Here is a 57,671-nt window from a genome sequence, read left to right as displayed (position 1 = left end):
GTTGGATTTTTCCGTTTCTATTGCTGCAATTTCTTCATTTATATTTGCATCTGGATTGATTTCTTTCAAAATAGCAGCGGCACGATCTTTATCGTTTAAATATTCTAAAATCCATCTCGGACTTTCTGGAACACCAAAAACCAAAACCGTATAGATTAATGAAGGAACAGCTTGAATTCCCAACATCCAACGCCAAGAGTTTTCACCAATATCTTGTAAAAAATAGTTTGAAGTAAAGGCAATCAAGATTCCGAATACAATATTAAATTGGTACAACGCCACTAATTTCCCGCGGTCTTTGGCTGGTGCAATTTCAGAAACATAAGTCGGAGCTGCAATAGTGGAAGCCCCAATCCCTAATCCACCAATAAATCTAAAAAAGGCAAAAACCAGTGAGTCTTGCGCTAAAGAAGTTCCAACTGCCGATACAAAGAACAAAATTCCTATGATAATTAAAGTCTTTTTTCTTCCTAGTTTGTTGGTTGGAACGGCACCAAATATAGCTCCGATAACGGTTCCCCAAAGTGCAGACGACATGACTACTAGGCCATGATATAAGTCGGAACTGTTCCACAATGTCTGCAATTGCTTATCGGCACCCGAAATTACAACGGTATCAAAACCAAATAAAAATCCGGCCAAAGCCACTACAATTGACCAATAAAATATTTTTTTGTTATTCATAATTTGATATTTTTTACTTCCAAACTCTGGAAATAGATTTAATTTTTAGGTTGGTTAATGGAATATTATTTTTAGTGATGATACTCAAATTAGAATAATCTTCAGTTGGAAAAAACAAGTTGGTCATGGAGTATTTTCCTCCATTCAATAGTATTTCTACCGATGATTTGTCTAAAATAAGTTGAAATGAAGTGATGCTTTCATCTACCACAATCACTTGAGGTTTTGTAGCAAAAGTGTCGCTAAACTCTTTTTTTCCAGCATTCGTTCTATCGGTAATTAATTGGTTTCCGAAGGCTGTAATCGTATATACTTCACCTTTTGAATTGGATAACGTAATGATAACATTAGTTGGCTTTTCAAGATTGAACGAAAGTTCCGTTTGAGACAAATCGACATTTAATTTTTCAAATGGAGTAGTGGTTTTGTTTTCTTCAAATACCGTTTTAGTAATAGTATTGTATTGATTAACTATTTTTTGATTCAAATAAAACCCATTTTTATTTTTCATTAATGCTAACTCTCTAGGCAAGGTCATAGCGCTTCTCCAAGCCTCTGTAGGGACTTTAGTAGCATATTGCCAATTGCTCATCCAACCCAATAAAATGCGTTTGTTTTCCGGAACATTTGAAAAAGTTACAGCCGCATAAAAGTCGGTTCCATAATCCATCCATACTGATTTTTGGCTTGCGGTGAAAGTCTTTCCATTAAAATCGCCAACAAAATAGCGTGTTCCCGAACCGCCATTCGGACCTTTGTCACCGTGATTAACAATCATTACCCATTTATTTTCACCTGAAGCAGTTTTCATTTTAAACAAATCGGGACATTCCCAAACACCTAATTCTTTGATGTCATTTTCTGGTTTGAAATCACTTTCAAATTGCCATTGTTTTAAATTACTGGAAGACCAAATTTTAATCTTATCACCCACAGCCAATACCATATTCCACTTGGAGATAGCTTCATTCCAAAACACTTTGGGATCTCGAAAATCTTGTTCACCAGAATTGTTTAAAACCGGATTTTCTTTATATTTTGTCCAAGTTAATCCTTCATCTAAACTGTAGGCAATGCCTTGACTTTCTGGATTTTTTTTACCCGATTTCCAAATTTCATCGTTGTGATACGTAAAAATTGCTACCAAAGCATTTTTTCCAAATCCTGCAGAATTATTAGCATCTACAACAGCACTTCCAGAGAATATCCATCCCAATTGATCGGGATACAAAGCAATAGGCAAATGTTCCCAGTGCAATAAATCGGTACTTACAGCATGTCCCCAATGCATCGGTCCCCAAACAGTACCGTCGGGATAATACTGATAAAATAGATGGTATTTTCCATTCAAATAAATCAATCCGTTAGGGTCGTTCATCCATTTTGCAGTAGGAGTGAAGTGAAATTGTGGTCGGTAGAGTTCCGAATATGAATTGCTGTTTTGAGCATACCCAACAAAAAAACACATGGCTGAAAATAGATAAAAGTAATTTTTAATAGATGAGTAAATAGTCATAATAAATGTTATGTTACTGTAAAAAAAATAAATTTAAAATAAAAAAAACAATAACAAAGGTTATGTTGAAAAATAGTCCTATTACAGAAACGATAACGTTTTAGTTTTTTAAAAAAATCAAAATGATTATTCGTTTTAAAACCCAAAAACTTATAATATTTTAACACCATTCTACAATAGTTTTCTCAAATCAATTCACTAAATTTACTTAGGTATGAGAAATTCTGAAATAATTATTATTGGAGGAGGTTTGGCTGGATTAACAGCCGGGATACATCTTTCTAAGAAAGGTATTTCGGTAACCCTAATTGAAAAAAATGAATATCCAAAACATAAAGTTTGTGGTGAATACATTTCAAACGAAGTTCTTCCTTATTTAAAATGGTTGGACTTAAATATTTCTGATTTAAACCCTACAAGTATTGATACACTTGAATTTTCGACAGTAAAGGGAACTTCAATTAAAACCAAATTACCCTTGGGTGGATTTGGAATTAGTCGTTATGAATTGGATTTTTATTTGTATAAAAAAGCAATTTCTAATGGGTGTAAAATTCTTAAAGAAGAGGTAGAAGACGTTATTTTTGATAAAAGTACATTTACAGTTACAACAACTAGCCATACAATTTTATCTGCTGATTTTGTGATTGGAGCTTTTGGTAAACGATCCAATATCGATTTGAAGTTAAACAGAAAATTCATTAAACAAAAATCACCTTGGTTGGCTGTAAAAGCACATTATTCAGGGAATTTTCCTAATGATTTGGTAGGATTGCATAACTTTCATGGAGGCTATTGTGGTGTTTCAAAAGTCGAAAACAACAATATAAACATTTGTTATTTAGCTAAATACAGTTCGTTTAAAAAATATAAAAACATCAATGATTTTCAAAATTTGGTAGTAAGACAAAATCATAATTTGCATGAAATTTTTGAATCTACCACATTACTTTTTGAGAAACCATTAACCATAAGTCAGATTTCATTTGCAGAAAAAAAGCAAGTAGAACATCATATGTTGATGATTGGTGATACTGCTGGACTAATTCATCCGTTGTGCGGAAACGGAATGGCTATGGCGATTCACAGTGCCAAAATAGTATCGGAATTACTTATCGCATACAACACCTATGAAATTCGAACTCGAACGGATGTAGAAAAAAAATATGAAGAAAAATGGCAATCCCTTTTTGCTTCTCGACTTCAATTCGGACGGGTTTTATCTAAAGTGTTATTACGTCCAAAACTTTCTAAAGCGCTACTGCGTATACTAATAATGTTCCCATTTTTACTGAATACCATAATTTCAAAAACCCATGGAAAACCAATACCTATAGATGAAAATTAATACTAAAATTAGAACGAATGCTGCTGAAATCATGGACGATTTTACGTTAGAAGGTGAAGTTTTGCGTGATGCCTTAGATAAAATTGCCAAAATTAACCAGTTGTTAGGCGGAAACAAGCTAACTTTACAAGGCGTATTACAATTACTAACCAAAATCAATTCTGATAAAGTTATTACTATTGTTGATGTTGGTTGTGGAAATGGCGATATGTTGAGAACATTAGCCGAATACGCAGATGAAAATGAATTGAATTTTAAATTAATAGGTATCGATGCCAATTCATTTACTATTAATCATGCCAAAAGTTTATCGAAGCATTTTCCCAATATCAGTTATTTATGTGAAGATATTTTTGACGATAATTTTAATAAATTGCAATATGACATTGCCTTATGCACCTTGACCTTACATCATTTTAAAGACGACGAAATTTGCGAATTACTTTCGAGGTTTTATAAAAATGCTACTATCGGAATAGTTATTAATGATTTACAAAGAAGTGCTGTAGCTTATCGATTGTTTCAAGTATTATGCTTTGTATTTCGATTGAATGATATGTCGAGAGAAGATGGTTTAACTTCCATTTTAAGAGGCTTTAAAAAAGAGGAATTGAAACAATATTCCACTAAATTGGGTTTCAAAAAATACAATATTCATTGGAAGTGGGCCTTTCGTTACCAATGGATAATTGAAAAAGTTTAAAAAAATTAAAGGCTAAATAGTTTAAAATCAAGATTTATTTGAAATTGATTTTTGAAATTGAAATTGTCATTGAAAATGAGTGTAAAAATAGTTACTGTTGCCAAGCAATTGCCAAAATATTCTAGAACAACCGAAGAAATTTTGCCATTTCTCGATACTTGGTTGATTAATCAAGAGCCTCGTTTTATCAGAAAAGTAAAAAAAATTTTTGAGGGCGCCATGGTAGACAAGCGTTACTCCATTATGGATCCAATTGAGGTTTTTACCAAAACTTCTTTTGAAGAACGCAATGATATTTACATTAGAGAAGTGATTGATTTGGGCGAAAAAGTCTTGCAAAAAGCACTGGATAAAGCGCATTGGAAATCAACCGATTTAGATTTTATCATCACTGTGAGTTGCACCGGAATTATGATTCCGTCACTGGATGCCTATTTAATCAATTCATTGCAATTACGTCAAGATATTGTGCGGTTGCCTGTCACCGAAATGGGTTGTGCTGCAGGGATATCAGGTATAATATATGCGAAGAATTTCTTGAAAGCCAATCCCGGAAAACGAGCCGCAGTTATAGCTGTAGAAAGTCCAACAGCCACTTTTCAACTTGATGATTTTTCGATGGCAAATATTGTTAGTGCAGCTATTTTTGGTGATGGTGCAGCTTGTGTTTTACTTTCGTCAAATGAAGATGATGAAGGTCCAGAAATTATTGCTGAAGAAATGTACCACTTTTTCGACAACATTCACATGATGGGATTTAAATTGACCAATTCGGGTTTGCAAATGGTTTTAGATATTGAAGTTCCTGATACGATTGCTTCACATTTTCCCAATATCATTCATCCCTTTTTAGAAAAAAATAAATTACAGATTGAAGCCATTGATCATTTAATTTTTCATCCAGGTGGAAAGAAAATTGTCACTACAGTAGAAGATTTATTTTCTAATTTAGGCAAAAATATTAACGATACCAAAGAAGTATTACGATTGTATGGCAATATGTCGAGCGCCACAGTGCTTTATGTTTTAGAGCGAATTATGGATGCAAAACCACAAAAAGGCGAAAAAGGATTGATGTTAAGTTTTGGTCCAGGATTTTCAGCCCAACGGATTTTATTAGAGTTTTAAAAATGAATGCAGCAGAAATTATATCAAAATTACCGTATTCCAAACCTTTTTTGTTTGTGGATGAAATCACCGCTATTGATGAAAATGGAGTAGAAGGTAATTTTACCTTTAAAGAGGATTTAGATTTTTACAAAGGGCATTTCATAAATAATCCGGTGACACCTGGTGTAATTTTAACCGAAGTAATGGCGCAAATTGGAGTAGTATGTTTGGGAATTTATTTGTTAAATGAATCAGTCAATAAAAACACTTCAATAGTATTAACATCCAATGAAATAGAATTTTTAAAACCTGTTTTTCCGAATGAAAAAGTTACTGTAATTTCAAAAAAAATATACTTCCGATTTGGAAAACTAAAATGTAACGTAAAAATGATCAATCAACTAGGAATTGAAGTATGTAACGGTACTATTGCAGGAATGATGTTATGAAAAAAAGAGTTGTCATAACCGGTTTAGGAATTGTGGCTCCAAATGGAGTAGGACTAGACGCGTTTACTCATGCTATAAAAAATGGAATATCCGGAATAAAACACGATGCGGAACTAGAACGATTGCAATTTTCTTGTCAAATATCTGGCAAGCCGGAAATTTCAACCGAGTTGGCTTTACACTATTTTACCGAATTGGAATTGCGAAATTTCAATTCAACAGGAATACTTTATGGGGTAATTGCTGCCTTGGATGCGTGGAACGATTCAGGATTATCAATTGAACATAACGAAAAACCCGATTGGGATTCGGGAGCAATTTTTGGAACAGGAACATCCGGAATTGATAAATTTAGAGAAAGTATCTACAAAATTGACGATTTTCAAACTCGAAAATTAGGAAGTACTGCGGTGGCACAAACTATGAATTCGGGTGTAAGTGCATACATTGGCGGAAAGTTGGGATTAGGCAATCAAGTCACTACTAATTCGTCTGCTTGCACAACAGGAACCGAAAGTATTTTGATGGCGTATGAACGTATCAAATCGGGACAAGCCAAGCGCATTATTGCAGGCAGTACCAGTGATTCTGGACCTTATATTTGGGGCGGATTTGATGCCATGCGGGTTTGTACCTTCAAACATAATGATGTTCCTGAAAAGGGGTCTAGGCCAATGAGCGAAACAGCTTCTGGTTTTGTTCCTGGAAGTGGAGCAGGAGCTTTAATTCTAGAAGATTTAGAAACCGCTATCAGTCGTGGTGCCAAAATTTATGCTGAAGTTTTGGGTGGAAATCTAAATTCTGGCGGTCAGCGTGGAGAAGGCACAATGACAGCTCCCAACTCAGTTGCGGTACAAAAATGTATTGTGGATGCTATTGCAAATGCAGGTATTTCAGCACATGATATTGATACCCTAAACGGACATTTAACGGCTACTACCAAAGACAGTTTGGAGATTAAAAATTGGACAGAAGCATTACAAAGAAATGGCACAGATTTTCCGTATATAAATTCATTAAAATCAATGGTTGGTCATTGTTTATCGGCAGCCGGAAGTGTTGAAAGTGTCGCTTCTGTATTGCAAATTCATCACGGATTTGTTTTTCCAAATATAAACTCTGAAGATTTAAATCCAGAAATCACGTCATTAATCAATGAATCGAAAATTCCACAAAAAATAATTGAAAAAGACATTACTACAGTAGCCAAAGCCAGTTTTGGTTTTGGGGATGTTAATGGCTGTGTTATCTTTAAAAAATACCTATAAACTATGAACCAACAAGAACTATTAGAAAAGTTGAAAACAATTGTGAAGCCCTTTGTAAAAAACGAAGAAGCTTTTAATAATTTGTCTGAAGAGACTGATTTTATTAATGATTTGAATATTAATTCTGCCAATTTAGTCGATATTGTTTTAGATACCGAAGAAGTTTTTGATATAGAAATCGACAATGCTTCTATGGAAAAGATGCTTACTATTAAAGCGGCTATAGAAATTATTAATACTAAATTAGCAGAAAAGTGATAGGAAACGACATTGTAGATTTGACATTAGCTTACAAAGAGAGTAACTGGCAACGTAAGCGATTTTTAGATAAAATTTTTACACCTCAAGAACAGTATCAAATTCGTTCTTCAAAAACACCCGACTTAATAGTTTGGAGTCTTTGGAGTAGGAAAGAAGCTGCATACAAAATCTACAATAGACAAAGTGGCATTAGAAAATTCAATCCGATACACTATGAATGTTTTAATTTGGAAGCGGAAAAAGTGGTTTTTGACGATTTGCAATATTATACCCGAACCCAAATCAGTTCTGGGTTTATTTATTCCGAAGCAGTTGTCAATTTTAATGATTTTGACAAGATAAAACCCATTTTGAAACCATTAAAAATTTACAAACATAATGGAGTTCCGAATTATTTAGATCAAAATTTATTGCTGAGACCATTATCGATAACCCATCACGGAATGTTTGAAAGAGTAATAACCATTACTTGAAACCCAAACGAGATTTCATTTTTAGGAATAGTAACGCAATTGTAAATGCATCATCTGTTGTTGAAATTCGTTCTGTTGTGGATATTTTATACTGCGAACTCAATTCGTCTAATGAAAAGTTTTTATCGTTTATGTCGTGTAATTTTTTGTACATCACTTCAATATCCAATGCTTCGTTTTTCAGTCTACCGCAAGCTAATTTCTCTAGAGATTCGTTAATCATTTCAATATCAAAATTAATGCGATGCCCTACTAATGTTGCATTTCCAATATATTCAATAAATTTTTCCAAAGCATGTACTTCCGAAAGTTTGGGTTGTTCCGATTCTAATAAAAAATCATTTGATAAACCATTATCATGAAGAAATTTATATTGTGGAATGGTTACTTCAAAAACATCACCAATAAGAATATTATCGTTTACAATTCCGATTGCACCAAAAGATAGAATCACATCTTTTTTTGGATTCAAACCTGTAGAATCAATACTTAACGCTACATATCTGTTTCCTTTTTTTTCAAATTTTGACACATAAGTTTTCCAAAATTCGGGATGTTCTTTATTGATGTTTTTTAACCAGTCCAGCATAATTACGAAAATTGAGTCAGTTGAAATCGATCTTTAATTAATTCTTCCAATTCTTTCATAGGAGCAAGCGCATTTTTGAGCTTTTCTTTGTCTACCTTATTCAGTTCCTCCAAGTTGATATATTGCCCTGAGCTATCATTCTTCAAACCTTCTAGCACTCTGAACTTAGAAAGTACTAAAAAGGCATCAGCACAATTAAGATAGACTTCAGAAAACTTAGGATCAATCATTGCTAATTGCTTGTATCTCAAATACGTGCTATTAATTCCTTTAATATTATTATTCAACACTAACAATCTAGCGCCATCAATTAAAGGCATTAAGGCTCGTGTTTTAATATCAAATTTTCCTTTGTGCTCGCCTTCTTCTTCTAAATTGAATTTTTTAAAGAAGTTAAGTGGCGCTGGCTTTTTGAGGGCATCATTTCCTAAATAATCAAAAAATAATACGTTGTTTTTGGCATTTTTAAAGATGGCATCTGTAATTGCATCTTCAATTTTTTGTTCTCCAAATGCAATTTCATAATCAAAAAAGACACTACTTATTTCATTGGATTTTTCACCTGGAGTATTCATCCAGTTACTATATTGTTTTGTCCAGTCTGTCAATGATTTACACCACAACATGTTGCTCGCCATGTGGCCTTGTGGACAAATTGAAAAGCCCACTTTTTCTAGAGTTGCAGTCGTTTTTTTAGCCAATTTTAAAAAATAATCCTTTACATCACGGTATTTCTCGGCGGAAACATCTTCAAAAACCAAAACACTATCTTGGTCGGTAAGTAACAATTGCTCTTTACGCCCTTGACTACCAATGCATAACCACGCAAATCGAGCAGGAGGTGAGCCTAAATCTAAAATAGCTTGTTCAACAGCACGTTTTACTATAGCTAAAGTGATTTCGCCTGCAATACTATTAATATGAGTTAATGGAATGTTTTTATTTAATGATGATTGGATGATTTCATTGAGTTTGTCGCGAACTAATTTTAGTTCTTTAGCCGTTTGAGAACGTTTAATTTCTTTTAGAAGAACACCAGGATTATTGGCTTGTGCCACCACCAAATCATGTTCCGAAATAATGCCTTTAATATCTGATTTGTCAGTGCCATCATGAGTTACACATAAGTGGGTTACACCATATTTTAACATAACCAACTGTGCTTCAGCGACTGAAATATTTTCGGAAACAGTAATCACAGGTGAGGCCATTATTTTACTAATGGTGTTCGTGTATGCAATTCGACCCGTAGCAACTTTAGATCGAAAATCTTTATCCGTTACAATTCCAACAGGATAACCTTCTTCTGTAATCAGTGCGCTGTCTAACATATTATCGGTTACCAATTGAGCCGCATCTTTAATCATGGTTTCAATACCAATTTTTAAAGGTGATTTATTGTAGGTAAGTGACTGAAAATAAAGCATATCTGATTGATTATCAGAATAGGAAATATTGTCTGAAAGCAAACCATGATTGGAGTCTAACGAGCCACTTTTAGTATTGGCTGCAAAACTCTCTAACAAGAAGTTCAAAACATCCGAATTTTGAGCTACAAAAGGTTTGAAAGTTGCAATCGGAATTGCATATACAATGGTTTCTTCACGAGCTTTAGCTGTCATTTGGTAATTGTTTTTGGCAAAAAACGGACGCAAGCCAAAAATATCTCCAGTGTAACATTTATTTAAAAGCGTTTCTTCAGCATCAGAAATTACGGTCAAATGAATTACACCAGAAGCCACCACATAAAAAGAATCGTGCAATACATCATTAATTTGAAATAGCGATTTGTGTTTTTCTAAATTAATTACACGAATTGTGTTTGCAATCTTAATTAAATCCTCGTAAGGAAGATAATTAAAAGGTTCGTATTCTTTTAAAAAATCGGCTACACGTTGTGAAATTGCGTTACTCATAATTGGTGTTAATTTTATAAAAATATAAAAAAAGCTTTAAAATACAAAACTAATAAAGTTAAAGATAGTAGTAGGTATTATATCTGATGTTAATTAGATTATTAAAATCTTAACAAGGTACAATTTTTAAAAATTCTATTTTACATAATATAAATTATAGTGCAAATATATATTTTTTGAAATAAACAAAAAAACTACTTATTTAAAGCTCATTCATGATCTTGATGCGGTAAATTCTACCAATAGCAATGGTTAATTTTAAGGTATAATCTTCAATAAGCCAACTTCTATAATTTTTGGTAACATTACCTAAACAAATACAATATTGTTTGATTCGGTATTCGATATCATCGTTTAATTCTTTTGAAAGTTTACGAGCTTCCGATAAATCATCAGTATTTTCAACACACATCGTTGCATGTTGTTCTAGTGATTTTTCAATAATCGTTTTGGCTTTCAGATTGTTTTTAACGGTGTATTTGAATTCTTCATGAATGTCCATAGAAATATCTATGGAATTCTTGAATTTTTTACGCAATTCATCTGGCATTACATATTTAAAATTGCTTTCAATTTCGGCATCATCACGAAGACTTTCTAAATAATATTCTGGTGATTTAAAGATGTGCTGCCAATCCATCGGATTGTTCCATAAACCAAAGCGTAAAGCGTTGTTCCCTAAATCAATAACCGTAAAATTATCCTTATTGGGCAATCGTCTTGAACCTCGTCCAATCATCTGAAAATAAAGCGTTAACGATTTGGTAGCGCGGTTTAAAATAATACTTTCCACTGTAGGTTCATCAAAACCGGTTGTTAAAATACCGACAGACGTTAAAATTGCATCGGGTGTTTTTTTAAACCAATGCAAAATATCTTTTCGATCTTCTGTAGAAGTTGTATTGTCTAAATGTCTAATATTATAACCTGCATGTCTAAAGCTTTCATAAACATGTAATGAAGTATTAATTCCGTTGTTAAAAATTAAGGTCTTTTTACCTAATGATTTTTCGGTGTATGCGTGCAACAATTTCTCTTGCATCACCATATTGCTGTACAAATCGTCGGAGGATTTCACTGTATAATCGCCGTTTATTCCAACCTTTAACGACGTTAATCCTACATCATAACTGTAAGTTGTTGCTTTGGCTAAAAATCCTTTATCGATAAGATTTTGAATGGTGTCGCCTACAATCAACTCGTTGTAATTTTCATACATCGGCAACTTGATGTTCGAACTTAAAGGCGTTGCCGTAACTCCAAGAATAAAAGCATTTTCAAAGGTGCTAAATAACTTTCTAAACGAATTGAAGTGAGCTTCGTCAATAATCACTAAACCAATATCTTGTATTTCTAATTTTTCGTCATTAAGACGGTTTTTCAAGGTTTCAATCATCGCTACAAAACAAGAATATTCATCTTGATCTGGAAGTTCTTTAATAGCGCTGTTGATGATTTTGTTCTTAACATCGAACGTTTTAAGCATTTTAGAAGTTTGCTTACAAAGTTCAATTCGATGCGTTAAAACCACCACTTTTTTATTGTGTTGTTCTAAATAACGTCGGGTAATTTCTGAAAAAATTACAGTTTTTCCACCACCTGTTGGCAATTGATATAAAAGATGGTAATTGTGAGGTGCATTGTCTAATCGTTCAAAAATTTTGTCAATATCTCCTTTTTGGTAGCCGTACAGCTCCTTTTTATCTTCAATTTCGGCAAGTATATCCTTTTTTGGCATAGCGAATTTTACAATTTTGCAAAAATACACTTAAAAAAGAGTTTCATGGCATTATTTTAAAAAATAATAATTATTTAATAATCAAATCGTTCTACAATGGCATCAAATTCGAATTTATTCATCCAATTTTGCTTGATAGTTTCCTCTTTTATAGCCACTACTCTACTTTTGAAATCTTCTAAAATCCCTTTTTCGATAATGAAACTAATGGCTTGTTGGTAGGAATTGAGCATGCTTTTATAGAATGCTTCACTGTTTATTTGTTTCTCGGAAGACAATGCTTGAGCAATTTCAACAGCATAAAGCATTACATCTGTAACGATATAGGAATCAACACCTAAGGTGATAAAATGTTTGATGAATTTCTGAGCTACAGAACGTCGCATTTTAGGCCTCTTACCTCGAATGGGAAAATATTCATTTGAAATTTTAAGTTTGGCCTCTCGAACTAAATTGCGTTCGTTTGGATTGAAAACAAAATCATAATAGACTTTAACATCTTTAAACTTGTCGTACAACGCTATCAATTGCTCTTCCAGTTGGTTTTTATCCAATTCGGACAAATACTTTTTTAAATCTCTTTTACTCATAGAAATACTAAATTATTACAAAAGTAACGCACTTTTTAGGTTTATTATTAACCTTATTACTTAATTTTGTAGACCAAAATAATTACAATGACAAAGATTTTTAAATTTACAGCCATTCTAGAAGGATTCTCTTATTTAATTTTGTTAGCGAATATGTTGCTTATCAAACCGAATGATTTGGTTTTGTACAAAACACTACTTTTTCCAATCGGAATGACACACGGAATTCTATTTATTGCCTACCTTTATTTGGCCTATATGATTAAAGAAAAACAAAATTGGAATACCAAAGAATTGTTAATTGTTATTTTAGGATCGTTAATTCCGTTTGGTGCTTTTTTTATTGAAAGAAAATATTTAAAAAATGCATAATTTTTTAGAACATTTATTTGGTTGGTTGTATCCTTTGTTGCGTAAAATGCATCTCGGAGACACGCTATCGTCCTATGTTAGTTTGATTCTTAACATCATAATATTGTGCTTTTTAGCCTATTTTATTTATGTGGTTTTCAGATTAGTATTAGTGACCATATTGGCAATAGTAGCCAAGAAAACTAAAACCAAATTTGACGATTTACTCGTTTCAAATCAGACCGCAAAATACATTGCCCATTTAATTCCGTTTGTATTTATTTACAAATCGGTTCCCGTAATTTTAGAACATTATGTGTATTGGGAATCTATGTTTGGAAAGTTGGTTGGGATTTACATCATTCTTTTGTCCTTATGGATCATTCGAAGTGTACTTAACGCTATAAAAGATTATTTGAAAGACCAACCCAGATTTAGCGATAAACCCATTGACAGCTACATTCAAGTAATTATGATTGTACTTTGGATATACGGCGTTGGGGTGATTATTTCTAAATTATTTGAAGTTGATAAAACAACACTATTAGGAACTTTAGGAGCCATTTCGGCAATTGTAATTTTAATTTTTAGAGATACTATATTAGGCTTTGTAGCCAGTGTTCAAGTTTCCTTAAACGATATGGTTCGTATTGGCGATTGGATAACTTTTGACAAGTATGGCGCCGATGGTGATGTTATTGAAATTAACTTAGCAACGGTAAAAGTTAGAAATTTTGACAATACTACTACAACCATTCCAACCTACAGTTTGATCTCAGATTCTTTTAGAAACTGGCGTGGTATGCTGGATTCAGATGGGCGAAGAATTAAAAGACATATTTTAGTCAAAGCCAAAAGCATTCGTTTTTTGACCGATGAAGAATTGGATAAAATGAAACGAATCCAATTGATTTCTAATTATATCGACGTTCGTCAAACGGAAATTAGCAAATACAACAAGACCTATAATGTGGACAAATCACTGTCTATCAATGGTCGAAATATGACTAATTTTGGTTTGTTTAGAAAATACATCACCAATTATTTAGAACATTACCCAGGATTGAATAAAAATATGATTTTACTTTGCAGGCAATTACAACCTACTGCACAAGGAATTCCATTAGAAATTTACACTTTTTCAAAAGATCAGAGATTTGAACAATACGAATACATTATGGCCGATATTTTTGACCATATTATTGCTTCAATTGTATATTTTGATTTGGAAATTTATGAAATGCCTTCAGACAAAAGTAATTTTGTAGTTTAATTATTTTTTCAAACGATCTTCTACAAACTCTATTTTGGTTTTGCCATGTGCTTGTGGTTTTCCATCCAAACCAACACTAACCATCGTTATGGTATCTATTGTGATTATGGTTTCTTTAGTCATCATGTTTCTCACTTCACACATCAAGGTTAATGAGGTAGTTCCAAATTTGATGACATCAATTCCAATTTCAACAATATCACCTTGCTTGGCCGAACTTCTAAAATTAATTTCCGACATGTGTTTGGTTACAATTCTTGGGCTTTCCAGTTGAATTATGGCATAAAGGGCTATTTCTTCGTCAATCCATGCTAATAATCGTCCTCCAAATAAAGTGCTATTCGGATTTAAGTCTTCTGGTTTTACCCATTTTCTAGTATGAAATCTCATTTTAAGGCTATTTTTGATAAAGCAAATTTAATGATTTCATCGTGGTCGAAAGCTAATTTTGGCAAATCATTAACCGAAAACCATTTCGCTTCTTTGGCATCATCATTAGCAATGGCAATAGTGTTTTCGTTTGCATAACCCATGTAAGCAATTGAAACTACATGAGATCTCGGGTCTCGGAAAGGTTTTCCAAATGCTTTAAGTTGTTCTAAACTATCTATTTCAATAGTGGTCTCTTCCAATAATTCTCTTTTAGCAGCATCTTCCAAATCTTCATTAGAATCGACAAAACCACCCGGTAAAGCCCAACAATTTTTGTAGGGATCGTTTTTGCGTTTTATTAATAATAATTCCAAGTAATTAGCCGATAATTTGAATAAAACAACATCAACAGTGACAAATATTTTCGAAATCCTCACAATATTTAAACTTTTAAGTATTTGATAACAAAATTATGGTTTTTATGTCTTAAAAAGTTGGTAATTTATTGTAAACTATTATATTTGCAAATAATTATAAAGAATTTAACCTATTTATTATAAAATGAAAAAAATTACAGTATTGTCTTTATTGTTAGTTTCGGCAGCTTCTGTTACAGCCCAAGAAAACAAAGTACAGAAAGACTCCGCAAAATCTGAATTCAACAAATGGACAATAGAAGCCACCGTAGGTCAAGGTAAAGGTGTAAAACCCTATGATGTTGGATATTTTTCAAGCAACCCAAATACTTTTCTAGGAAAGCCTCAAGCCAATAGTTTTAGCTTGGGTGCTAGATATATGATTAGCCCTAAATTTGGTTTTAAAACAGCATTACATTACAATGATTTAAAGAATACTAAAAACAATGGAAGTATTCCATTTGAAATGCAACAAATAGGACTTTCCTTAGAAGGTGTCGTAAATGTTAGTAGATTGTTTGGTATTGAAGAATCTATCAAACGATTTGGTTTGTTATTTCACGGTGGATTAAGAATCGATCGAATGACATCCAAAACTGCCAATGTTATTGAACACGATCATAACAATGGTGTTTCTGAATTTAATGGTGGACTTGTTATGGGGGTTACTCCTCAATTCAGAGTTTCTAAAAAAATGGCTGTTCTTCTTGACATTTCTATTCAAAACAATTACAGACAGCATTTTAATTGGGATGGAAGTTATTCAGACAACATCAACAACTTAAATGGTCAATTAATCACTACTTCATTAGGTCTTACCTATTCATTTGGTCCAAATGAAATTCATGGCGATTGGGCAACTATCAGAGATAAAAATCTTGATAAAATTGATGCTCTTGATAAACGAGTTGGTGATATGGAAACCCTTATGAATGACACTGATAAAGATGGCGTGCCAGATTATTTAGATCAAGAAAACAACTCCGTTGCAGGTGTTGCTGTTGATACTAGAGGTAAAATGGTTGATATGAACAGAAATGGTGTTCCAGACGAATTGGAAAGATATGTTGATAAAACTACTAAAGAAACGTCTGAAAAATCAAATTCTGACATGATTAAACGTTTAGTAAACGAAGGTTATGTTACAACTTACTTTGATACAGGAAAAGTAAATCCTACTAATGTTTCTACTGAAGGTATTGACTTTATTAGAACTTACTTGAAAAACAATCCAAACGCTTCTATTGATATTTATGGTCACGCTGACGAGATTGGTACAAGTGCTAAAAACGATGCATTATCTAAAGGTCGTGCAGAAGCTGTAAAAGCTATCTTAATCAAAGCAGGTATCGATGCCAATAGATTGAACGTTATTTCAGCTGGTGAAGATGCATCTGTAGCAGTTGATTCTGATGGTGCTAGAAAATTAGTACGAAGAGTTACTTTCAAAATCAAAGAATAATTAACAATTAGTTCTTAATAAATAAAAAAAACCTCTGTTTAGCGACAGAGGTTTTTTTATAACTTTAAATAAAAAATGGAAGCAAGAGATACAACATTGTTAGAATTGCGTGGTGAAACCATTGGTACAATATCAAATCAGTCTTCACCAGAAGAATTATTTCAAAATAAAACCCTACGTCCTATTTTAAAACTACAGAACGATTTGTTTATTGAGGTTTTTTTAAACTATGCGATTAAACAAAAGAATGTTTTTTTTAGCTTATCTCCCGATAAAAAAATGGCCTACATTGAAAATGTAATTCAGCGCGACATTAAGTTTAGAAACTCTCTTAAAGGGATGGTGATAGCATTATTCACTATAAGTGAATATACCGAATACATAAAAAACTCTTCAAACCTTAACAAGCGTATGATGAATATGCTTATTGAAAGATTGAAGAGTCAAGTACTTTTGCTTGATAAAACTGTTGCCTAATTTACACGTTTTTAATCGCGATCACTGTTGTTTTCAATCGACGTTTTTTCAACTGAGGTCGTTGCAGCATTTGCTCTAATCTCAGTATGTCTAATCTCACCGCCTGTAGTACCGGTTTGTTGTGCCAAAAAAATAGCTACCGCAGCTATAGTTACTCCAATAAAAGAAAATATTTTTTCTTTGGCATTATTTTTCATGTTAAAGAATAATCCCACTAACGACACTACTCCTAAAAGATACAATACAAGCGCTAATTTTTCGGCCATTTCTTCATGTTCATGAATAATTTGACGTCCAATGTTAGGCATTTCTTCAACCATCTCCTCTGCTCCATCACCAGTAGCCATACTCACTGCAGCAAAAAGAGCAGCAATTACAAACAAACAATAAGAAACATTTCTTATCGTCTTATTTTTCAATATCATTCCTACAATCAAAATACCAAACCCAAAAATAGTTCCTATTATTGGGAAATGGTTCACCACCATGTGTAAATGCGCGTCATTCATAATTTCTACTTTTTAAATTAGTATAAAAAGGTGTAATTGATTACATATTTTTAGACGATGTATTCATATTTTGATAAATAAGGCTTGAAATCTGACTGATTACTTCGGGTAATTTTTTCATATCGTTTCCTTTAGTCATAATAGTAACAAGGTAGGGACTATTATCCAAATAAATCACAGCAGATTCATGCAATTGTTTTTCTACTAAATCTCCAGCTTCTCCAAACTTATGAATTGCCTTAATAGATGGTGGCAAACTTTTTAATATACCCTCTTTAAAATCCGATTTACTAAGAAGTTTAGTGGCAAATTCAGAATCCTCAATGGTAAGATACGAGGCATTAAATAAGGCTCTCATAAACAATGAAAAATCACTTGCCGTCAATGGATAATCACTCGCATTCCAATCGGGTGCTGGTAGATCTAAATCAGTAAAAACTTTTTTAAACACATCAACATCAATGAGCGTATTTAGAATATAAGTAGCATTATTATCAGAATAAGCAATCATGTAAGTCAACAATTCCCTAACGGTATATTTTTGACCTAATTGAATTGATTTCGATACAAACTCAGGTTTTTTTGCGGAATCGAATGGTTTATCAAAAAGGATAACTTTATCCAAAATCCCAGGTTTAATTTCATTCATTCTCAAAAAAGTAATTAGCTCTGGTACTTTTAATAACGAACCTGGTTTGAATTTTTCATCCGGATTAATTGAAGTCCAATCATTTGTACTATAGGCTTTCAAATATACTGAGGCCGAAGTAATAACCTTATTTTTTTTATAATTTTCAATCAATTGATACACTGATTGCTTGACTGAAGATAGATTTTCAGATTCACATTCATTGTCTACAAATAATAAAGGTTTAACATAACTAAATCCTGTTAACCTCTTCACTTTATATGCACACACAGATTGATCTGATGTCGAAGAATCAGTATCAGCTGATATTTTTTTTGTGATTTCAGATGTAGCAAAACCTGTTATTAGTATTGTAAAAGCAAGAACCACAGCAACATAAAAAAGAGGAATTTTCTTTAAAAAAATATTTTTCATACAGAATTTACAATGTTTGTTATTTTAATGATTTACAAATTTATATATTTTTTTCTTAAGAATATCTTAATATTCAACAGCAATAATATGTTAAAATTTAATAATCCGCATTTTTCATCTAAAACTTCACATTTCCAGATAATTAAAAACTGCTATCTAAAAATTTGTTTGTTTCTGTATACTTTAAATAATTTTATACAATTTTTAATATATATATCGTTATACAAATAGTAAATTGCAACAAAATAAGTACCTCATGAATAAAATAAAAATACTTTGGGTTGACGACGAGATTGATTTATTAAAACCACACATCATTTTTCTAGAAAAGAAAAACTATGAGGTAACAACATGCAACAATGGTCGTGATGCTGTTGATGTGTTTTCAGAAAATAATTTTGATATTGTTTTTCTAGATGAAAATATGCCTGGAATGAGTGGTTTAGAAACCCTTGCCGAAATTAAAGAAAAGAAATCTTCTACTCCTGTAATAATGATTACTAAGAGTGAAGAAGAATATATCATGGAAGAAGCTATAGGTTCAAAAATTGCCGATTACCTTATCAAACCGGTTAATCCGAATCAAATTTTGTTGAGTTTAAAGAAAAATTTAGACCACTCCAGATTGGTTTCTGAAAAAACAACTTTAGATTATCAAAAAGAATTTCGAAAAATTGCCATGGAATTGGCTATGGTGAATTCTTTTGAAGATTGGGTTGAATTGTATAAAAAACTTATTTTTTGGGAACTAGAATTGGAAAACATTGAGGATACCAATTTGATTGACATTTTAGAATCTCAAAAAGTAGAAGCCAATTCACAATTTGGAAAGTTTATTGAACGCAATTATGAAGATTGGTTTGAACCAAAGGCTCACAAGCCAATACAATCACATACGCTTTTTAGAGAATTAGTCGTACCTGAACTTGTTAAAAAAGACAAACCCATTCTATTTGTTGTTATCGATAATTTGCGCTACGATCAATGGAAAGCGATAGAAGGCACGGTTAACAATTATTATAAACTCGAAAAAGAAATTCCGTATTACGCTAGCTTGCCAACTGCCACACAATATGCTAGAAACTCTATTTTCTCGGGTTTGACTCCTTTAGAAATGGAAAAACAATTTCCACAATATTGGAAAAATGATGTTGATGACGGAGGTAAAAACTTATATGAGTCCGAATTTTTAACCGCACATTTAAAACGTTTGGGTTTAAACATTAAACAAGATTACTTTAAAATCACCAATCTGGCTGGTGGTAAAAAATTAGCAGAAAACTTCAAAGCATTAAAAGATAATAATTTAGTAACGGTGGTATACAATTTTGTAGACATGCTTTCACATGCTAAAACCGAGATGGATGTGGTTAAAGAGTTGGCTTCTGATGATAAAGCCTACCGTTCGTTAACCTTGAGTTGGTTTAAAAATTCACCGTTATTGGATATTATTCAACAAGGACAAAAGTTAGGTTTTAAGCTAATAATAACAACCGATCATGGCACCATTAACGTAAAAAATCCCTCAAAAGTTATAGGTGATAAAAACACCAGTTTAAATCTTAGATACAAAACGGGCCGTAGCCTAACCTATGAAGACAAAGAAGTTTATGCCGTTAAAGAACCAAAAAAAATAGGTTTGCCTACCATAAATATGAGTAGTTCTTATATTTTTGCCAAGAATGATTATTTCTTAGCCTACGTAAACAATTACAATCATTATGTGAGTTATTATAGAAATACGTACCAACATGGCGGAATTTCATTAGAAGAAATGATCGTACCCTTTTTAGTTTTTAATCCAAGATAATCTACTATGGAAGTTATTTTCTCATTAAACGAAATTGAGCAAGTCGCACAAAAAATTATCACTGAAAACCCAAAAAAAGTAATTCTTTTTTATGGAAATATGGGCGTTGGTAAAACCACCCTAATTAAAGCATTAGCAAAACAACTTGGTGTAAATGATGCTACAAGTAGTCCCACTTTTTCTTTAGTTAATGAATATCAAATAATTGAAAATCAATACCTTTATCACTTTGATGTGTATCGATTAAAATCGGAAATAGAAGCATTAGACATGGGTATTGACGATTATTTATACTCAGGAAATTGGTGTTTTATAGAGTGGGCAGAAAATATTCCGAATTTAATCCCCGAGGAACATTCAATAATTAAAATTGTTGCTTTACCAGATGGAAATCGACATTTAATTCTAAATTAAAAAAGGGTTATTTTTTAAAAATAACTTATCGCAACTTTCAAAAAACTAGTCGAAGTGATGACAGTTTATTTAGAACGTTTGAAATTGATTTTTGAAATTGATATTGACATTCTTTTTTTGTAACTTGTGCGATAATTCATTTGTAACTATGTCACTTACACCTTTTACAAAACAACAACTACTTCCACAAGAAGAAAAATTAGAAATCGGACGCTACAAGAGCGAACTTTTCATCGGAATTCCCAAAGAAACTAGTTATCAAGAGCGACGTATTTGCCTTACACCTGATGCAGTACATTCTCTAACGGCTCACGGTCACCGAATTCTGATGGAAACTGGTGCTGGAGAAAGTTCAAGTTATACTGATAAAGAATATAGCGATGCCGGTGCAGAAATTACAAATGACACACAAAAAGTATTGTCTTGCCCAATGCTCTTAAAGGTAGAACCTCCTACGATGACCGAAATTGAGATGATGAATCCGAACTCGGTTATTATTTCGGCCATTCAACTAAAGACCCGAAAAAAGGAATATTTTGAAGCGCTTACCAAAAAGAAAATTACAGCGCTAGCTTTTGAATACATTAAAGATGAAGACGGTTCCTACCCTGCTGTAAAATCATTAAGTGAAATTGCAGGAACAGCTTCCATACTAATAGCTGCCGAATTAATGATTAACAACCAATTTGGTAAAGGATTATTGTTTGGAAATATTACAGGCGTTCCTCCTACTGATGTAGTCATTATAGGTGCTGGAACAGTTGGCGAATTTGCTGCTAAAACGGCACTCGGACTTGGTGCTAATGTAAAAGTATTCGACAATTCAATCACCAAATTACGTCGTTTACAGAATAATTTGAGTCAGCGTGTTTTTACTTCTACTATCCAACCTAAATCGTTATTGAAAGCGTTGCGCCGATGTGATGTAGCTATTGGAGCTATGAGAGGAAAAGAACGTTGTCCTGTGGTAGTTACAGAAACTATGGTAGAACATATGAAAAAAGGTGCTGTTATAGTTGATGTTAGCATAGATACTGGTGGTTGCTTTGAATCTTCTGAAATCACAACACATGAAAAACCGACTTTTATTAAAAATAACGTAATTCATTATTGTGTGCCTAATATTCCATCTCGTTATTCCAAAACAGCTTCATTATCCATCAGTAATATTATAACTCCTTATTTATTACAAATTGCGGAAGATGGTGGATTGGAAAGTGCCTTACGATGTCATAAAGGATTAAAAAATGGCGTGTATCTATACCACGGAATTTTAACCAATAAAGCCATTGGGGATTGGTTTAACTTACCCGATAGTGATATAAATTTAATTGTTTTTTAAATCTTCATATTTGTGAATTTTCGGTTCTTTAGTTTACATTTGCAAAAAAAATTTAAATGAAATTTTATCAGCGTTTTGCATATTATCTAGTTGGATTTGTAATTGGAATGTTTTTCGTCGCCTTAGTTCTAAGTGGTAAAGATACCCGATGCAATTATTTTCCAAATGCAAGAGTATTGAATGATTTACGAAACAAACCATTCAATTATAGTATTGAAGCTTCTAGAAAATTAGCCGAAGATTGGATTGATACCATTGATATTAAAAATACTTTAACTTATGGTGATGTAGATTTTGACAAAAGTAATATTAGTTACCAAAAAGGTAAATTATACATTATTGAAGGACAAACTACCAAAAAAGACACGATTACTTTACGTGTTATCAATTATCCAAGTAAAGCAGTTTTAGAAGATATTATTAGAAAGAAAAAATAATTGTTTATAAAAAAACTCCGAAGTACTTCGGAGTTTTTTTTATCTAAAAGTATAAAATACTATTTTATAAATTCAATTTTTTGAGCTTCTTCAGCATTAACACTATCAAAAAAGCCTTGCTCATTCATCCAATCATCACTAAATACTTTACTCATGTAACGCGAACCATGATCTGGAAAAATAATAACTACATTACTATCTGAAGTGAATTCTCCTTCTTCTGCAAATTGCTTCACCGCTTGTAAAGCAGCACCCGAAGTATACCCCACAAATAAGCCTTCCGTTTTCGCTATTTCTCTAGCAGTATGGGCACTTTCCTCATCGGTAACCTTCATGAATTTATCAATCGATTCGAAGTCGGTTGCTGTTGGAATAAGATTTTTACCTAATCCTTCAATTCGGTAGGGATAAATTTCATTGCTATCAAACTCTTTTGTTTCATGGTATTTTTTCAATACCGAACCAAAAGCATCAACACCAAGAACACGAATGTTAGAATTTTTTTCTTTAAGGAATTTAGCAATTCCAGAAATGGTTCCTCCTGTTCCGCTACAAGCAACAAGGTGTGTAATTTTTCCTGAGGTCTGTTCCCATATTTCAGGGCCCGTTGTTAAATAATGCGCATCAATATTGAGTTGATTAAAATACTGATTGATGTATACAGAACCTTTAGTTTCTTCATGTAAACGCTTTGCTACATTATAATACGAACGTTCATCATCTGCAGAAACATGGGCTGGGCACACATAAACCTTAGCTCCTAAACTGCGCAACATATCAATCTTATCCTTAGACGATTTAGAACTAACAGCCAAGATACAATTGTATCCTTTAATGATGCTTACCATAGCCAAACTAAACCCAGTATTACCTGAAGTAGTTTCAATAATGGTATCACCTGGAGTCAAAATTCCTTGTCTTTCGGCTTCTTCAATTATGTATAACGCAATTCTGTCTTTTGAGGAATGTCCTGGATTGAATGCCTCTACCTTAGCATAAAAGTTTCCTTCTAAGTTTTCGGTGATTCTATTCAGCTTAATAAGAGGTGTATTTCCTATTAATTCCAAAACGTTATTGTAGGCTTTTATTTCTTCTTTCATAAATAAAAAATTAGTGTCGAGGCAAAGATTGTAAATAATGATGCCACAAAACCTTGCAAATTTAATAAATTATTTTAAACTATCTTTCAATTTTTTCCAAATCTAACAAAAAACTAAATTCTTTGGCCACTTCTTTGAGCGCTTCAAAACGTCCAGACGCTCCTCCATGTCCTGCTTCCATATTAGTATCTAGATATAATTGATTAGAATTAGTTTTGAAAACCCTTAGCTTAGCCACCCATTTTGCAGGCTCCCAATATTGTACTTGTGAATCATGTAAGCCTGTTGAGATGTACATATTTGGGTATTCTTGCGCTGTAACATTATCATAGGGCGAATACGATAACATATAATCGTAATATTTCTTTTGATTGGGATTACCCCACTCATCATATTCGCCAGTTGTTAGCGGAATGGTTTCGTCCAACATAGTTGTAACCACATCCACAAAAGGCACTTGTGCAATTACACCGTTATACAATTCTGGATTCATATTAACAATAGCACCCATAAGCAATCCGCCAGCCGAACCACCTTCAGCATATAAATGTTTAGGCGACGTATATTTTGCTTCAATAACATGTTTGGAACAATCAATAAAATCAGTAAATGTATTTTTCTTTTTCAATAATTTACCGTCTTCATACCACTGTCTTCCTAAATCTTCACCGCCTCTAATGTGCGCAATGGCATAAATAAAACCTCTGTCTAACAAACTCAAGCGCGTTGTAGAAAAATAAGGTTCCATCGTCATTCCGTAAGACCCATAAGCATACAACAAGAAGGGATTTTCACCATTCAATTGAATCCCTTTTCTATAAACCATAGATATAGGCACTTTGGTTCCATCGGTTGCTATAGCCCAAATTCGCTCTTCTACATAATTATTTTTGTCAAAAGTTCCTCCTAAAACTTCTTGCTCTTTGAGAATAGTTTTTTCTTGGGTTCGCATATTAAAATCGATTACCGATGACGGAATAGCCATCGATTGATAACCATAACGCAAAATTTCGGTATCAAAATCGATGTTCGTTGTAGTATAGGCTGTGTAGGTTTCTAATTCAAATGGTAAATAATATTCACCTGCTCCACTCCACGGCATGATTCTGATTTTGTTCAAGCCATCAAAGCGCTCCGAAACCACCAAATAATCTTTAAAAATATCAATACCTTCAATTAATACATCTTCGCGATGCGGAATCAAATCAACCCAATGTTCTTTAGAAGTTTTTGCTTCTGGCGTTTTCATTATTTTGAAATTGGTAGCATCATCTTTATTAGTTACGATGTAAAAACTATCTTCATAATGCGAAATCGAATATTCTAATTCTCGGGTGCGCTTTTGAAACAGTTTAAATTTTTCATCGGGTGTAGCCGATAATAAAATCTGACATTCTGAAGTCAACGTACTTTCAGAAGTAATAATTAAATATTTTTTGGATTTCGATTTATACACAGAAACATTAAAGGTATCGTCTTTTTCAAAATAAACAACCACATCGTCATTTGGATTTGAACCTAATTTGTGTTTAAAAATACGGTCTGGTCGTAAAGTAACTTCATCTTTTCTAGAATAAAAAAGCGTTGAGTTATCGCTTGCCCAAGTAGCACCACCAGTAGTGTTTTCTATTTTTAAAGGTAAAATCTCGTTAGTTTCTAAATTCTTAATTTGAATCGTATATTGTCGTCTAGAAACGGTATCAACTCCAAAAGAAACCCATTTATTGTCTTCACTTATACTAATCCCAGTTAAATTAAAATAGCTATGTCCTTTCGCCATATCATTGCAATTGAACATGATTTCTTCTGGCGCATCAAGCGAATTTTTTTTACGAGAATAAATTGGATAATCTTGTCCTTTTTCAAATCGCGTAATGTAATAATAGCCGTTATAAAAATAAGGAACCGATTGATCGTCTTCCTTAATTCGGGCTTTCATTTCTTCAAATAATTCTTTTTGAAATGCTTTAGTATGTGCTGTCGATTTTTCGTAATAGTCATTTTCTTTATTCAGATAATCAATTACTTCTGGATTTTCTCTGTCATTCAACCAATAGTAATTATCAATGCGAACATGATTGTGTTTCTCTAATTCGTGTGGAATAATTTTGGCTATTGGCGGTTGTATTTCTTTCATGCTGTGATAAACTTGTTTAAAACAAATGTAAAGTAAAGTTTTCTTTATTAAATGTTAACCATTTCATTCTTATTGACATTGTTATTGACATACTATTTGAAGCAATTAATTATAAAAACAAGCTATTTATGCAATAATCTCAAAGTAATAAGTATATTTGAATCTATCATAAATTCTAATCCTAACTCCATTAAAGTCAAAAATGAAAAACCTAAAAAAAATTCATCTTTTTGTTATAATCGCTTTCAGTTTTTCAATAAGTAATGCTCAAAATAAAGAATTGGATTCACTCATTCAGAAAATAGACAATTCGGATGCTTATATTGTAATGACTAAATCAACCTCGCCAAGAACCAAAGGTGAAGTTACAAAACAAATTATCGAAATTGGAAAATCCGCAACATGTGAATTGGTTCAAGTTTTAGAAGATAAAAACAAAGGAATTGTAGCCCATTTTCTTCTATCAGAAATTTGGAAAGAAACTTGGAACGAAGAAGCTTGTTGCTCTATAAACGATAACGGAACATATGAATTGGTTACCATAAATAATCTTGAAATAAAAATTGAAGACAATATTTTATCAGCGACCACCGAGAATTTACGAATGAACAAACTCGCCTGGAAAGCGTATTGTTCTGCGTAATTTGTAATTTACTTTTAGCTAAAAATAACATTTTTCTTTAAACCAATAAATTGAACTAATTTTATGATAAAAAAAGAACTCACCCTTTTTAATAGAATGCTCAATGGTGACATCATCAAACCAACTGATCCCGAAATTAATGCTCTTTGGGAAGCTGTTGCTACAACAATCAAACGTTCATCTGAATTGAATAACTCAACTAGTATTGAGGAAATAAGGCAGCATTTAAGCGGTATTATTGAAAAACCTATTGCTGAAAGCACTACCATTTTTATTCCTTTTCATACTAATTTTGGAAAACACATTACATTAGGTAAAAACGTTTTTATTAATCATGCCTGTAGTTTTTTAGATTTAGGTGGTATAACTATTGAAGACAATGTATTAATTGGACCACGAGTTAATTTAGTAACCGAAAATCATCTTGTACATCCATCCGATAGAAAGTCCCTAATATTAGATGCTATAGTAATTAAAAAAAATGCTTGGATTGGAGCAGGAGCTACAATATTGCCTGGAGTCACAATTGGTAAAAATGCCATTGTAGCCGCTGGTGCTGTTGTACATAAAGATGTTGCTGATAATACCATAGTTGGTGGAATTCCAGCAAAAATGATGAAATCAATTGATGAAAATAGTTGAAAATGAATATATATTCCAAATTAGATAAAATGGATCAAAACAACTTAATGCAAACGTTAAAATTGCGTTTTGAAAAATTCAAAAACCGTCACGAAGGTATCAAATGGTCTAGCGTTGAAACGAAACTAGAAGCCAATCCTCAAAAGTTACTTTCATTACTCAAAATGGAAGCAACCGGTGGCGAACCCGATGTTATTGGTTTTGATAATGAAACCAACGAATATTTGTTTTTTGATTGTGCTGCTGAAAGTCCAAAAGACAGACGAAGTCTTTGCTATGATCGAGAAGCTTTAGATTCTAGAAAAGAATTCAAACCCGAAAATTCTGTTATAGATTGTGCTGCCGAAATGGGAATTGAATTACTAAATGAGGAACAATATAGAAGATTACAGCAATTTGGGAAATTTGACACCAAAACTTCCAGTTGGATAAAAACGCCTGATAGCATTAGAAAACTTGGTGGCGCTATTTTTGCGGATTACCGCTATGATACCGTATTCATTTATCATAATGGTGCGTCATCTTATTATGCCGCGAGAGGATTTAGAGGTTTGTTGAGAGTTTAAATGATAAAATTGATTCACAAAACGAACCACTCATTACATTACAACCATTTTATCTGTATAATTCTTATTTTTTACTGCATAAAATTACAAATCGAATAAAAAATTTCAAAAAAATAGCTTTAATTTGTACAAACACAATTAAAGTATGGAATTCAATCCCGATACACTCGAAGCGTCGGCAATCTATAAATTACTTACAGGTTCAATCATACCAAGACCCATCGGTTGGGTTTCAACCGTAGACGAAAAGGGCATCAACAACCTCGCTCCTTTTTCCTATTTTAACATGATTGGTGATGACCCACCACATGTAATGTTCTCTACTCGAAGAGATAATAACACCAATAAAGATACTCTTAACAATGTACTTACTACTAAGCAATTTGTAGTAAATATGGTTACTGAAGAACTTGTTGAACAAATGAATGCTACCGCTCAAATGGTTCCTTCCGAAGTCGACGAATTTCAATTGGTTGGGGTCACTCCTGTTCCATCAACCAAAATAAAACCGATGCGTGTTCTAGAAAGTCCGATTCAATTTGAGTGTGAATTGGTGCATCATTATTTCTTAGAAAATCACAAACAAGGCGGCGCATGCATCATGATTGGACGTATTGTAATGATGCATTTTGACGAAAGTGTAGTATCAGATAATTATAAAATCAATATGGAAACCTACAAACCAGTTTCAAGGTTAGCAGGCTCCAATTACAATAAAATAGGAGAAATGTTCTCCATCAAAAGACAATAAATAAATCAATTATCTATTGTTAATTATCAAATAAATTATGAAAATAGCAGTTATAGGTGGTGGTCCAGGTGGATTGTACTTTTCAATTTTAACCAAAAAAGCAATGCCTCATTGCCAAATAGATATTTACGAACGTAACAAACCCGATGATAGCTTCGGATTTGGTGTTGTTTTTTCAGATGAAACCTTAGGCGAATTCTTAAAACGCGACATGGAATCGTATGAATTGATTCGTTCTAAATTTGCCTATTGGGATGATATTGTAGTAGCCCGTGATGGCCAACAAGTAAGCATTGCTGGAAATGGTTTTTGTGGCTGTTCTCGTAAAACACTTTTACAACTATTACAACAACGCTGTCGCGAAGAAGGCATAAATTTACATTTTGAACAAAGTATAGAGGATGTAAGTCAATACAACGATGCTGATATAATTCTGGCTGCTGATGGAATTGGAAGCAGTATCAGAACGAAATATGAAAAAGAGTTTGGTACCCAAATTTCTCTAAAGAAAAACCGTTTTGTTTGGTTAGGTTCAACCAAACCTTTAGATGCTTTTACCTATTTTTTCAGAACAACGCCTCACGGAACTATAGTAGCACACTCCTACCAGTATGAAGAAGGTATGAGCACTTGGATCTTTGAATGCTCTGATGAAACGTGGCAAAAATTCAATTTTGAAGTCACTAATGAAGAAGATACCATAGCCAAGATAAGTGAAATTTTTAAAGATGAATTGGACGGACATCCTTTAATTTCAAACAAATCACATTGGCGTCAATTTCCGCATGTAACCAATGAAAAATGGTACCACAACAACATCGTTTTATTGGGTGACGCCAAAGCTACAGCCCACTACTCTATTGGGTCGGGAACTAAATTAGCTATGGATTGTGCTATCGGTTTATCCGATGCGGTAATCGCTAATCCGAATGATGCTCAAGCGGCTTTTCAACAATACGAAAAAACGCGCCGAAATCCGGTAGAAATGATTCAATATGCCGCATTGGTGTCGTTAGATTGGTTTGAAAACATGAATCGCAACAACCAACATCCGTTCTACCAATTTGCTTTTGGTTGCATGACGCGTTCTAAAAAAGTAACATTTGAAAACTTACGATTACGTGATAAATCATTTACCGACAAAGTATTAGAAGAATTTAATAACAATACTAACAATCAACCTGCTGCCTTCTCTAAATTCAAATTACGCGATTTAGAACTGCAAAACCGAATGGTAATGGCGCCTATGGGACAATATTCGGCAGAAAATGGTATGGTAAACGATTGGCATTTTCAACATTATACCTCGCGAGCTGTGGGTGGTTTGGGATTGATAATAACCGAACTAACTGCTATTTCAGAAACAGCACGTATTACTTTAGGTTGTACTGGCATATATTCTAAAGAACAAGTAGTTGCATGGAAACGAATTAATGATTTTATTCATAATAATACGCAAACCAAAATCGGAATTCAATTAGGACATTCCGGAAGAAAAGGCGCTACAAAGAAACCTTGGGAAGACACTTTTAACGGGACATCTTGGGAATTACTTTCAGCATCAGCCATTCCTTTTAATGAAAATTCAGTTACTCCAAAAGCAATGACAGTTGCCGATATGGATTTAATTACTTCACAATTCGTTCAAGCGACTAAAAATGCCAACGAAGCAGGATTTGATTTAATCGAATTGCAAGCACATCACGGATTTTTATTGGCATCGTTCCTATCGCCATTAACTAACACTAGAACCGATGAATTTGGCGGAAGCATTGAAAACCGATTGAAATTTCCGCTACGGGTATTCAACGAAATGCGAGCAGTATTTCCAAAAGAAAAACCTATGTCAGTAAGAATATCCGCTTCCGATTGGGCCGCAAAAGGAATAACGGAAGAAGAGGTTCTTACCATCGCAAGCGCTTTTAAAAAGGCAGGTGCCGACATCATCAATGTGTCTACAGGAAATACAGTGGCTCATCAAAAACCTGTTACCGGCAGAATGTGGCAAACTCCTTTCTCTGATGCGGTACGAAATACCGTTCATGTGCCAACAATCACAGCAGGTTATATACAAGATATCGATCAAATTAATACCATTATTTTAAACGGAAGAGCCGATTTAGTAGCATTGGGAAGACCATTATTGTTAGAGGCTAATTTTGTTAGAAATGCTCAGGCCTACGAACAATTCGAACCAACAGACATTCCGAATCCATACAAAGCCGGAATGTCACATCTATATCCATTAAAAGCCTCAGAAAGAAAGCAAGTAGAAGGCATGAAAAAAGCATTGAAACCAAAAAGTAATAAGAAATAAAATGGTCAAATATTGCTGTATACTCTTTTTAACTTCTTTTTTCTGTTTTTCTCAAACGGAAGAAACGATTATGAGTGGCAACTCCAAATTGCATTATAAAACCTTTGGTAGCGGTAAACCCATACTCATAATAAATGGTGGTCCTGGAATGAATTGTGAAGGATTTGGTGGCATTGCTCAAGAGTTGGCTAAAATGGAGTATCAAACTATCATTTACGATCAACGAGGCACTGGAAAATCAACTGTTGAAAAAGTCAATTCCGAGAGTATTACTATGGATTTAATGGTGCAAGACATAGAAAACCTTAGAAAACATCTAAAAATTAAACAATGGAGCATTTTTGGACATTCATTTGGAGGAATTATGGCCGCTTACTATGCTACCAAACATCCAGAAACCATTGAAAAACTAGTCTTTTCTTCTTCGGGTGGTGTCAATATGAAGTTCACCTCCTACGTTCAAGAACGTTTGAACAACAATTTAACGAAAAGTCAAAAAGATAGTTTGAGCTTTTTTCAAAAAAAGTTAGATGATGGTGACACTTCTGTTGAAACGTTGAAGCAAAGAGCTAAATATCTTGCTAATGCTTATGTATTTGATAAATCTAAAGCCCCAATAATTGCAGAACGATTGACCCAAATTAAATTTGAAATTAATAGATTAGTCTTTCAAGATTTGAGAAAAATCAATTTTGATTGCGCTAATTCATTTAAAAATTTTAAAAAACCGGTACTTGTTTTACAAGGGAAAAATGACATCATTACAACCGAAACCGCTCAAGAAATTGCCAAAGCTTTTCCTAATTCGAAACTAATTTTATTAGACAATTGTGGGCATTATGGGTGGTTAGATGCTAAAGAAAACTATTTAAGATCAATTAATCAATTTTTGAAAGACCAATAAATCTTTGCGAGAGCTAATGTACTATGAAACACTACGAAGATAATTTTGCGCATAACAGCTTACCAAGTTTCAATGTAATGCCAGAGTATAGTTTTACCAACTTACCACAATTTCAACATCCTGAAATGCTCAATTGTGTAGAACGCTTATTAGACTTTCACATTGCAGAAGGTCGCGGAAATAACATCTGTATTCGCACCTTTGAAACCACTTGGACCTACCAAGACTTATATGAAAAAGCGAATCAAATTGCGCATGTATTAATAGATGATTTGGGTTTAAAATCGGGTAATCGCGTATTGATTCGTTCAGCCAATAATCCAATTATGGTGGCGTGCTGGTTTGCTGTTTTAAAAGCAGGTGGAATTGTAGTCGCTACGATGCCTTTATTACGTTCTAAAGAATTGACTACCATAATCGATTGTGCTGAGATTTCTCATTGCTTTTGTGACAAAGAACTCGAAGAAGAAATGCATTTGGTGCAATCAGATTTTCTAAAACACACGTGTTTTTTTGGTAATTCTCAACTGGAAGAATTAATGCAATCCAAACCTAAAACCTTTAGTAATTACCACAGTAAGTCCGATAGTTTAGCTTTAATAGGATTTACTTCTGGCACTACTGGCTTGCCCAAAATGACCTCGCATTATCACAAAGACATTTTAAATATCTGCGAATGTTTTCCGCCCTATTCGTTGCAACCTACTGAAAACGATATTTTTACAGGAAGTCCACCACTAGGATTCACCTTTGGTTTAGGTGGATTAGTATTATTCCCAATGTATTTTGGGGCTTCTACTTTCTTAATCGAAAAACCAAGTCCCGATTTGTTACTCAAAGCCATTCAAGAATTCAAAATTACCATTTGCTTTACAGCACCAACCGCATGGCGCGTCATTACTACTAAAGTAAAAGATTTTGATATATCTAGCTTACGCAAATGTGTCTCAGCAGGAGAAACTTTGCCTTTAAAAGTTTGGCAAGATTGGTTTGATGCTACTGGATTAAAAATTATTGATGGAATTGGCTCTACCGAAATACTCCATATTTTCATATCGTCCAACGAAGACAACATGAAGCCTGGCGCAACCGGAGTTCCAGTTACGGGTTATGAAGCAAAGATTATAGATAGCGACGGAAATGAAGTACCTACTAACGAACCCGGACGATTAGCCGTGAGAGGAATTACGGGTTGCAAGTACCTAAATCGCGAAGAAAAACAACGCGAATATGTAGAAAATGGCTGGAACATCACTGGTGATATTTTTCGAAAAGACGAAGAAGGTTATCTTTGGTTTGTAGCACGCGGCGACGATATGATTATTTCTTCAGGCTATAATATTGGTGCTATTGAAGTAGAAAGCGTACTTTTAACCCACGAAGACATTCTAGAATGTGCCGTGGTTGGTGTACCCGATGACGAACGAGGAATGCTGGTTTGTGCTCATATTGTTCTTAAAGATCAGTCTAAAGCAACAGACGCAATGAAAAACCGTATTCAGCATTGGTTCAAAGAAGTAGCAGCGCCTTATAAATATCCAAGAGTCATTCATTTCATTGATGCATTACCCAAAACAGAAACAGGTAAAATCCAACGATTCAAATTGAAATAAAACATAGATTTTACAAATTTTTACTAATTGATTTGTGTAAATTTGTGACATCTGTGTTTAAAAAGAATAAACCATGAGAAAAGCATTTTTAGTAGTAAGCATCACCATTCTTTCCTTATCTGGAATATTAATATTCGTCAACTTAAAATTCAGTTTTTTATTACTGATTTTCATACCGTTAATTTTAATGGGATTGTACGATATGTACCAATCTAAAAAAACCATTCGCAGAAACTTTCCGCTATTGGGAAGAATGCGGTATTTGTTAGAAAGTATCGGACCTGAAATGCGTCAGTATTTCATAGAAACCGATTTGGATGGTAAACCGTTTAATCGTTTGCAGCGAAGTTTGGTGTACCAACGCAGTAAAAAAGAAGCCGATTCGATGCCATTCGGAACCCAATTGGACGTCTATAAAGATGGCTATGAATGGATCAACCACAGCATCAGAGCCATTTCTTTTACTAATGTGGATGAAAATCCGAGAGTACGAATTGGTTCGTCACAATGCGAAAAACCGTATGAGGCCAGTTTGTTTAATATCAGCGCCATGAGTTTTGGTTCGTTGAGTAAGAACGCTATTTTAGCCTTAAATAACGGTGCCAAACAAGGCGAATTTTACCACAATACAGGTGAAGGTGGCTTATCGCCTTACCATTTACAAGGTGGTGATGTGGTTTGGAACATCGGAACGGGTTATTTCAGTTGCCGTACTGAAGATGGTAAATTCAATTACGATGAATTTACTAAAAGAGCCACTTTGGATAACGTAAAAATGATCGAAATCAAATTCTCTCAAGGTGCCAAACCGGGTCATGGTGGAATTCTTCCTAAAGAGAAAGTAACCGATGAAATTGCTGCCATTCGATTGGTTTCCAAAGGAAATGATATCGTCTCTCCTCCTACGCATTCAGCTTTTACAACGCCATTAGAATTGATGGATTTTGTAAAATTATTACGAAAAGGTTCTGGTGGAAAACCCATTGGAATGAAAATATGCATCGGAAATAAATCGGAATTTTTATCCATCTGTAAAGCAATGGTGGCAACCCAAACCTATCTCGATTTCATCACCGTTGATGGTGGCGAAGGCGGAACGGGTGCCGCGCCTCAAGAATATTCCGATCATGTGGGAATGCCACTGCGCGATGCTTTGGCTTTTGTATATGATGCTTTAAACGGTTTCGGAATTAAAGACCAAATCAAAATCATTGCTAGTGGTAAAGTCGTTTCGGGTTTTGATATCATCAGAAATCTTTCGTTGGGTGCCGATTTGTGTAATTCAGCTCGCGGAATGATGTTTGCTTTGGGTTGCATTCAAGCACTCGAATGTCACGCCAATACGTGTCCAACTGGAGTTGCCACTCAAGACCCAAACTTAATGAAAGGCTTGGTTCCCGAAGAAAAAAGTGTTCGTGTAGCTCGTTTTCAAAAAGAAACAGTTAAAAGTGCGATGGATTTAATGGCTTCAGCCGGAATTGATCATCCTGATAAAGTAGATCGATCTGTTGTAAGTACTCGTGTAAATTTAGGTAAAACTCAAACTTTTGAGGAAACCTATCCCGAAATAAAAACAGGTTCTTTACTAGACGGCAGTACAGTGCCAAACGAACTTTTTAAAGCTTGGAAACGTGCAACGGTAGAAAAATTTTAGAAGCTAATCCCGCTATTCGCTCTATCTTTTATGGCGAACAACGCCACAAAAGGATGCCGCTGCTATCGGGGCTAAACTTATCGGTAATGATATAGTCGAGCAGAATAATTTGTGAAAATTTGTATAATTTGTGTTAAAAATAAACCAATGAACCAACCTTTTATCAAACAAGAAAAAATCCGTTTTAAACACATCGATTATGCTGGTATTGTTTTCTATCCGCGATTCTTAGAAATGCTCAACGATTTGGTTGAAGATTGGTTTGAAGAAGCTTTAGAGAGACCTTTCTCTAAAATGCACGAAACCAACGGAATTCCAACCGTTGATTTGAAAGTGCAATTCAAAAATGCTGCTCGTATAGGAGAAGTTCTAACTAAAAAACTTTGGGTAAACGAATTAAAAACTTCTTCTGTAGTATGCGGATTTCAATTTGTAAATCAAAACGAGCAAACCGTTTTAGTTGGAGAAGTAACTTTGGTCAATGTGGTTATTCAAGAAGATAGACAAAGCATAAAAGCTGCGTCTTTTAACGAAGAAATGAAAACTAAAATAACCTCATTTATAATTTAAAATGCATCATTCAAAATAAAAACAATGGAGTTTAAAAAATTCAAAGCTGCTACCGTTCAAACCTCACCTGTTTTTTTAAATGTAGAGAAAACAATTGAAAAAGCGATTTCTTTCATTAAAGAAGCGAGTCATAACGGAGCACAATTAATTGCTTTCCCTGAAGTCTTTGTAGCGGGTTATCCCTATTGGAATTGGATCATGACGCCAGTTCAAGGCAGCAAATGGTATGAAGAATTATACAAAAATTCGGTTGCTGTTACTGACGATGCCATGAAACCGTTATTTCAAGCGGCAAAAGACCATAACATGCATATCGTAATCGGAATTAACGAACGTGGCGCAAGTTATGGCGAAATTTACAACACCAATGTAATCATCGATAACAACGGAAATCTAATTGGTAAACACCGAAAGTTAGTCCCAACTTGGGCAGAAAAGCTCACATGGACTAGTGGCGATGGTTCATCTTTAAAGGTTTACGATACTGAAATCGGGCCTATTGGAACTTTGGCTTGTGGCGAAAACACCAATACCTTGGCGCGTTTCACCTTATTATCGCAAGGCGAATTGATTCATATTGCCAACTATATTTCATTGCCTGTAGCACCACCCGATTATGATATGGCTGAAGCGATTAAAATTCGCGCAGCGGCCCATTCGTTTGAAGGCAAATTGTTTACCATTGTTTCCTGCTCCACCATTTCCCAAGAAATTAAAGATGCTTTGCGAAATGACGTTCCCAATGTGGATGAATTATTGACTCGAAAAAACTCCGCTTTCTCCGGATTTATTGGTCCGAATGGCGCTGTAATTGGCACACCATTAATCGATGATGAAGGAATGGTATATGCTGATATCGATTTAGCAAAATGCATCCAACCCAAACAAATGCACGACATATTGGGGCATTACAATCGATTTGATATTTTTGATTTAAGAGTGAATACTGCACCAACAAGAAAGATTACTTTTATTGATAACCACGACGAGTTTAATAAAAAATAGATTTTAAAATCAACCCTCGAAGGGTTTAAAACCTTTCGAGGGTTAATAATAAAGAATATGGAAGAACAACATTCAGACGACATTTACGGAAGAGCTCGAGTTCAAGATTCACCCGAACTGAAAGCCTATTATAAAGAATTAGAAACTCTTGGTGCTGGTGCATTGTGGACCGTTGCCAATGATATTGAACCATGGGAACCACGTTCGACATCGATTCCGATGTTATGGAAATACGACGATTTACGTGCCTTAGTTTTAAAATCATCCGAATTGGTTACACCCGAACAAGCGGGTCGTCGCGTGGTCTATTTAGTAAATGACAAACGAAAAGATGTTTCGGCGGCTGTGGGTTGGTTGTATACCGGAATTCAAGTCACACGACCTGGAGAAAGCACTTCGGCACACCGTCATCGTGCTTCTGCGTTGCGATTCATCATGGAAGGTAAAAATGGGTATACTGTGGTAGATGGTCATAAAATCATGTTGGAAATCAATGATTTTGTGATTACTCCTAATTCGGCTTGGCACGAACACGGTGTGGAAACTGATGGAGAAACGTGCATTTGGCAAGATGGGTTAGACATTCCGTTAGTGAATGCTTTGGAAGCCAATGATTATGCCGTTTACGACGGCAAACAACCGTTAATTTCACCAATTAATCATTCACCAATGACGTATGGTGGCGCAGGTTTAATACCAGCAGACAAAACTTGGGATAAACCCTATTCTCCTTTGTTTAAATATTCTTGGACAAAAGTATATCCTACTTTATTGGAAGTAGCAAAAGTCAATGAACTCAATCCTTTTGACGGAATATTAATGCACTATTCTAATCCATTAACTGGCGGTCATGTAATGCAAACCATGGGTGCATCAATGCAATTATTACCAGCCGGATTTAAAGGAAAAGCACACAAACACACGGGATCTTTCGTGTACCAATGTGCTAAAGGAAAAGGATATTCGATTGTTAACGGAAAACGATTTGATTGGAAGGAACGCGATATCTTTTGTGTACCCTCTTGGGCTTGGCACGAACATCATAACCTATCTGAAACTGAAGATGCTTGTCTATTCAATTTTAATGATTTACCTGTAATTGAAGGCTTAGGATTGTATCAAGGAAGAGCATTGGATGAGAATGATGGATATCAGAAAATAGAATAAAGAAAAAGAATAAAGATTTTAACTTTGTCATAAATCAGAACATTAACTAAAAAACATTGCGAACTTTGCGTAAATCTTTGCGCTCATTGCGTTTAAATATAAAAAATGAAATTACTTACCTACAAAACACAAGATACGGAGCCTCGTTTGGGATTCATCCATAACAATCAAGTAATCGACATGGAAGATTTTGGAGAAATATCGAACTTTCCGTTACCAAACGATATGTTGGATTTGATTGACATGGGATTCGAAATTATTGCTGAAATTACCGAAATGGTTGCAGAAACTCCTGAGAATTTCTTTGACGATATTTCGTATAATTTGGATGATGTTACTATCCTTGCTCCTATTGAAAAACCAAGAAAAAACATCATCGGAATTGGATTAAACTATACCGAACATGTTGCCGAAAGTGCTCGAACATTGGACACTACAGGAAAATTGCCTCAAAAACCCATCATCTTTTCTAAACCACCCACAACGGTAACTGCAACTAATACTGAAATCATCAAAAACACCAAACTAACCGAACAACTGGATTGGGAAGTAGAATTGGCTGTGGTGATAGGAAAAAAAGGGAAATACGTTCCTAAAGAAGCAGCATTAGATTATGTATTTGGCTATACTGTAATTAACGATATTTCAGCTCGGGATTGCCGAAGAGAAGGACAATGGATTGTTTCTAAAGGACAAGACACGTTTGCACCTATGGGCCCGATTTTAGTTACCAAAGACGAAATTGAAAATCCACATCATTTGAATTTATCTTTGACGGTAAATGGTGTTGAAAAACAAAATTCAAACACCAAATTTCTATTGTTTAACATCAACGATTTGATTGAAGACTTAAGTATCGTATTCACACTAGAACCAGGCGATATTATTGCTACAGGAACACCTGCAGGCGTTGGTGCTGGTCGAAATCCTCAAGAATGGCTATATGATGGTGATATAATTGAAGCTACTGTAGAAGGCATTGGTACGATTGTAAATACGGTTAAAGAGATTTAAATAAAAAAACTTGGCAAACTTTGCGAAAACCTTAGCGTCTTTGCGGTTAACTATAAAGATATGAAATACAGAATAGGACAAATAGTTCCCTCATCCAACGTGACGATGGAAACCGAAATACCAGCCATTTTTAGAGCTAGAGAAACTATTTTACCGGAGCGTTTTACGTTTCACAGCAGTAGAATGCGCATGAAAAAAGTCACCAAGGAAGAACTCGAAGCGATGGATGCGATGAGTTTGAAATGCGCTCAAGAATTATCCGATGCTCATGTAGATGTTATGGGTTATGCGTGTTTGGTAGCGATTATGAGTATGGGACGCGGTTATCATTGTGTTTCAGAGGTTAATTTGCATCAAGAAACAGTAGCCAACGACTTCCCTACTCCAATTGTGACCTCGGCTGGAGCGTTGATTAATGGTTTGAAAGTTTTAGGAGCCAAACAAATTTCGATAATCACACCATACATGCGTCCGCTTACGGATATGGTGGTTGATTATATCGAACATCAAGGTATTAAAGTAAAACAAAGTATCGCTTTAGAAATTCCAGATAACTTAGAAGTCGCGGCACAAAATCCAATGAATTTATTGGAAATATACAAACAACTAGATTTGACTGATGTAGATGTTTTAGTAGCCTCGGCTTGTGTTCAAATGCCATCGTTGGAAGCGATTGATTTAATTCAGGCTGAATGTGGCATTCCGGTTACATCAGCAGCCGTTTGTACGACTTATGAAATGATGAAAAAATTGGGAATTGAAGCTAAATCGGCTATTGGCGGTGAATTATTAAATGGAAACTATTAATATGAAATGGGAAATAATTGATGGTAAACTAACGAAGAATTTTAAATTTATATCACAAACAGATTTAGCAGAATTTCTTCTGAAAATAGCGGTTTAGGCTGATAAAATCAACCATCATCCTGATTGTAAAATTCATAAAGCATTTCAATTAGAAATTTCATTATTTACACATGATAAAAATGAAATAACAGGTTTAGATTACCAACTTTCTGAATTTATTTCCTCATTATAATAATTTTCTAAAAATTCTTTAAATACTTAATCTAAATAAAAATGCCGTCAAAAGTTTTAAACTATTTGACGGCATTACTTTTACATTGTATTTCCTTACCAAATCACCACTCGCAACGAATCAGGCTGATACATTGGGCTTCCGGGCTTAATATTAAACGCTTTATGAAATTCTGGTACATTTGCTAGAGGCCCATTAATTCTGAATTTAGCTGGCGAATGCACATCCATCATCACTTGTTGCAATAACGATTTTTCGGTAGCATTGACCATCCAAGCATAACCATATGCTAAGAAATAACGTTTTTCAGGTGTTAATCCGCTAATAACTTCCTTGTTTTTAAATTGTTTAGTTTTCTTGAAGGCTTCAAATCCCATAACAACTCCACCCAAATCGGCAATGTTTTCGCCTTGAGTAGCATCGCCATTGATGTTTTTATTGCCAATTTTATATTGGCTAAATTGATTCACAATCAACTTGGTTTTAGCTTTAAATTTGGCATAATCCTCTTTAGTCCACCAATTATTTAAGTTTCCTTTGTCGTCGTACTGACTTCCTTGATCGTCAAATCCGTGTGTGATTTCGTGTCCAAAGGTTGATCCACCAATAATTCCATACAAAATAGCATCGTCGGGCATTCTACCTTCAAAACCCGGAACAATAATATTACACGCAGGAACACAAATTTCGTTGTTGCTCGGATTGTAATACGCATTATACGTTTGTGGATACATGCCCCATTCGGTTCTATCAACAGGCTTTCCAAATTTGTTAATCATATAATTGTAATGCCATTTATTCACTTCCATCACATTTTTGCAGTATGATTTTTTGTCAATTGTAACGGTACTCATATCCTTCCATTTGTCTGGATATCCCACTTTCATTACAATTTTACTCAATTTATTTAGCGCTTTTACTTTGGTTTCAGCACTCATCCAATCCAGTTTCTTGATGCGTTCCGCATAGACATCACGAATATTATTTCCAATTTCTAAAAGTTTCTCTTTAGTTCCTTTTGGAAGGTATTCGTCAACATACACCTGACCTATTAATTCCCCTAAGGAATTATCTGTTTGTTCAACAACCCTTTTCCAGCGTGGTTTTTGTTCTTTAATTCCGTTCATCACTGTACTAAAGAAATAAAAATTTTGGTTTTCAATGTCTTTGTTTAAATAATTCGCATACGTATTTAATAAATCCCATTTTAAATACGTTTTCCAATCTTCAATAGAATAGTTTTTCAACGTCGTATTCAAAGCTTTAAAAAATTCGGGTTGCCCAACAATAACGGTATCTGCATTTTTAATGTTCAAACTCACAAACATGGTTTTCCAATCGATATTTGGTGTTATTTTATTCAACTCGGCAACCGACATTTTGTTGTAATTTTTAATAGGATCACGTAAAGCTTCTAATTTTCTAGAATTTTTAGCGAGTTCCGTTTCCATTTTTAGAATTAAAGTGGCATTGAGAGATGATTTATCCTTACTTTCACCTGTTAATTCAAAAATTCTTGCTACGTGTTTGGGATATTCCGTTCTGATTTTTTTAGTATTATCATCGTTTTCAAAATAATAATCGCGTTGCCCTAAACCTAATCCACCTTGCGATAAAAACAAAGCGTTTTTAGAACTGATTTTGTCGTCTTGACCTACATAAAATCCAAATGCTGGGGAAGCTTCGATGGTATGTAAATAGGCTACCATTTGCAATAAACTTGGAAAATCTTTTACAGAATTGATTTTGTCTAATTCATTTTTTAAAGGTGATACTCCTGTTTTATTTATGGAAATAGAATCCATTCCTGACGCATAAAAATCACCAATTTTTTGCTTGTTACTTCCTTTGTCTGCGTTGGCTTCTGCCGATTTTACACAAATTGATTTTATTTGATTGTTGATGGTATCTTGAATCGTTCTAAAAATACCATTACTTTTTTCGGAAGAAGGAATAGGATGCTTTTTAAACCAACAACCGTTAGCATAGCTAAAAAAATCTTCGGATGGATTTACTGTAGTATCACGATTGGTCAATAATGGATCTACAAATGGCGCTTCTTTTTTGGTACAACTTACAATTGACAGCGCCAAAATGGATAAGGCAACACACTTTTTAAATGGAATCATATATAATTTGAATTTAGTTTGTTTAATAAAAAAAGTCCTAAACCTCAAAAAGGTAAAGGACTTCAAATATAGTAAAAATATGCAATTATTTTTAAGATTATCCTGCTAACGACACACCAATTAAGGTTCCAATTCCATAGGTAACAGCTGCAGCAGCCAATCCGAAGAGTATTTGACGGAAGCCTGAAAACCAAACCGATTTACCTGTAAATAAAGTGATTGATGCACCAATTCCAAACAACCCAACTACACTAGCACCAATACTTACCAATACAGCGTGATAACCATTTAGAAAAAAGAATGGAAATAACGGAATGATGGCTCCGATAGCAAACAACAAAAATGACGTAATTGCTGCTTCCCATGCTGAACCTCCCAACTCTTCTTTATTGATTCCGAGTTCTTCAGTAATTAAAGTGTCGATAGCTGATTCTTTGGTTTCGAAGGCTTTTTCGGCCAACTTTTTAGCTTCTTCTTCCGACATTCCTTTGGCTTGATACAATAAAATTAATTCTTTCTTTTCTTCTTCTGGCGAAGCTTCCAATTCGACCGTTTCGAGTTCTATTTGACGCAAATGCAATTCACGAGAACTTTGTACCGACAACCATTCACCCAATGCCATCGAAATTGCCCCAGCCAACAAACCTGCAATACCTGTCAATAAAATGGTATTATTATTGGCCGCTGCACCAGCTACTCCCATCACCAAACTCATGTTGGAAACCAATCCGTCGTTAGCTCCTAAAACCGCAGCGCGCAATGCATTTCCGCCAACTGATTTGTGTCGACTTTCAAATTTAGATAAAAATCCACCCGAAACATTCAATGCCGAATTACTATTAACTGCTTCTATAATTTTGAGATGATTGTGTTCAAAACCCGATAATTTCTCACCCGATTTCATTTTATCTTTAACCGTATTGATGGCAAATTGTTTTTCCACTCCAGCCAAATTACTGATAATGGAACTGTATCCAAAAATCTTTCCGAGTTTCAATTGCATTTTGGCTCTTGAGGAAGGATTGGGTGCGTTAAAACTAGAGTCAACTTCGCGAATTGTTGCCAACATGTGTGCCGCATGACCGTCTTCTATTTGAGCTAAGGCTAATAAGACTCTATTCAAATTTTCATCCTGCTGAATGGCAGCAATACTTTTGTACAAAAAAGCAGTATCGACTTCAGTTTGAATCTGACTTTTTAATTTGTTTACATCCATATTAATTGATAATGTCAAAAACGCCTTTCGTTAATAACTTTGAAGAAGCATTTACTTGTTCGTTTGGAATAATTTCTACAAAATTCTCAGAATCAGTCCCTTTTTCTACTGAAACGCGTTCAAAATGATAACCGTTTTTATCTTGATTCTTTAATAAAAGTACAAAATATTTTTGATTTTCAGAGATTAAAGCTTCTTTTGGAATCGCAAAACCTTTTTTGGTATTGATTACAATGGCAGCTTCTACAAACATACCGGTTAGTAATTTTTGTTTGACACTATCGTCCAAATGTCCGTGAACATTGATTGTCCTGTCGGTATTTTCGACTGATTTTCCAATTAAATGAGTCGTACCTTTAAAAACTTCTTTACTAGCTTCTGGCACTGTAAACTTAATTATTTGGTTTTCTTTTATCTTCAAAATGTCTTTTTCAAAAACACTCAATTCCAAATGCAAATCCGAATTATTTACAATTTCAATAATGGTTTCAGAAGGTGCCATTAGCATGCCAACATTCGCATTAACAACAGTTACATCACCCGAAATTGGCGCATATAACGTGATTGTAGTAGCAATTTTTCCTTGTTGTACTTGAGCTGGATTGATATTCAAAAGAATTAATTTTTGACGCAAGGTTTGGTATTTTCCTAAGGCACTGCGGTAATCACTTTCTGCTTTTAGGTAATTTTTTTGCGACGTAATTTTTTCATTGTACAATGTCTTTTGCCTTTCAAATTCCGATTTTAAATAATTAATTTGTTCGGCAACTTCTAAGAAATCTTTCTGAATATCAATAAATTCGGTACTTTCCAAAGTAACTAATGCCTGACCTTTGGTAACTTTATCACCAGGAAGTAATTTGGTAGCCTTAACATAACCCGCTATAAAAGTAGACACTTTGGCTCTGTTTTGTGGCGGAACATCAATTCGTCCAGAGGCTTTCACTGTTACATCAAAGTCTTGATTCACTGGCGTTCCAATTTCCATATTCATGGTTTGGAATTGTTCGGAAGACACGGTAACTAATCCATCATCTTTGGGTGCCACTTCTTTTTTGGCCTCTTTACAAGAAACCATTAGTAATACTAGTGTGAATAGGCTTATACTTTTTTTCATTTTTAGTAATTTAAATATTGTAAGTCAAATAATGTTTTGTTGTATTGCAATACGTTTTCAAGATAATCTACCTGAATGGTGGTTGCATTCTCTAACGAAGTAATGTATTGAAAGAAGTCAATTTCGCCATGTTTATAACTCATATCCGCGACTTTAATGATTTCTTTTGCCAATTTTTCGCCGTATTGGTTGTAGTATAGAATTCCTTCTTCATGCTTGGTCAATTCATTTTTCTTTTCTTTAATGAATTGCTCTATTTTGGTTTGTTCGTTTTGTTTTTGTTGCTCCCAACTTTGTAATTCGAGTTTAGCCACATTGTTTTTGGCTTTAATTCCTGTAAACAATATGGGAACCGAAACTCCTACTTGAAATCCATACAATGATTGTGACAATCCGTTATTTTTTCCTTGAAAATACTCTAGGTTAATATCGGGTAAATAATGTTGTTTTTGCCACTTTATATTCGATTGATAATTTTTTGTAATAGTTTCAAAATAAGCAGTATAAATGTCTTTATTTGAATTAGGATTCAATGTCAAGTTCGGAAGCAATTTATCATTTTTTATAGTCGCTTTTTCTTCCGATTGCAACAACGATTGTAGCATTTCATAACTGGTTAATTTATCTTTTTGAATCTGACTTAAACGCGTTCTTATTTGACGAAACTTACTTTCAGCAGTAATTTTTTCTAAGTAATTGGTTTCACCCAACTCAAAACGTCGGTTGCTTGCATTGGAAAAATTTTGATATAAACTGTCTAAATAATGAAACAATTTTTCTTGATTCTGATAGTACACAATTCGGTTATAAACTTGCGCCACCTGATTAGACAATTTGTTTTTGGAAATTTCAAAAAAAGCTTTTTCCTTTTCATATTCGGTATTCAAGAGATTTTTTTGAGCTCCATAAAAAGTTGGAAAACTAAATTTCTGTTGTACTCCAAATACCTTTAGTGGCAAATTATTCAACGCTAAATTGTTCTGATCGTAATTGTAATACAAATTGGTTTTATCAAATGAATAAGCCGATTTGATATTCGCTTTGGTTTTGTCAACTTGAAGCTGACCTGCTTTGATCGAGGTGTTGTTTTCTAAAGCTTTTGTTATCAAACCTTCCAACTCTGGATTCTTATTTTGAGAAAACGAAAGAGTTGAAGTCAACAACAAAATTACAATCGTGGTGGCATTATGAATTTTGAACTTTGCTTTTTTACCTTCTTCTTTATCTAAAATTTTATATAGAATGGGTAACACAATCATGGTTAATAAAGTGGCTGTAAACAAACCTCCAATTACAACAGTTGCCAATGGACGTTGCACCTCTGCTCCAGCTGATGATGAAATAGCCATCGGTAAAAATCCTAAAGCGGCTGCGGCGGCTGTAAGTAAAACAGGTCGTAATCTATCGGTAGTACCTTTCAAAATCAATTCATTAATGTCTTTCATACCTTGGTGTTTGAGTTCTTTAAAATGCTCGATAAGCACGATTCCGTTGAGCACGGCGATTCCGAATAGTGCAATAAATCCAACACCAGCCGAAATACTGAAAGGCAAATCACGAATCCATAAGAATAAAATTCCTCCCACAGCCGAAAGCGGAATAGCTGAATACACCATCAAGGCTTCTTTTACCGAACCAAATGCAAAGTACAACAAAATGAAAATTAAGAAAAGTGCTATTGGTACCGCAATCATCAATCGCGCTTTGGCACTTTGAAGGTTTTCAAATTGCCCACCATAAGTGACATAATATCCTTGAGGTAATTTAATTTTTTTGTTTACAATTTTTTGTACATCGTCAACCACACTTTGCAAATCACGGTTTCTAACGTTTATTCCAACTACAATTCTGCGATGCGTATTATCTCTAGAAATCTTAGCTGGACCTTCTGTATATTCGATTTTAGCCAATTCTTGAAGCGGAATTTGTTGTCCTTGTGGTGTTGAAACATACAAATTTCGTAAGTCATCAATATCAACACGATTGGACGAATCTAAACGAATCACCATATCAAAACGTTTTTCACCTTCAAAAACATTTCCAACTGTTTTTCCTGCAAAACTAAGGGCAATCATATCGTTCAAATCGGTTATATTCAATCCGTATCTCGCAATTTTAGAACGATTGTACACCACACTCATTTGCGGTAAACCTTCTGTTTTTTCAATAATTACATCGGAAGCGCCTTTTACATTGGCAATAGCATATTTAATTTGTTGCGCTCTTTTAGCCAAAACATTCAAATCATCTCCAAATATTTTAATGGCAACATCACTTCTGGTTCCTGAAATCAATTCGTTAAAACGCATTTCAATGGGTTGCGTAAACTCAATTTCCATATTGGGAATTTGTTTTTCTATAGCCAATTTAATTTTATCCGCCAATTCGTCTTTGCTTGTGGCTGAAACCCATTCGCCTTTAGGTTTTAATTTGACAATAATATCCGTTTCTTCCATACTCATAGGATCGGTTGGCACTTCGGCAGCACCAATTCTACTCACCACTTGTTGTACTTCTGGGAAATTTTTCAGGATAATTTTTTCAATTTTTGTTGTGGTAGCAATGGTTTTAGTTAACGATGTTCCTGTTTTTAAAACCGGTTGAATGACAAAATCACCTTCGTCTAGGGTTGGAATAAATTCACCTCCCATGGTCATGAATAAAATTATTGACATCACTAATAATGAACCTGCACCATAAATTACTTTTTTGGTGTTATTCAAAGCCCAATTGATTATGGGTAGATATAGAGCATTTAATTTACCTATTAAACGATTTGATAACGATCTAGGATTTTCTTCTTTTGGTTTTAAAAACAACGAAGATACTACTGGAACATAGGTAAAACAAAATAGCATAGCGCCCAACAAAGCAAAACTAAAGGTCATAGCCATGGGTTTGAACATCTTCCCTTCTACTCCAGAAAGCGATAATATTGGAATGAATACGATGAGTATGATTAACTGTCCGAAAACAGCTGAATTCATCATTTTGGAAGCACTTTTATAGGTGATTTCGTCAATTTGGATTTGTTTGTCCTCATTCGATAAATGACTTAAATGCTTGGATTTATTGGCAATTTGAAATGCAATAAACTCAACTATAATTACGGCTCCGTCTATTATAATTCCGAAATCGATGGCACCTAAACTCATTAAGTTGGCGTCAATTCCGAAAATGTTCATAAATGAAATTGCAAATAGTAAACATAATGGAATTACTGAAGCAACAACCAAACCAGAGCGCCAATTTCCCAATAGCAAAACCACTACAAAAATTACAATCAAACAGCCTAAAATAAGGTTTTCTGCTACCGTAAATGTGGTTTTTCCTACCAATTCGCTACGCTCTAAAAAAGCATTGATGTAAACCCCTTTCGGTAATGTTTTTTGAATTGCCGCCACACGAGTTTTAACATCGTTAATAACTTGTTTAGAATTAGCGCCTTTAAGCATCATGACTTGACCTAACACTTTTTCGCCCTGACCATTTCCTGTAATAGCTCCAAAACGATTGGCACTACCAAAACGAACTTGAGCTACATCTTTTACATAAATCGGAATTCCACTAACATTTTTTACTACAGTATTTTCAATATCGGCAAGTGACTTCACTTTTCCTTCACCGCGAATAAAATAACTTTGATTCGTTTTTTCAATGTAAGCACCACCTGCAATACTATTGTTTTTCTCTAAAGCAGTAAACACATCCGAAGTTGTGATGTTCATGCCTTTCAATTTAGCCGAATTGATGGCAACTTCATATTGTTTGAGGTAACCGCCCCAAGTATTGATTTCGACAACACCTTTTATTCCAGATAATTGTCGTTTTACTACCCAATCCTGAATGGTTCGTAAATCGGTGACTGAATATTCGTTTTTGTATTCAGGTTTTACATCCAATACATACTGATAAATTTCTCCCAAACCTGTGGTAATCGGACCCATTTCTGGGGTACCAAAGCCCTGTGGTATTTTTTCGGAAGCCGATTTTATTTTTTCTGCAATTAATTGTCTTGGAAGATAGGCACCCATGTCGTCTTCAAAAACGATGGTTACAACGGACAATCCGAATTTAGAAATGGAACGAATTTCTTTTACGCCAGGTAAATTGGCCATTTCGATTTCAACCGGATAGGTAATAAATTGCTCTATATCTTGAGTGGAAAGATTTCGGGATGTGGTAATTACTTGAACTTGATTATTGGTAACATCTGGAACAGCTCCGATTGAAATTTGAAAAATGGAGAACACTCCAAACCCAAAAATTCCTGTGGTGAACAATAAAACAATTAACTTATTTTTTAAACTAAAGGCGATTATTTTTTCTAACATTTTTTATTCTTTATCTGGGTCAAAATTAGAATTTGAAAAGCTTAAAACATTTAAGATACTCTTAAAATTATATTAGGGAATGCTTAATTCTAGTGTTGTTCCAATGTTTTCTTGACTAGAAATTGAAATTGTAATTCCTAAGATATCACACAAGCGTTTGGCGATAGACAAACCCAATCCAATACCTTTAATTTCAGGATAGTCAGCAGTGTTGGATGTTCTATAAAAAGAGTTAAAAACCTTATTTATTTCATCAGATGAAATTCCGATACCCATATCTTTAACTTTTAAAACCGTTCGATCATCAACTCTTTCTAAAGTAATTTCAACTGTCCCATTATCTTTAGAATATTTTAAAGCATTTGAAATTAAATTATTCAAAATGATCGTAAAGAAATAACTGTCGGTATTACCATAGTATTCTTTAGAAAAATTATTTACTACTTTAATGTTTCTTTTTTGAGCTTTTGCTTCAAATCGATGCAAAACTTCTGCAACATGCTCGTTTATATTTTCTTTTTCAATTTTTAAGGATAGTTTTTGGTTTTCAAATCGTGCTAAAAGTAACAATTGATCCACCAAACTATTGATTCGATCTACTTCTGAAATGCAAAAATTAATTTTTTGTTGATACTCTTCGGTATTTCTAGGTTTACGTATTAACACCTCTAAAGTACCTTTAATTACAGCTAATGGCGTTCGTAACTCATGAGAAGCATCTGAAGTAAATTGTTTTTCGCGTTCAATCGTATTTTCAATTCTATCAAGTAAATTATTAATAGTTTGTGACAGAATATAAAGTTCGTCTTTGTTTTTGGGTAATGGAATTCGTGCTTTTAAATTATCATTAGTTATGGCATTGGAAGTTGTGATGATAGAATTTATAGGTTTAATACTTCTACCAGCTATAAACTGGGCGACAAAAAACAAAAACAATAATACTATTGGAAATAATATATATAAAATAGTCTCTAATTTATTGATGATAATAATGGCTTCTTCCATAGAGACAGCCACAATAAGATAACCACTCACTTTATTTCGATAATATAAAGGTACTTGTTTTTGTCTAACTAATTTGCCCGACAATTTAATATCTGTAACCTTATCTTTAAGGACTTTATAATTAAAAAGTAAGCTCTGTTTTTTTAGATTTTCCGATTTTTCTAAAATAGTTCCAACGTTGTTTGTTATTTCTAAGAAAACAGGATCTACCGAAACTTCATTATGTTCTCTTTGATCCCATTCTTCTGGGTCAAGAAGAGCAACGCTTCTTTTAGTAATGACAATTTTCTCTTTATATTCTTCAACTTCAAAATTAATATGCTCGTTAACTTTATTGATAACCGTGATTGAGACAATGCTATATATAGAAAAAAACACCACAAAAATCAGCATAGCTGCCGATATAATGTAATAAAATGCAATTCTATTTTTTAAAGAGAGCTTGTTCATCTATTTAGTCGTTGGCTATATATCCTACGCCTCTTATGGTTTTAACGTAATCGTTGTCTTTGTTGATGTTGAGTTTTTTTCTAATAGCATTCATAAAAACATCTATAACACCTGTATCATATTCGAAATAAATATTCCACACCTTCTCTATGATTTCGGTTCGAGTACACACTCGACCTTTATTTTTTATTAAATAAGTCAGCAGTTCAAATTCTCTTTGAGTCAGGGTCACTTCTTGTCCATTAGAAAAAACTTGATGCTTGGCTAAATCTATGGTAATAGTCCCTAATGTCAGTTGTTCATTACTATTAACATCTCTAAAATGAATTTTGATGCGCTCTAACAATTCTTCAAAACTGAATGGTTTTTTGATATAATCGTTAGCTCCAGCTTTTAAACCTTCGATAGTTTCTTGAATAGTATCTTTAGCCGTTAAAAAAATAATCGGAACCAATTTATTGGTTTCTCGAATTTTTTTACAAACTTCTAATCCTGAAATTTTAGGAAGCATCCAATCTAATAAGATTAAGTCTATATTCTTTGAAGATGCCATTTCAATTCCTTTTTCACCATTATTAGCAATCACCACTTCATATCCTTCTTCTTCTAATCCTTGACTTAAAAAATTGGAAATTCCAATTTCATCTTCTACAACTAATATCTTCATAAGCAAATAAATTTCTAAGTTCGTGTCAGTTTCAAATTTAGAGTAATTATAAGAACTATGCAAAATAACATATTACTATTAACATAAATTGGGTTTAAATTCATTGTTAAGTCAATCTTAATTTGTAAGAATATCAAACTTTAAAAGCTGTTTTTTATACCTTTGTAAAAAATCACAACCAATGCAATTATTTCAAAAAAAATCACCTTTCTATAATTTAGCTCTTTTTTACTTAATAGTAAGTTTAATTACCCGATTGGTATTGCTCTTTCATCCCATCACGCAAACTAGTTTTACTATTATTGACAGTTTTAAAATATTTGGATTGGGATTGATTTCTGATGTTTTTGTATTTGTGGTAGCCAGTGCTTTTCTATGGTTGTATTTATTGTTTTTATCCAACAACAAATTCAATAAACCATGGGGTTATGTGATTTTTGGTGGATTTGTATGCCTTTTATTGTATGTTTTATCTGGAAAATCAATTTTACATGAATACGGTGGTTCCTTACCCGAAATCGGAATTGCGTTTATTTCACTAAAAACAATCTTGTTTGGATTGCTTTTATTTTTACCAAAATACCGCCGCCAAATTAGAATGGCTTTGTTCTCAATAACCATCTTCATTTTTGTTTTAGTTATTATTCAAAACGCTATAAGTGAGTACTTTTTTTGGAATGAATTTGGAGTTCGATACAACTTTATTGCAGTAGATTATCTTGTTTACACCAATACCGTAATTGGTAATATTATGGAATCGTATCCTGTAATTCCTTTATTTACAGGAGTTGGACTAATTTCGTTAGTGGTTACTTATATCATTGTAAAAAAGTCATCTTACTACCTAGACCATCTTCCCAATTTGATAGATAAAATCAAAAATCTTGCTTTTTACATTGTTTTGTTTGCAATTTCTTTATGGGCAATTCCTAACTTGGCCAAGCTACAAAACTCAAGCAATGTTTTTGCTAACGAATTACAATCGAACGGTTTATACAAATTCTATTTGGCTTTTATGAACAGCGAATTGGATTACGATAAGTTTTACAAAACATTACCCGAAAAAGAAGCTTTTGCCTTACTTCAAAACCAAATACCTGGAATTACAAACAATACGTCGTTAAGACAAATTCAGAGTGAAGCTGCCGAAAATCATAAAAATGTAGTGCTAATTACCATTGAGAGTTACAGTGCCGAATTTATGAAAGCCTATGGAAATGAGCAAAACATTACTCCGTTCTTAGATGATTTAGCCAGTAAAAGTTTGATGTTTACCAATTTTTATGCCGTTGGAAATAGAACGGTTCGCGGATTGGAAGCGGTGACTTTGTGTTTTCCTCCTACTGCAGGCGAAAGTATTGTTAAACGCGAAGACAACAAGAATAAATTTTCAACTGGAAGTATCTTCAAGCAGAAAGGATATGGTGTGAAATTTTTGTATGGTGGCGATGCTTTTTTTGATAACATGGGCGATTTCTTTGGGGGTAATGGTTATGATATTGTTGACAAAAAATCATTCAAACCAGAAGAAATTACATTTTCAAATGTTTGGGGTGTTTGTGACGAAGATATGGCTAATAAGGCCATTAATGTTATGAATGAAGAAGCTAAATTGGGTAAACCCTTTTTCAATCATTGGATGACCGTGAGCAACCACCGACCATTTACGTATCCTGATGGGAAAATTGACATTGATGCACATTCAAAATCGCGTGAAGGTGGTGTTAAATATACCGACTATGCGCTGAGAAAATTCTTTACCATGGCCGAAAAACAACCGTGGTTTAAGAATACTGTTTTTGTAATTCTAGCCGATCATTGTGCTTCAAGTTCAGGAAAAACTGAACTTCCAGCCGATAAGTATAGAATTCCAGCGATGATTTATGCACCCGGATTTATCGAACCAAAACGATATACCAACTTGATGTCACAAATTGATATCATGCCTACATTATTTGGTTTACTGAATTTCAAATACGAAAGCAAATTTTACGGTCAAGACGTATTTAAATCGGATTATAAACCCAGAGCGTTGATTGCTACTTATCAAGACTTAGGATTGATAAAAGACAATATCATAACCATAATTTCGCCTGTTAAAAAAGCCAAACAATTTCAGCTTACTTTGCAGCCAAAAGCTGGTTTGGATACTGATTTTCAAATCTATTACGAACAAAAACCATTGAACAAAGAACGAACCGATTTGATAAACGAAACCATATCCTATTATCAAACGGCATCGTATATGTTGAAAAAGAAAAAGTATCAAAAATAACTTGCAGTCTAAAAAAGAAAACCCCATGACTTGGTAAATCTAACCGTTGTCATGGAGTTGTTCTATCAGCTAAAGTCTAACTTAACTATGAAGCAAATCTAAAACCTATTTTTGATTAATTTGTACGTAGTTTTACGTGTTTTTCATTTTAATTAGTAGTTACCTTTTTGAAATTAGTCTGTTGATTTGCTAAAATTGTTTTCACAATTAACAGTTGACTTGAAAATTCATTTACTATTGTTTTAAACTCATTAGTGTCTAAGTTTCGTTTTACAAAAATCAATTTTCCAGTCATATCATAAATCTCAACATCTGAAATGGTGCTACCATTAGAAGCTATAATAAGTTGATTTTGAACGTGTACAACTTTAACCGATTCATTTCCATTTTCAAAAGAATTAGTTGTCAAATTAGACGTAGTAAAGCGCATTTCAAATCGATCATTAAAAGTACCACTGCTGGTTGTGAAAGTATAAAACCCAGATTTTAAATCGTGATAAATTCCTGTAATTTTATCGTATAAAAATATAGATTGGTTGTCAAATAACCCTTCAAAATTCTCTAAATTGATGGTTAAATCGCCATTAATTGTTGTAGAATATCCAATTGGAATGCTATCTGTATTTTCAAAAGGTAAAGCTCTTCCTTGTATTGCTAAATTATTATTTTCTAATACCGTATATATAGAAACTGAATTATTTGCAGGTAAAGTTCTACCATCATATAAAGAGTCAAAACTATTTGTAGCACCAGGAACGTATCCAACTAAAAACTCATTGTAGGCGCCTTGAATGTTTGATACTGATATCCAAAAACGATTTTTTACTGTTGCTACCGAGTTGTTTGCCGAATTTGATTTAAAAAATTGATAGTTATTATTGGCTATTCGCATACTATTTTTAAACACAACCGAATAATTTCCATTTGCTAAATTGGAATTTGCTTCGACAAAAAAACCTTGTCCTGCAGCAATTTTACCATTTGGAGTAACACCACCTGACAATGCTGCTGAAGCTGTTCTAACACCTCCTATCAGATTGTATTTTGCGTAATCATTTTGTGTATAGTTATTGTTTGTAATAGCTGTGTTATGAGTCCACAAATAAATCGTACCGTTAATACTGTTACTATTAGCAGCATCTGATATAAATAAATCGGCATCAATAGCTGATGGATAAGGATTACCAATTAAGTTTGTGGTGCCCAACGATTTAATTATTGGAGCAGTGATATCTCCATTATTAGGCACGCCAACAAAACTTGTTTCAACAATTTGTGGAGTACTATATGATAAATTAGTTGGAGCTCTTCCAATATAGCCAATACCATTATTCATATTTAAAGAACTTGGTTGGCTAACCCAATTGCTAATCGTTGGACTGTAAGAAAAGAAAGCTGCATTTGTAGCTAATTGACTTAGAGTTGCATTATTTACGGGTGTTGACCAATAAGTAAAATCATATTGCTTTAATGGAGTTGTTTTTCTTTTATAAATTATATTACCTGTATTAGTCACAGCATTATGTTGAACTAAACTTGCAGTATCATTAAATGTTAATGTTCCTCCTGATACATTTAATTCATTTGTTAAAGTTAAAGTGTGTCCTGAATTGATTACAACATTTCCTGAAATAACTTGACAAGAACATGCTACCAATTCGCCTACTGAACTATAATTACCATTAAATATGATTTTATCATTACTTGTTGGAGTATTCGGCGACCACGAACTTCCATTCCAAGTTGTAGAACTTTGCGAAACAGTACTTGTAGTTGTTGCTGAAGTACAACCTGAACTATTTTTAATGATTACATTATAACTTCCAACTGAAAGTCCCGATTTTACATTACTGGTTTGAAAAGTAACTCCATTATCAAAACTGTAACTATCGCTTGCATTTTGAATCGAAACAGTTATCGTTCCAGTTGTAGTTGAACAATTGGGTTGTGATATACTTACAACAGGCTGCACTGGCGATGCATTTACAGTTAATATTGCATAATTTCCATTTTTAGAACAACCAGCAGTTATTTTTGCTCTGAATTTATAACCATTCATGCTACTTAAAACATTGGTAAGTGTTAAAGTAGCCGTAGTCACTCCTGAATATACACCACCATTGGATAAATCACTCCATCCTGTTCCGGTATTAACTTGCCATTGATATGATGGATTAGATTGAGGCGTAGAAACAGTAAAAGTTGTATTAGTACCAGAACATATTGTTTTATTTGAAGGATCATTTGTAGTAAACGTACAAGAACTCGAACCAAATAATATTGAATTTACTAAATCTACCAAAGCTTGGGTTTCATTAGCCGTTGTAACTTGCGTTCCTGGATTCACATTATTATCTACAGACGATGGTGTAATTGTTACAGTAGCATTTGAATTTACAGCATATATTTGATTAGTACCTGTGCCTCCAGTTAAATTAAAGGCTCCAATTATATTTCCTCCCACGACTACATTACCTTGATTCTGAAGAGCTGACGAAGAAGGACTTAACAAATCACCAACAATGATAACATTGCTTTTCCAAAACTCTGTAGTTCCATAATTATAATAATTACCGTATACAATTAATGTCGCGAGACCAGACCCACTTGGCATTGAAAAACTGCCTCCTGAATTAACCGTGAAATTTCCAAATACCGTATTAGTACCAATTGTTAAAACTAAATTATCCGCCAAAGTCACAGCTCCTGAAATAGTTAAACTTTTAACAGAAGCATTTACTGTGATTGCAACAGTTTTACCCGATGGAATAATTACATCATCAGTGGCAGTTGGAACCCCACTTGGAGTCCAATTAGCAGCTACATTCCAATTTCCAGAAGTTCCAGTATATGTTTTTTGAGAAAAACAAGTTGACTGTACAAGAACTAATATAAATAATAGTAAAATGTTCTTTTTCATATTAGTGTTATTTAGATTTCTAATACAAAAGTAGAACGATGCAATGGATACAATGAAAGAAATTAGATGAACTCCCTAAATAAACGTTAATCTTCACAATTTATTAAAAAACAAAAAAACGTATTCCTAAAATACTCATTATCAACAAAATTAGAAAATCATCTAATTATTGAACAATAATATTTTATAAATGAAAAATAATGATTTAGTCTTAAAAATAGATACAAATACTACAACAATCCGTGGTATTTTCTAATAAACCATTCTGCAGTTAACGAAATTGCAATTAAAACCAACAACCAATACCAATCTATCATTGGAGTTTTCTTAACAATATCTTTTTGAATGGCTTTATAATCCTGATTTTCTAATAAAGTTTTAATCAATGCATCTATTTGATTTGGAACAAATACGCTACCTTTCGTTTGCGTAGCCAATTGTTTCAATTTAGGCATATCAGGATTTACAAATTGCTTTTCAATATCAAAATCTAAAATCTCAAAAGCACTGGAATAACTAGCATTTGAATTCAATTCTTTTACCGTAAATGAATAATTTCCTGCCGATAAACCGTCTAAATTTACTTTAAAACTATTGGTCGTTTTTAATAAGTCATAACGCTTAACTTGCTTTGTTTTAGAATTAGTAACCGCAATGGTAAGTCGGGCTTTATCATCAAACTCATAATTCTTATTGAAATATTGCGCTGTAATTTCGATAGCATCACCCGAATTGTAGAAGCGCTCGTGATTAACAATTAACGATTTTTTAGAATCATTAGACGCTAAAAATTGAATCGTTTTATCTATAAACACATCAAACGGTTCAAATGATTTTTTATCAACATAACTCTGAGCACGCCATTTCCAAATATTTTCTCCCAATAAAAAGGCATTCCGTTTTCCTTGGTTATCCGAAAAGGCGAACAGCGGTGCATTTGTTTCTACATTTCTAATTCGTGACGAAAGCAAGATATTTAAGTTTTCTTTGGCGGTTACGCTTCCATACGGATTTTCTAACGGCGGAAAGTTTTCAAAACCTATGTTATCGGCAGCAAACAAATTAAAATCAGAACTAAATTCTGCTAAAAAATCTTCTCTTTGTGAAGACATTTTAAATTGCAATTGATCCTGTTGTTGGTTTAAAAAACCAAAGTCGGTATCATTACCTGTAATAATCCAAGTATTTATTTTTAGATTTTTATTAGCGTCAAAAACCGGTTTGTAAGTCGCATTAGGCTGATAAATAATTAATACATTAAAATTATTTAAAGAGCTGATTTGATTGGGTTTAAGAATAGTTACTTTACGTTGTGCATTAGTTTCTATACTGCGTTTTAGCGTTCCTAAATCGGGATGATTTGTAGCAGCAATTATAGCCACTTCAGTGCGCTGATCGATAACTTCAACGGCAAATTTTTTCGAATTATTATAGGTGTTTTTTTCCGTTTCTGATGATGTTATTCTAGCATTGTAGATTTGCAAACCCGATTTATCAGCCGGCAACAACACATTAATTACTTGAGATTTTTTTGTTGGTGAAAACGAAACACTTTGTTTACTCAAAACTGCATTGCCTTGTGAAATGGCAAAATTGGCGGTGACCGATTTAGTTCCTGCATATTGCAAAAATACTTCTACAGGAAACTTATTCTTGTGAAAGGCATATTTATTAACGTTAATCTGATTGATTTTCAAATCCAAATACGTAGTCGTATCGCCTACTGCTATTGGGTAGACTTTGTTTTCAGCGTCAAAACTAAACACATAATCAGCACCTGAAGTTTGATTTCCATCTGAAATTAAAACGGTTGGAAATTTTAAATTTTTATTGATGCTTTTTAAATTCTTAGCAACTTCATCAAT

General features: G+C 33.7%; 50 protein-coding genes (2 of these 50 running past the window's edge). 30 read left to right on the top strand and 20 right to left on the bottom strand.

The genetic code is table 11. The features are described 5' to 3' along the window. Window positions 1-684 carry the 5' portion of a sugar porter family MFS transporter gene (locus ACODSI_RS01095; RefSeq protein ID WP_488914990.1) on the bottom strand. 645 nt of this gene lie to the left of the window's left edge, so the window shows 684 of its 1,329 coding nt (coding positions 1-684); the start codon lies at window positions 682-684; its stop codon lies off the left edge, out of view. A 13-nt stretch (window positions 685-697) separates the two neighbouring features. Further along, on the bottom strand, window positions 698-2,200 hold the full coding sequence (locus ACODSI_RS01090; RefSeq protein ID WP_488914989.1) for a glycoside hydrolase family 32 protein: 1,503 nt from the start codon (window positions 2,198-2,200) through the stop codon (window positions 698-700). A 214-nt stretch (window positions 2,201-2,414) separates the two neighbouring features. On the opposite strand from ACODSI_RS01090, the gene ACODSI_RS01085 reads away from it, so the two are divergent. The 7 genes from ACODSI_RS01085 (at window position 2,415) to ACODSI_RS01055 (ending at window position 7,812) form a co-directional block, all read left to right on the top strand. After that, the gene (locus tag ACODSI_RS01085; RefSeq protein ID WP_488914988.1) at window positions 2,415-3,548 is read left to right on the top strand and encodes an NAD(P)/FAD-dependent oxidoreductase; all 1,134 of its coding nucleotides are present in this window, start codon (window positions 2,415-2,417) and stop codon (window positions 3,546-3,548) included. Further along, complete coding sequence (locus ACODSI_RS01080; RefSeq protein ID WP_488914987.1) at window positions 3,538-4,251, top strand: methyltransferase domain-containing protein; 714 nt, start codon at window positions 3,538-3,540, stop codon at window positions 4,249-4,251. The genes ACODSI_RS01085 and ACODSI_RS01080 overlap by 11 nt, the downstream gene beginning before the upstream one ends. A gap of 75 nt (window positions 4,252-4,326) precedes the next feature. Further along, on the top strand, window positions 4,327-5,379 hold the full coding sequence (locus tag ACODSI_RS01075) for a type III polyketide synthase (protein ID WP_488914986.1): 1,053 nt from the start codon (window positions 4,327-4,329) through the stop codon (window positions 5,377-5,379). A 2-nt stretch (window positions 5,380-5,381) separates the two neighbouring features. Then, window positions 5,382-5,810 (top strand): 3-hydroxyacyl-ACP dehydratase FabZ family protein, encoded by a 429-nt coding sequence (locus ACODSI_RS01070; RefSeq protein WP_488914985.1) that lies wholly within the window; start codon window positions 5,382-5,384, stop codon window positions 5,808-5,810. After that, window positions 5,807-7,078, top strand: coding sequence for a beta-ketoacyl-[acyl-carrier-protein] synthase family protein (locus ACODSI_RS01065; RefSeq protein ID WP_488914984.1), 1,272 nt, complete (start codon window positions 5,807-5,809; stop codon window positions 7,076-7,078). Before ACODSI_RS01070 ends, ACODSI_RS01065 begins: the two co-directional genes overlap by 4 nt. Before the next feature lie 3 nt (window positions 7,079-7,081). Continuing rightward, on the top strand, window positions 7,082-7,336 hold the full coding sequence (locus ACODSI_RS01060; RefSeq protein WP_488914983.1) for an acyl carrier protein: 255 nt from the start codon (window positions 7,082-7,084) through the stop codon (window positions 7,334-7,336). After that, entirely contained in the window at window positions 7,333-7,812 is a 480-nt protein-coding gene (locus ACODSI_RS01055) for a 4'-phosphopantetheinyl transferase family protein (protein WP_488914982.1), read from the top strand. Before ACODSI_RS01060 ends, ACODSI_RS01055 begins: the two co-directional genes overlap by 4 nt. Here ACODSI_RS01055 and ACODSI_RS01050 read toward each other — a convergent pair. The 4 genes from ACODSI_RS01050 to ACODSI_RS01035 all read right to left on the bottom strand — a co-directional run bounded on the left by ACODSI_RS01050 (window position 7,805) and on the right by ACODSI_RS01035 (window position 12,645). After that, window positions 7,805-8,401, bottom strand: coding sequence for a 3'-5' exonuclease (locus ACODSI_RS01050; protein ID WP_488914981.1), 597 nt, complete (start codon window positions 8,399-8,401; stop codon window positions 7,805-7,807). The two genes, ACODSI_RS01055 and ACODSI_RS01050, sit on opposite strands and share 8 nt — an antisense overlap. Window positions 8,402-8,403: 2 nt before the next feature. Next, window positions 8,404-10,317: a DUF294 nucleotidyltransferase-like domain-containing protein gene (locus ACODSI_RS01045; protein ID WP_488914980.1), complete on the bottom strand. Its 1,914-nt coding sequence runs from the start codon at window positions 10,315-10,317 to the stop codon at window positions 8,404-8,406. A 202-nt stretch (window positions 10,318-10,519) separates the two neighbouring features. After that, complete coding sequence (locus tag ACODSI_RS01040) at window positions 10,520-12,055, bottom strand: DEAD/DEAH box helicase (protein ID WP_488914979.1); 1,536 nt, start codon at window positions 12,053-12,055, stop codon at window positions 10,520-10,522. Between the two features lie 74 nt (window positions 12,056-12,129). Continuing rightward, on the bottom strand, window positions 12,130-12,645 hold the full coding sequence (locus tag ACODSI_RS01035) for a DUF6155 family protein (protein WP_488914978.1): 516 nt from the start codon (window positions 12,643-12,645) through the stop codon (window positions 12,130-12,132). An 87-nt stretch (window positions 12,646-12,732) separates the two neighbouring features. On the opposite strand from ACODSI_RS01035, the gene ACODSI_RS01030 reads away from it, so the two are divergent. Continuing rightward, entirely contained in the window at window positions 12,733-13,017 is a 285-nt protein-coding gene (locus tag ACODSI_RS01030) for a DUF3817 domain-containing protein (RefSeq protein ID WP_488914977.1), read from the top strand. Then, window positions 13,010-14,269 carry a mechanosensitive ion channel family protein gene (locus ACODSI_RS01025; protein ID WP_488914976.1) on the top strand — a complete coding sequence of 420 codons (1,260 nt, stop codon included), beginning with the start codon at window positions 13,010-13,012 and terminating at the stop codon, window positions 14,267-14,269. The genes ACODSI_RS01030 and ACODSI_RS01025 overlap by 8 nt, the downstream gene beginning before the upstream one ends. On the opposite strand, the gene ACODSI_RS01020 is transcribed toward ACODSI_RS01025, so the two are convergent. Continuing rightward, window positions 14,270-14,659 carry an acyl-CoA thioesterase gene (locus tag ACODSI_RS01020; RefSeq protein WP_488914975.1) on the bottom strand — a complete coding sequence of 130 codons (390 nt, stop codon included), beginning with the start codon at window positions 14,657-14,659 and terminating at the stop codon, window positions 14,270-14,272. Continuing rightward, window positions 14,656-15,078, bottom strand: a complete 423-nt coding sequence (locus ACODSI_RS01015) for an NUDIX domain-containing protein (protein ID WP_488914974.1) — start codon at window positions 15,076-15,078, stop codon at window positions 14,656-14,658. Before ACODSI_RS01015 ends, ACODSI_RS01020 begins: the two co-directional genes overlap by 4 nt. Before the next feature lie 124 nt (window positions 15,079-15,202). Here ACODSI_RS01015 and ACODSI_RS01010 point away from each other — a divergent pair, with 124 nt between their 5' ends. Next, complete coding sequence (locus tag ACODSI_RS01010) at window positions 15,203-16,519, top strand: OmpA family protein (RefSeq protein ID WP_488914973.1); 1,317 nt, start codon at window positions 15,203-15,205, stop codon at window positions 16,517-16,519. 75 nt (window positions 16,520-16,594) lie between these two features. Next, a complete protein-coding gene (locus ACODSI_RS01005) occupies window positions 16,595-16,996 on the top strand; it encodes a glyoxalase (protein WP_488914972.1) in 402 nt (133 codons plus the stop codon). A gap of 11 nt (window positions 16,997-17,007) precedes the next feature. Here ACODSI_RS01005 and ACODSI_RS01000 read toward each other — a convergent pair whose 3' ends face one another. Continuing rightward, a complete protein-coding gene (locus tag ACODSI_RS01000; RefSeq protein WP_488914971.1) occupies window positions 17,008-17,505 on the bottom strand; it encodes a DUF2231 domain-containing protein in 498 nt (165 codons plus the stop codon). A 40-nt stretch (window positions 17,506-17,545) separates the two neighbouring features. Beyond that, window positions 17,546-18,568 carry a serine hydrolase gene (locus ACODSI_RS00995; RefSeq protein ID WP_488914970.1) on the bottom strand — a complete coding sequence of 341 codons (1,023 nt, stop codon included), beginning with the start codon at window positions 18,566-18,568 and terminating at the stop codon, window positions 17,546-17,548. Between the two features lie 256 nt (window positions 18,569-18,824). Here ACODSI_RS00995 and porX point away from each other — a divergent pair, with 256 nt between their 5' ends. The 4 genes from porX (at window position 18,825) to ACODSI_RS00975 (ending at window position 22,571) form a co-directional block, all read left to right on the top strand. Continuing rightward, the gene (gene porX / locus ACODSI_RS00990) at window positions 18,825-20,378 is read left to right on the top strand and encodes a T9SS response regulator signal transducer PorX (protein WP_488914969.1); all 1,554 of its coding nucleotides are present in this window, start codon (window positions 18,825-18,827) and stop codon (window positions 20,376-20,378) included. A 6-nt stretch (window positions 20,379-20,384) separates the two neighbouring features. Further along, complete coding sequence (gene tsaE / locus ACODSI_RS00985) at window positions 20,385-20,792, top strand: tRNA (adenosine(37)-N6)-threonylcarbamoyltransferase complex ATPase subunit type 1 TsaE (protein WP_488914968.1); 408 nt, start codon at window positions 20,385-20,387, stop codon at window positions 20,790-20,792. Window positions 20,793-20,940: 148 nt separating this feature from the next. Beyond that, entirely contained in the window at window positions 20,941-22,134 is a 1,194-nt protein-coding gene (locus ACODSI_RS00980; protein ID WP_488914967.1) for an alanine dehydrogenase, read from the top strand. A 56-nt stretch (window positions 22,135-22,190) separates the two neighbouring features. After that, the gene (locus tag ACODSI_RS00975) at window positions 22,191-22,571 is read left to right on the top strand and encodes a DUF4258 domain-containing protein (protein WP_488914966.1); all 381 of its coding nucleotides are present in this window, start codon (window positions 22,191-22,193) and stop codon (window positions 22,569-22,571) included. 59 nt (window positions 22,572-22,630) lie between these two features. Here ACODSI_RS00975 and capA read toward each other — a convergent pair whose 3' ends face one another. Further along, complete coding sequence (capA, locus tag ACODSI_RS00970) at window positions 22,631-23,671, bottom strand: cysteate synthase (RefSeq protein ID WP_488914965.1); 1,041 nt, start codon at window positions 23,669-23,671, stop codon at window positions 22,631-22,633. Window positions 23,672-23,750: 79 nt separating this feature from the next. Next, window positions 23,751-25,808, bottom strand: coding sequence for a S9 family peptidase (locus ACODSI_RS00965; RefSeq protein ID WP_488914964.1), 2,058 nt, complete (start codon window positions 25,806-25,808; stop codon window positions 23,751-23,753). Window positions 25,809-26,010: 202 nt separating this feature from the next. Here ACODSI_RS00965 and ACODSI_RS00960 point away from each other — a divergent pair, with 202 nt between their 5' ends. From ACODSI_RS00960 to ACODSI_RS00895, 14 genes are all read left to right on the top strand, one after another. Then, entirely contained in the window at window positions 26,011-26,451 is a 441-nt protein-coding gene (locus tag ACODSI_RS00960) for a hypothetical protein (protein WP_488914963.1), read from the top strand. Window positions 26,452-26,514: 63 nt separating this feature from the next. Then, window positions 26,515-27,093: a DapH/DapD/GlmU-related protein gene (locus ACODSI_RS00955; RefSeq protein ID WP_488914962.1), complete on the top strand. Its 579-nt coding sequence runs from the start codon at window positions 26,515-26,517 to the stop codon at window positions 27,091-27,093. A gap of 2 nt (window positions 27,094-27,095) precedes the next feature. Beyond that, window positions 27,096-27,659: a DUF4256 domain-containing protein gene (locus ACODSI_RS00950; RefSeq protein WP_488914961.1), complete on the top strand. Its 564-nt coding sequence runs from the start codon at window positions 27,096-27,098 to the stop codon at window positions 27,657-27,659. Window positions 27,660-27,804: 145 nt separating this feature from the next. Continuing rightward, a complete protein-coding gene (locus ACODSI_RS00945) occupies window positions 27,805-28,410 on the top strand; it encodes a flavin reductase family protein (RefSeq protein WP_488914960.1) in 606 nt (201 codons plus the stop codon). A 37-nt stretch (window positions 28,411-28,447) separates the two neighbouring features. Continuing rightward, on the top strand, window positions 28,448-30,727 hold the full coding sequence (locus ACODSI_RS00940) for an oxidoreductase (RefSeq protein WP_488914959.1): 2,280 nt from the start codon (window positions 28,448-28,450) through the stop codon (window positions 30,725-30,727). A 70-nt stretch (window positions 30,728-30,797) separates the two neighbouring features. After that, window positions 30,798-31,631, top strand: coding sequence for an alpha/beta fold hydrolase (locus ACODSI_RS00935; RefSeq protein ID WP_488914958.1), 834 nt, complete (start codon window positions 30,798-30,800; stop codon window positions 31,629-31,631). A 23-nt stretch (window positions 31,632-31,654) separates the two neighbouring features. Beyond that, complete coding sequence (locus ACODSI_RS00930) at window positions 31,655-33,244, top strand: AMP-binding protein (RefSeq protein WP_488914957.1); 1,590 nt, start codon at window positions 31,655-31,657, stop codon at window positions 33,242-33,244. 73 nt (window positions 33,245-33,317) lie between these two features. After that, complete coding sequence (locus tag ACODSI_RS00925) at window positions 33,318-34,898, top strand: FMN-binding glutamate synthase family protein (protein ID WP_488914956.1); 1,581 nt, start codon at window positions 33,318-33,320, stop codon at window positions 34,896-34,898. A gap of 147 nt (window positions 34,899-35,045) precedes the next feature. Beyond that, a complete protein-coding gene (locus ACODSI_RS00920; protein WP_488914955.1) occupies window positions 35,046-35,468 on the top strand; it encodes an acyl-CoA thioesterase in 423 nt (140 codons plus the stop codon). A gap of 24 nt (window positions 35,469-35,492) precedes the next feature. Continuing rightward, window positions 35,493-36,473, top strand: coding sequence for a carbon-nitrogen hydrolase family protein (locus tag ACODSI_RS00915; RefSeq protein WP_488914954.1), 981 nt, complete (start codon window positions 35,493-35,495; stop codon window positions 36,471-36,473). 57 nt (window positions 36,474-36,530) lie between these two features. Continuing rightward, window positions 36,531-37,640: a cupin domain-containing protein gene (locus ACODSI_RS00910; protein WP_488914953.1), complete on the top strand. Its 1,110-nt coding sequence runs from the start codon at window positions 36,531-36,533 to the stop codon at window positions 37,638-37,640. 105 nt (window positions 37,641-37,745) lie between these two features. Continuing rightward, on the top strand, window positions 37,746-38,654 hold the full coding sequence (locus ACODSI_RS00905; RefSeq protein ID WP_488914952.1) for a fumarylacetoacetate hydrolase family protein: 909 nt from the start codon (window positions 37,746-37,748) through the stop codon (window positions 38,652-38,654). Window positions 38,655-38,714: 60 nt separating this feature from the next. After that, window positions 38,715-39,461: a maleate cis-trans isomerase family protein gene (locus ACODSI_RS00900; RefSeq protein WP_488914951.1), complete on the top strand. Its 747-nt coding sequence runs from the start codon at window positions 38,715-38,717 to the stop codon at window positions 39,459-39,461. A gap of 106 nt (window positions 39,462-39,567) precedes the next feature. Further along, window positions 39,568-39,693 (top strand): 4a-hydroxytetrahydrobiopterin dehydratase, encoded by a 126-nt coding sequence (locus tag ACODSI_RS00895; protein WP_488915069.1) that lies wholly within the window; start codon window positions 39,568-39,570, stop codon window positions 39,691-39,693. A 95-nt stretch (window positions 39,694-39,788) separates the two neighbouring features. On the opposite strand, the gene ACODSI_RS00890 is transcribed toward ACODSI_RS00895, so the two are convergent. The 6 genes from ACODSI_RS00890 to ACODSI_RS00865 all read right to left on the bottom strand — a co-directional run bounded on the left by ACODSI_RS00890 (window position 39,789) and on the right by ACODSI_RS00865 (window position 50,611). Further along, window positions 39,789-41,822, bottom strand: coding sequence for a M13 family metallopeptidase (locus ACODSI_RS00890; RefSeq protein ID WP_488914950.1), 2,034 nt, complete (start codon window positions 41,820-41,822; stop codon window positions 39,789-39,791). Between the two features lie 97 nt (window positions 41,823-41,919). After that, window positions 41,920-43,038: a VIT1/CCC1 transporter family protein gene (locus ACODSI_RS00885; RefSeq protein WP_488914949.1), complete on the bottom strand. Its 1,119-nt coding sequence runs from the start codon at window positions 43,036-43,038 to the stop codon at window positions 41,920-41,922. A gap of 1 nt (window position 43,039) precedes the next feature. Continuing rightward, entirely contained in the window at window positions 43,040-44,155 is a 1,116-nt protein-coding gene (locus tag ACODSI_RS00880) for an efflux RND transporter periplasmic adaptor subunit (RefSeq protein ID WP_488914948.1), read from the bottom strand. Between the two features lie 2 nt (window positions 44,156-44,157). Continuing rightward, window positions 44,158-48,489: a CusA/CzcA family heavy metal efflux RND transporter gene (locus ACODSI_RS00875; protein WP_488914947.1), complete on the bottom strand. Its 4,332-nt coding sequence runs from the start codon at window positions 48,487-48,489 to the stop codon at window positions 44,158-44,160. 72 nt (window positions 48,490-48,561) lie between these two features. Then, the gene (locus ACODSI_RS00870; RefSeq protein ID WP_488914946.1) at window positions 48,562-49,944 is read right to left on the bottom strand and encodes a sensor histidine kinase; all 1,383 of its coding nucleotides are present in this window, start codon (window positions 49,942-49,944) and stop codon (window positions 48,562-48,564) included. A 4-nt stretch (window positions 49,945-49,948) separates the two neighbouring features. Continuing rightward, entirely contained in the window at window positions 49,949-50,611 is a 663-nt protein-coding gene (locus ACODSI_RS00865) for a response regulator transcription factor (protein ID WP_488914945.1), read from the bottom strand. Between the two features lie 181 nt (window positions 50,612-50,792). Here ACODSI_RS00865 and ACODSI_RS00860 point away from each other — a divergent pair, with 181 nt between their 5' ends. Then, window positions 50,793-52,886, top strand: a complete 2,094-nt coding sequence (locus ACODSI_RS00860; RefSeq protein WP_488914944.1) for an LTA synthase family protein — start codon at window positions 50,793-50,795, stop codon at window positions 52,884-52,886. Between the two features lie 148 nt (window positions 52,887-53,034). On the opposite strand, the gene ACODSI_RS00855 is transcribed toward ACODSI_RS00860, so the two are convergent. After that, complete coding sequence (locus tag ACODSI_RS00855) at window positions 53,035-55,806, bottom strand: DUF8693 domain-containing protein (protein WP_488914943.1); 2,772 nt, start codon at window positions 55,804-55,806, stop codon at window positions 53,035-53,037. Window positions 55,807-56,036: 230 nt separating this feature from the next. After that, window positions 56,037-57,671: the 3' portion of a hypothetical protein gene (locus tag ACODSI_RS00850; protein WP_488914942.1), read on the bottom strand. 402 nt of this gene lie beyond the right edge of the window; the window shows 1,635 of its 2,037 coding nt (coding positions 403-2,037); the start codon falls outside the window, past its right edge; the stop codon is at window positions 56,037-56,039.

Source organism: Flavobacterium sp. FG139, assembly GCF_057809695.1.
Note: the sequence above shows the minus strand (reverse complement) of the source record. Positions and strands in the feature narration are given on the sequence as shown.

Excerpts from the sequence above, each read along its gene's own strand:
- ACODSI_RS01090 (WP_488914989.1), bottom strand. The coding sequence starts at position 2,200 with ATGACTATTTACTCATCTATTAAAAATTACTTTTATCTATTTTCAGCC.
- ACODSI_RS01085 (WP_488914988.1), top strand. The coding sequence starts at position 2,415 with ATGAGAAATTCTGAAATAATTATTATTGGAGGAGGTTTGGCTGGATTA.
- ACODSI_RS01080 (WP_488914987.1), top strand. The coding sequence starts at position 3,538 with ATGAAAATTAATACTAAAATTAGAACGAATGCTGCTGAAATCATGGAC.
- ACODSI_RS01075 (WP_488914986.1), top strand. The coding sequence starts at position 4,327 with ATGAGTGTAAAAATAGTTACTGTTGCCAAGCAATTGCCAAAATATTCT.
- ACODSI_RS01070 (WP_488914985.1), top strand. The coding sequence starts at position 5,382 with ATGAATGCAGCAGAAATTATATCAAAATTACCGTATTCCAAACCTTTT.
- ACODSI_RS01065 (WP_488914984.1), top strand. The coding sequence starts at position 5,807 with ATGAAAAAAAGAGTTGTCATAACCGGTTTAGGAATTGTGGCTCCAAAT.
- ACODSI_RS01060 (WP_488914983.1), top strand. The coding sequence starts at position 7,082 with ATGAACCAACAAGAACTATTAGAAAAGTTGAAAACAATTGTGAAGCCC.
- ACODSI_RS01050 (WP_488914981.1), bottom strand. The coding sequence starts at position 8,401 with ATGCTGGACTGGTTAAAAAACATCAATAAAGAACATCCCGAATTTTGG.
- ACODSI_RS01045 (WP_488914980.1), bottom strand. The coding sequence starts at position 10,317 with ATGAGTAACGCAATTTCACAACGTGTAGCCGATTTTTTAAAAGAATAC.
- ACODSI_RS01040 (WP_488914979.1), bottom strand. The coding sequence starts at position 12,055 with ATGCCAAAAAAGGATATACTTGCCGAAATTGAAGATAAAAAGGAGCTG.
- ACODSI_RS01035 (WP_488914978.1), bottom strand. The coding sequence starts at position 12,645 with ATGAGTAAAAGAGATTTAAAAAAGTATTTGTCCGAATTGGATAAAAAC.
- ACODSI_RS01030 (WP_488914977.1), top strand. The coding sequence starts at position 12,733 with ATGACAAAGATTTTTAAATTTACAGCCATTCTAGAAGGATTCTCTTAT.
- ACODSI_RS01025 (WP_488914976.1), top strand. The coding sequence starts at position 13,010 with ATGCATAATTTTTTAGAACATTTATTTGGTTGGTTGTATCCTTTGTTG.
- ACODSI_RS01020 (WP_488914975.1), bottom strand. The coding sequence starts at position 14,659 with ATGAGATTTCATACTAGAAAATGGGTAAAACCAGAAGACTTAAATCCG.
- ACODSI_RS01010 (WP_488914973.1), top strand. The coding sequence starts at position 15,203 with ATGAAAAAAATTACAGTATTGTCTTTATTGTTAGTTTCGGCAGCTTCT.
- ACODSI_RS01005 (WP_488914972.1), top strand. The coding sequence starts at position 16,595 with ATGGAAGCAAGAGATACAACATTGTTAGAATTGCGTGGTGAAACCATT.
- ACODSI_RS01000 (WP_488914971.1), bottom strand. The coding sequence starts at position 17,505 with ATGAATGACGCGCATTTACACATGGTGGTGAACCATTTCCCAATAATA.
- ACODSI_RS00995 (WP_488914970.1), bottom strand. The coding sequence starts at position 18,568 with ATGAAAAATATTTTTTTAAAGAAAATTCCTCTTTTTTATGTTGCTGTG.
- porX (WP_488914969.1), top strand. The coding sequence starts at position 18,825 with ATGAATAAAATAAAAATACTTTGGGTTGACGACGAGATTGATTTATTA.
- tsaE (WP_488914968.1), top strand. The coding sequence starts at position 20,385 with ATGGAAGTTATTTTCTCATTAAACGAAATTGAGCAAGTCGCACAAAAA.
- ACODSI_RS00980 (WP_488914967.1), top strand. The coding sequence starts at position 20,941 with ATGTCACTTACACCTTTTACAAAACAACAACTACTTCCACAAGAAGAA.
- ACODSI_RS00975 (WP_488914966.1), top strand. The coding sequence starts at position 22,191 with ATGAAATTTTATCAGCGTTTTGCATATTATCTAGTTGGATTTGTAATT.
- capA (WP_488914965.1), bottom strand. The coding sequence starts at position 23,671 with ATGAAAGAAGAAATAAAAGCCTACAATAACGTTTTGGAATTAATAGGA.
- ACODSI_RS00965 (WP_488914964.1), bottom strand. The coding sequence starts at position 25,808 with ATGAAAGAAATACAACCGCCAATAGCCAAAATTATTCCACACGAATTA.
- ACODSI_RS00960 (WP_488914963.1), top strand. The coding sequence starts at position 26,011 with ATGAAAAACCTAAAAAAAATTCATCTTTTTGTTATAATCGCTTTCAGT.
- ACODSI_RS00955 (WP_488914962.1), top strand. The coding sequence starts at position 26,515 with ATGATAAAAAAAGAACTCACCCTTTTTAATAGAATGCTCAATGGTGAC.
- ACODSI_RS00950 (WP_488914961.1), top strand. The coding sequence starts at position 27,096 with ATGAATATATATTCCAAATTAGATAAAATGGATCAAAACAACTTAATG.
- ACODSI_RS00945 (WP_488914960.1), top strand. The coding sequence starts at position 27,805 with ATGGAATTCAATCCCGATACACTCGAAGCGTCGGCAATCTATAAATTA.
- ACODSI_RS00940 (WP_488914959.1), top strand. The coding sequence starts at position 28,448 with ATGAAAATAGCAGTTATAGGTGGTGGTCCAGGTGGATTGTACTTTTCA.
- ACODSI_RS00935 (WP_488914958.1), top strand. The coding sequence starts at position 30,798 with ATGAGTGGCAACTCCAAATTGCATTATAAAACCTTTGGTAGCGGTAAA.
- ACODSI_RS00930 (WP_488914957.1), top strand. The coding sequence starts at position 31,655 with ATGAAACACTACGAAGATAATTTTGCGCATAACAGCTTACCAAGTTTC.
- ACODSI_RS00925 (WP_488914956.1), top strand. The coding sequence starts at position 33,318 with ATGAGAAAAGCATTTTTAGTAGTAAGCATCACCATTCTTTCCTTATCT.
- ACODSI_RS00920 (WP_488914955.1), top strand. The coding sequence starts at position 35,046 with ATGAACCAACCTTTTATCAAACAAGAAAAAATCCGTTTTAAACACATC.
- ACODSI_RS00915 (WP_488914954.1), top strand. The coding sequence starts at position 35,493 with ATGGAGTTTAAAAAATTCAAAGCTGCTACCGTTCAAACCTCACCTGTT.
- ACODSI_RS00910 (WP_488914953.1), top strand. The coding sequence starts at position 36,531 with ATGGAAGAACAACATTCAGACGACATTTACGGAAGAGCTCGAGTTCAA.
- ACODSI_RS00905 (WP_488914952.1), top strand. The coding sequence starts at position 37,746 with ATGAAATTACTTACCTACAAAACACAAGATACGGAGCCTCGTTTGGGA.
- ACODSI_RS00900 (WP_488914951.1), top strand. The coding sequence starts at position 38,715 with ATGAAATACAGAATAGGACAAATAGTTCCCTCATCCAACGTGACGATG.
- ACODSI_RS00890 (WP_488914950.1), bottom strand. The coding sequence starts at position 41,822 with ATGATTCCATTTAAAAAGTGTGTTGCCTTATCCATTTTGGCGCTGTCA.
- ACODSI_RS00885 (WP_488914949.1), bottom strand. The coding sequence starts at position 43,038 with ATGGATGTAAACAAATTAAAAAGTCAGATTCAAACTGAAGTCGATACT.
- ACODSI_RS00880 (WP_488914948.1), bottom strand. The coding sequence starts at position 44,155 with ATGAAAAAAAGTATAAGCCTATTCACACTAGTATTACTAATGGTTTCT.
- ACODSI_RS00875 (WP_488914947.1), bottom strand. The coding sequence starts at position 48,489 with ATGTTAGAAAAAATAATCGCCTTTAGTTTAAAAAATAAGTTAATTGTT.
- ACODSI_RS00870 (WP_488914946.1), bottom strand. The coding sequence starts at position 49,944 with ATGAACAAGCTCTCTTTAAAAAATAGAATTGCATTTTATTACATTATA.
- ACODSI_RS00865 (WP_488914945.1), bottom strand. The coding sequence starts at position 50,611 with ATGAAGATATTAGTTGTAGAAGATGAAATTGGAATTTCCAATTTTTTA.
- ACODSI_RS00860 (WP_488914944.1), top strand. The coding sequence starts at position 50,793 with ATGCAATTATTTCAAAAAAAATCACCTTTCTATAATTTAGCTCTTTTT.
- ACODSI_RS00855 (WP_488914943.1), bottom strand. The coding sequence starts at position 55,806 with ATGAAAAAGAACATTTTACTATTATTTATATTAGTTCTTGTACAGTCA.